Origin of the sequence: Streptomyces sp. BK208 (genome assembly GCF_004364245.1) — a bacterium.
In the GTDB taxonomy this organism is placed as follows: Bacteria; Actinomycetota; Actinomycetes; order Streptomycetales; family Streptomycetaceae; genus Streptomyces.
Genome location: NZ_SOAV01000008.1, coordinates 345,355 through 396,664, shown reverse-complemented (window position 1 = coordinate 396,664; position 51,310 = coordinate 345,355). Strand labels below are relative to the sequence as shown.

Sequence of the window (51,310 nt, the reverse complement as noted above, 5' to 3'; positions counted from 1 at the left end):
GCGGTGTGCAGCACCGCCCGGTCCTCGGTGATGTTGATCCGCTCACCGCGGAACATCGCGTCCCGCAGCCCGAACACGTCGGTCGCGGCGGCCAGTTGACGCAGCAGCCGCAGGGTCTCGTCGGTGACGAGGTGCTTGGAGTGGTCGACGTACAGGTCCCCCACCCGGAGCGTCCAGCCGGTGCCGCGCCCCGGGTCGGCGGCGAACAGCTCGCGCAGCCGCACGTCGCCGAGCTGCTCGCGGTGCTTGGCCAGCGCGGCCCATTCGGGCGTCTGGTGGAGCCTGGTGCGGCCGTCTGCGTTCATGTCGGACGTCAGCCTTCTTCCTTGGGGTGTCCCAGCTGTCCCGGCTGTACAGCTGTTCCAACCTAGATGATCAGGGTGAAGGCGTCCGACGGAGAACGGACTAGATCTCGCCGCGCAGTTTGGCCAGGGCCTCGGCGAGGATGGCCTCGCCGTCCGCGTCGCTGCGGCGCTCGCGCACGTAGGCGAGGTGCGTCTTGTAGGGCTCGGTGCGCGGCGGGTCCGGCGGGTTGTCCCGGTCCTGTCCGGCGGGGAAGCCGCAGCGCGGGCAGTCCCAGGTCTCCGGGACCTGGGCGTCGCTCGCGAAGCTCGGCTGTGTCTCGTGTCCGTTGGAGCACCAGAAGGAGATGCGCAGACGCGGCGCGGACTCGCCGCGCTCGGCCTCGCCCATCGGCCCCGCCCCGACCCGGCTCCCCCGGATCGCGTTGCCACTTGCCACGGTCGTAACTCCCTGCGTGATGGTGCCGCAAAGCGAGTCGGCGTTTCGCTTCACTGCGAGCGCCTCAGTCTACGTAAGGCCCAACGCGCGTCCAGTGATTGGAGTTACAAGCTCCGATGCGCAGACGCAAGCCCCATGATAGGCGGCGCCGTGAGGCGCGTACCGAACATGGGGCTTTACGTGCACAAGTGTGTGGCGGGGCGGTGCGACCGGTCAGTTGTTGGCCTTCATGAGCAGGCCGAGCACCATGATGCACGCGAACCAGCACAGACCGACCACGACGGTGATCCGGTCGAGGTTGCGCTCGGCGACCGAGGAGCCGCCGACGGAGGACTGCATGCCGCCACCGAACATGTCGGAGAGGCCGCCGCCCTTCCCCTTGTGCATCAGCACCAGCAGCATCAGCAGCGCGCTGAAGACGATCAGGGCGATCGAGAACCCCAAAACCACGGCTGGACCAACTTCCTCGGATTCGGATGGACGACGGGGGCACGGTGACAGCGGGCCACCATGCCCCCGCAAGGGTACGACGTATCGCCGCTAGCGCATACTCACTGGTCGATCTGCCTCTCGACCAGGTGTCGGCTACTGGTCGCGGAAGCGGACGATCTTGACGAACTCGTCCGCGTCCAGCGAGGCACCGCCGACCAGGGCGCCGTCGATGTCGGGCTTCGCCATGATCTCGGCGACGTTCCCGGACTTGACGGAGCCGCCGTACTGGATGCGGACCCGGTCGGCCAGCTCCTGGGAGTACAGCTCGGCGAGCTTGCCGCGGATCGCCGCGCAGACCTCCTGGGCGTCGTCGGCGCCGCAGACCTTGCCGGTGCCGATGGCCCACACGGGCTCGTAGGCGATCACGACGGTCTCGGCCTGTTCGGCCGGGACGTCCTTCAGGCCGCCCTCGACCTGGGCGAGGGTGTGGGCGACGTGGTTGCCCGCCTCACGGACGTCCAGCTCCTCGCCGACGCACAGGATCGGGGTCAGGCCGTGCTTGTAGGCCGCCTTGACCTTGGCGTTGACGATCTCGTCGGTCTCGGCGTGGTACTGCCGGCGCTCGGAGTGGCCGACGGCCACGAAGGCGCACTTCAGCTTGGCCAGCATCGGGCCCGAGATCTCGCCGGTGTAGGCGCCGCCGTCGTGCGCGGAGACGTCCTGGGCGCCGTACTTGATCTTGAGCTTGTCCCCGTCGACCAGGGTCTGCACGGAGCGCAGGTCGGTGAAGGGGGCGAGGACGGCGACCTCGACGGCGTCGTAGTCCTTGTCCGCGAGGGCGAAGGCGAGCTTCTGGACGTGGGCGATGGCCTCGAGGTGGTTGAGGTTCATCTTCCAGTTGCCCGCCATCAGCGGCGTGCGGGTGGTCATCGGGGTCAGTCCTCCAGTGCGGCGAGGCCGGGGAGCGTCTTGCCCTCGAGGTATTCGAGGGAGGCGCCGCCGCCGGTCGAGATGTGGCCGAATGCGTTCTCGTCGAAACCGAGCGTGCGCACGGCCGCGGCGGAGTCGCCGCCGCCGACCACGGAGAAGCCCGGGGCGTCGACGAGGGCCTGGGCGACCGCTTTGGTGCCCTCGGCGTAGTCGGGGTGCTCGAAGACGCCCATGGGGCCGTTCCAGAAGACGGTGGCGGCGTCGGCGAGCTTCGATGCGTACAGCTTGCGGGTCTCGGGACCGATGTCCAGACCCTCCTGGTCGGCCGGGATGGCGTCCGCGGCGACGGTGGTGGGGTTGGCCGGGGCCTTCGTCTTCAGGTCCGGGAACTCGGAGGCGACCAGGACGTCGACCGGCAGGACCAGCTCGACGCCGTTCTTCTCGGCGCGCTCGATGTACTCCTTGACCGCCGGGACCTGGTCCTCCTGGAGCAGGGAGATGCCGACCTCGTACCCCTTGGCCTTGAGGAAGGTGTACGCCATGCCGCCGCCGATGAGGAGCCGGTCGGCCTTGCCGAGCAGCTGGTCGATGACGGCGAGCTTGTCGGAGACCTTGGCGCCGCCGAGGGCGACCACGTACGGGCGCTGCACGTCGTCGGTCAGCTTCTTCAGGACGCCGACCTCGGTGGCGATGAGGTACCCGGCGTAGTGCGGGAGCCGCTTCGGCAGGTCGAAGACGGACGCGTGCTTGCGGTGCACCGCGCCGAAGCCGTCACCGACGTAGACGTCCGCGAGGCCGGCCAGCTTGTCGGCGAAGGCGGCGCGCTCGGCGTCGTCCTTGCTGGTCTCGCCCGCGTTGAAGCGCAGGTTCTCGATGACGGCGACCTGGCCGTCGGCGAGGCCGGAGACGACGGCCTCGGCGGAGGTGCCGACCGTGTCCTCGGCGAAGGCGACGTCGGCGCCGAGCAGTTCACCGAGACGGGCGGCGGCCGGCGCGAGGGAGAAGGCGGGGTCCGGGGCGCCCTTGGGGCGGCCCAGGTGCGAGGCGACGATCACGCGGGCGCCCGCGTCGGCCAGGGCCTTGACGGTGGGCACTACGGCGCGGATGCGGCCGTCGTCGGTGATGGTGGTGCCGTCCAGCGGGACGTTCAGGTCGGCGCGGACGAAGACGCGCTTGCCCGCGACGCCTTCGGAGAGCAGTTCGTCGATCGTCTTCAAGAGGGCTCCTGGGTTCTCGGATCGCTCGTGATCCTACGAGGACTGGTGGCGGCGGACGCGACGCAGGGCCCGGACAGCGCGGCCTTGCGCTGCCCGAGCCCTGCTACCGCATCGAGGTGCCTTGCTGAAGTCGATCAGAGCTGGTTGCCGACGAAGACCGTGAGGTCGACGAGGCGGTTCGAGTAGCCCCACTCGTTGTCGTACCAGCCGAGGATCTTCACCGACTTGCCGTCCTGGACCATCGTCATGGACGAGTCGAAGGTGCAGGAGGCCGCGTCGCCCACGATGTCCGAGGACACGATCGGGTCCTCGGTGTAGAACAGGAAGCCCTTGAGGTCGCCGCCGTCGGCGGCCTTCTTGAACGCGGCGTTGACCTCGTCCTTGGTGACCTCGCGCTGGAGCTCCACCACCAGGTCGGTGGCCGAGCCGGTCGGGACCGGGACGCGCATCGCGATGCCGTCGAGCTTGCCCTTGAGCTGCGGCAGGACCAGCGCGGTGGCCTTGGCGGCACCCGTGGTGGTCGGGATGATGTTCTCCGCGGCGGCACGGGCGCGGCGCAGGTCCTTGTGCGGGAAGTCCAGGATGCGCTGGTCGTTCGTGTACGCGTGCACCGTCGTCATCAGGCCCTTGACGATGCCGAAGTTCTCGTCGAGGACCTTGGCCATCGGCGCCACACAGTTGGTGGTGCAGGAGGCGTTGGAGATGACGTGGTGGTTCGCCGGGTCGTACTTGTCCTGGTTGACGCCCATCACGATGGTGATGTCCTCGTCCTTGGCCGGGGCCGAGATGAGGACCTTCTTCGCGCCGCCCGCGATGTGCTTCTCCGCGTCGGCCTTCTTCGTGAAGATGCCGGTCGACTCGATCACGATGTCGACGCCCAGCTCGCCCCACGGGATGTCGGCCGGGTTGCGCTCGGAGAGGACCTTGATGGTCCTGCCGTCGACGGTGATGGTGTCCTCGGTGTGGGTGACCTCCTGCTTGAGGCGGCCGAGGATGGTGTCGTACTTCAGCAGATGGGCGGTGGTCGCGGTGTCACCCAGGTCGTTGACAGCCACGATCTCGATGTCCGCACCCTGCTCCAGCAGCGCGCGGAAGTAGTTGCGACCGATGCGGCCAAAGCCGTTGATGCCTACGCGGATCGTCACGAACCGATCTCCTCGTTGGTACGCCGGCCCGATGTGCCGGCGAGCTGTATTTGGGATGTCCCCGACCACCTCCGACCCTACCTCTCCACGGGGGCGGGGGTGACATCGAGACGGCCCATACCCGGCAGGGCGGTCCGTACCCGCCAGTAGGGGTACGGACCGCCCTGGGCCACGGGGACCGATCACCCGATTTCGCTACACCGTGACAGTCCCCCGCACACCGGAATTCACTCGTCCAGGGCACGCAGCGCCTGCCGGACCAGGGCCGCGCGGGCCGCCGGTTCGGCGAGGTGCTCCAGGCCGAAGCCCAGCAGCACGGTGTCGTCCGTGGTGACGGCGCCGTAGGTCTGGAAGAGCGTCCCGGTGCGGGCCCAGTCCTTCAGAACGGCGGGGCTGCCCTCCGGGGGTCCGGAGACCCGCCAGGCACCCAGCCCGGTCTCGAAGCCCTCGGTCTCCGCCGTGCCCCCGACCACCAGGGAGGCCTCGTCGGCGAGGACACCGCGGCCGCCCGTGCCGGGGTCGGTGACGTAGGCGATCGACAGCTCGACGGACTTCCCGGCGTAGGCGCTCAGGTCGAACTCGACCTGCTTCCAGCCGCCTGAGGAGCCGGTGAGGCTGTTCCACTGACCGGTCGTGCCGGCCGCGGCGCAGCCGTCGTCGGACTGGGTCAGGTAGTGCCCGAGCCAGGGGTGCTCGCCCATGTAGAACCCGGCCGCGCACTCCGCGGGTACGGCGGTGCCGGTGGCGCCGTTCGCCTCGGGCAGCGTGGTCCAGTCGTCCACGCCGGTGACGTGCGCCTCGACCAGGGCGTGGTCGTAGCCGCGCTCGGTGTCCCACAGCAGCTGGGTACGGAGCGTGGGGCGATCGGAGGCGGTGACACCGGTGAGGTCGACGGTGCGGGTGAGGCGCTTGTAGGCGTCGTCGGTGTGCACTGCGGCAGCCATCCACTCCCCCGCGTACGGCCCGTACGGGTTGACCGTCCCGGCGAACTTCCCGGCGCCCTCGCTCGCGAACTGCGGGTAGCTGCCGGGGTCCAGCTCGTCGGAGGTCACGCTGTAGGTCCCGGCGGCGTCCAGCGGGTTGCCGGGGGCGTCGCCGAGGGTTCCTCCGGCCCGGTCGAGCTTGCCGGAGCCGGTGAAACCGGTGGCGCCGGAGGTGGAGGTGCGGGTGTAGGCGCCCAGGTAGTACTGGCTGAAGTCGTCGGAGAGCGTGCCGCCGCCGAGGTCGACGTCGCCGCCGGCCTGCTCGCCGGCCTCGATGAGCTTGCCGCCCTCGTTGAGGAAGGCGCGCAGCTGCAGCTGGGTGGCGTTGCCGGGCACCGCGGCGCCCGTGTAGTGGGCGACGGTGCCGAAGTGGCCGAGGACGCCGAGCGCGTCGGGGGCGCCCTGTGCGGCGACGTCCCAGACGGCCGCACGCCGGCCGTTGGCCTTGAGCGCGTCCACGTACGCCTGTGTCTGCGTGGCCTTCGCGCCCTCCTCGGCGACGACGAGGACGTCGGCGCGGGGCCGCTCGGCGACCCTGTACGTGAAGTGCTCGCTCTCGGTGCGCTTGCCGTGCCGGTCGTGGCCGCCCCGCGGCTTCTCGCCGGTGAACCAGACCTCGACGCGGTCGCCGGGGCCGGCGCCCCTGACCTTGGCCCGGTACTCGTCGAAGTACAGGTTGTCCTCGCCGCCGTACGTCTCGCCGCCCCGCCAGGGCCGCAGGGCCGTGTCGTGCGTGCGTCCGCCGTTGACGCGGTACCTCAGCTCCTTGTCGCGCACGGACTTGCGGACGACGACGGAGACCTCCTGGTCGGCGCCGCGCGCGTAGGAGGTGGTGAAGGGCGCCGGGGTGAAGTCGGCGGCGTCCAGGCCGACCGCGGAGGACGGCCGGTCGGGGTGGGCGGCGGTCTCGGCTACGGAGAGCGCGAAGGGGACGTTCTTGGCGAACTCCTGCTGGATCAGCTTCTCGTCGTCGGGGAAGTTGAAGCCCGACTGGCAGTCCCGCGCGTTCCACTGGTCGTCGGGGTCCACGTCGGAGGCCGTCTGGCAGGTCGACATCTCCGGGGTGAACATCCCCATGCCGTTGACGTTGGCCGCGTGCCCGTCGGCCTCGCCGTTGGTGGTGTACAGCTCCGAGGAGACCTGCGGGTGGTAACCGGGGATCGCGGAGTTGTCGGGCGTGCCGGCCAGCGCCTTGTAGAGAACGTCGTCCGGGGTGTTCGTGGCCACCTGCCAGCCGACGCCGTAGAGGAGGAGCTCGGCCGCGGAGTGGTAGTTGATGCCGAACGTGAAGCCGATCCGCTTCTGGAAGGCGTCCAGGGCCTTGGTCTCGGGCTCGGAGCCGGGGCTCGCGCCGCGGTAGGTCTCGCTGGTGGGGTTGGGTGACGAGCCCTCGTCGTCGTAGCCCCACTTGTAGGCGAAGTTGCGGTTGAGGTCGACGCCGTCGCCGGTGCCGATGGTTCCGTCGCCGTTGACGTCGCGCAGGTTCTTGCGCCAGAGACGGTTGTCGGTGTTCTCGAAGGTGTAGTCGTAGCCGTCGGGGTTGGCCGACAGGACGAACCACAGCTCGGTGGAGTCGACGATCTCCCTGATCCGCCGGTCCTTCGCGTAGTTGTCCAGGTAGTGGTGCATCAGCCGCCGGGTCATCTCCGGGGTGATCCACTCGCGCGCGTGCTGGTTGGACATGTAGAGGACGGACGGCTTGGAGCCGTCCCGCGTCCTCTTGGCGTGCTTGGTGAGCTTGAGCGCCAGGATGTCCTGGCCCTGTACGGTCTTCCCGATGGAGACGACCTTGGTCAGACCGGGGTTCTCCTGGGCCGTCCGCAGGATCTCCTCGCGCAGTCCGCCGCTGCCGCTGTAGGGGCGGAAGACCCCGTCGGCGGCGCTCTCGACGCGCTGCTCGGCCTGGCTGGACAGGGTGTGCTCGGTGAGGTCGAGGCCCTGCTTCTCCAGCGTGCCGGCCTGTTTCCCGGTGAGGTAGAGCTCGACGGCGGCCGTACCGCGGCCGGGTACCCGCTCGCCGAGTTCGTGGCCGTCCTGGCCGGTGGCGAGGAGCAGGGGTACCTGCTCCCGGGTGACGTCGGCGCGGTAGACCTTCACTTCGTTCGCGTCCGGGGTCGCCGGGTCCGCGGGTTGTGCCTGGGCGACGGGTGCGAAGCCCGCTCCGCCGATCAGGAGCGCGCCGACGGCGAGGATCGATCTCGCTCTTCGTCTCATGAACCCCCCTAGATGGGGCCTGTCCGACAGGCCTGGGTCCGCCACAGTGGCGAACAGGTGCCAGGCTCATGACAGCTCATGATCGAGTCAAGAGTGCGACAGGGACACGCGAACGCCGGTACCGGTCACCCAAGTGGGCGCCGGAACCGGCGCGTTGTCGCGTTCTGACTGCTCGGACCGCCGGAGGCGCGGGATCAGCCGACGAGGTTGTCGGCCAGCTCCTCCTCGCCGAGATTGGCGTCCGTGCCGGCGATGCCGAGGTCCGAGGCCCGCTTGTCGGCCATCGCCAGCAGGCGGCGGATGCGGCCGGCCACGGCGTCCTTGGTCAGCGGCGGGTCGGCGAGGGCGCCCAGCTCCTCCAGGGAGGCCTGCTTGTGCTCCATGCGCAGCCGTCCCGCGGCGGCGAGGTGCTCGGGCACGTCGTCGGCGAGGATCTCCAGGGCGCGCTGGACCCGGGCACCTGCGGCGACGGCCGCGCGGGCCGAACGGCGCAGGTTGGCGTCGTCGAAGTTGGCGAGCCGGTTGGCGGTGGCGCGGACCTCGCGCCGCAGCCTGCGCTCCTCCCAGGCCAGCACCGAGTCGTGGGCACCGAGCCGGGTGAGCAGCGCGCCGATCGCATCGCCGTCGCGGACCACGACCCGGTCCACGCCGCGGACCTCGCGGGCCTTGGCCGGGATCGACAGCCTGCGCGCGGCGCCGACCAGGGCGAGCGCCGCCTCGGGGCCGGGGCAGGTCACCTCCAGGGAGGAGGAACGGCCGGGCTCGGTGAGCGAGCCGTGCGCCAGGAAGGCCCCGCGCCAGGCGGCCTCGGCGTCGCAGGTGGCCCCCGAGACCACCTGCGGCGGCAGGCCCCGGATCGGGCGGCCCCGGCCGTCCACCAGGCCGGTCTGCCGGGCGAGCTGGTCACCGCCCGCGACCACCCGGACGACGAAGCGCGAACCGCGTCGCAGTCCGCCCGGCGCCATCACGATCAGCTCCGAGCTGTGCCCGAAGATCTCCAGGATGTCCCGCTTGAGCCGTCGCGCCGCGTTCCCGGTGTCCAGCTCCGCCTCGATCACGATGCGTCCGCTCACCAGGTGGAGGCCGCCGGCGAACCGCAGGACGGCGGAGACCTCCGCCTTCCTGCAGCAGGTCCGGGTGACGGGGAGCTGGGAGATCTCGCTCTTCACCGCTGCCGTCATCGCCATGGGCCGATCCTTCCATGCATCCGAAAAATACGGTCGTACGCGGCGGCCAGCAGCTCCGGGTCGTGCCTCGGGGTCCCGTCGGTCCGGGCGACCGGAGCCAGTTCGACCGCGGCGCCGAACCGTTTCGCGGCGTCGGTGAGCGAGTCACGGTCGGGCACGGCGGCCTCGTCGGCCAGCACCACGTCCAGGGCGAGTTTAGGGGCGTGTCGTCCCAAAACCTCCAAATGACGCTGCGGGGAGAAGCCCTCAGTTTCTCCGGGCTGCGGGGCGAGGTTCAGCGAGAGCACCCGGCGCGCCTTCGTCTCGGCCAGCGCGTCCAGCAGATCCGGCACGAGCAGGTGCGGAATGACCGAGGAGAACCAGGAGCCGGGGCCCAGCACCACCCAGTCGGCGTCCAGGACGGCGTCGACCGCCTCGGGGACGGCCGGCGGGTCGCTGGGCACCAGGTGCACGGACTGCACCTCGCCCGGCGTGAGCGCCACGGTGGCCTGCCCCCGCACGGTGTCCACCGCGTCGGGCCGCGCCGGGTCGTGGCCCCTGACCAGGGCCTGGAGCTCCAGCGGGACGGCGGACATGGGCAGCACCCGGCCGTGCGCGCCGAGCAGCTTGCCCACCAGGTCCAGCGCCTGGACATGGTCGCCGAGCTGCTCCCACAGGGCGACGATCAGCAGGTTGCCGACCGCGTGTTCGTGCAGGTCGCCCTGGGACTGGAAGCGGTGCTGGATGACGCGGGCCCAGGTCTGGCCCCAGTCGTCGTCGCCGCACAGCGCGGCCAGCGCCTTGCGCAGGTCGCCCGGCGGCAGGACGCCCAGCTCGTCGCGCAGCCGCCCGCTGGAGCCGCCGTCGTCGGCGACGGTGACCACGGCGGTGAGGTCGCCGGTGATCCGGCGCAGTGCGGCGAGCGAGGCGGACAGGCCCATGCCGCCGCCGAGGGCGACGACCTTGGGCTGGGCGCCCCGGCGGCGCGGCTTGCCGCCGCGCGCCTGTTCCGGCCGGGCGGCGCGTGCGGCGGCGGGTCTGCCGCCGCGCCCCTCGGGCACCACCCGGCGCAGCCTGCTCAGCCGCGGAGTACGTCCTGTCATTCCCGTCCCATGTCCCGGTGGACGACCACCGTCTCCACGCCCTCGGCGGCGAGCCGGGCGGCGAGCTTCTCCGACATGGCCACGGACCGGTGCTTGCCGCCCGTGCAGCCGACGGCGACGGTCACATAGCGCTTGCCCTCCCGACGGTAGCCCGCGGCGATCAACTGGAGCAGCTCGGCGTAGCGGTCCAGGAACTCCTTGGCACCGGGCTGGTTCAGGACGTAGCTCGACACCTCCTCGTTGAGGCCGGTGAAGGGGCGCAGCTCCGGGACCCAGTGCGGGTTGGGCAGGAAGCGCATGTCGACGACGAGGTCGGCGTCGACCGGGAGGCCGTACTTGAAGCCGAAGGACATCACCGTGGCCCGCAGCTCGGGCTCCTCCTCGCCGGCGAACTGGGCGTCCATCTTGGCACGCAGCTCGTGCACGTTGAGGCTGGAGGTGTCGATCACCAGGTCGGCGTCGCCGCGCAGCTCGCGCAGCAGCTCGCGCTCGGCGGCGATGCCGTCGACGATGCGGCCGTCGCCCTGGAGGGGGTGCGGGCGGCGCACCGACTCGAAGCGGCGCACCAGGGCGTCGTCGGAGGACTCCAGGAAGACGATCCGTCGGGTGACCGCGCGCGCCTCGAGATCGGCGAGGGACTCGCGCAGGTTGTCGAAGAAGCGCCGGCCGCGGACGTCGACGACCACCGCGATGCGGGCCACGTTGCCCTGGGAGCGGGCGCCGAGCTCCACCATGGTGGGGATCAGTGCGGGCGGCAGGTTGTCGACGACGAACCAGCCCAGGTCCTCCAGGCACTTGGCGGCCGTCGAGCGGCCGGCCCCGGACATGCCGGAGATGATCACCAGCTCGGGGATGGCCGCCTCGTGCGCCCCGGCCTTTTCCTTGCCCGTACTCACCTGTGCTCCGTCGTCGCGGGTCTGTTCCCGTTCCACTGCCTGCTGCGCCCGGTCTCGCTCCGCTGCCTGCGGTGCCTGTTCTCGCTCCGGTGCGGGCTGCGCCTGTTCTCGCTCCGCTGCGGGCTGCGCCTCGTGCTCGGTCATCTCTCCTGCCCCCGTCGTTCGTCCGGGGTGCCCGCGGACACGGGCTCCCCCGGGGCATCCACCGTCGTCCCGGGTGCCCCGTCGTCGTCCTCCATGATCTCTCCGGTCGCCGTGTTCACGGCGGGCGCGGCCGGGGCGGCCCGGGCGAGGGCCACGGCCACGGTCTCGGCCGTCTTGCGGCCTATGCCGGGCACCTCGCAGATCTGGTCGATCGTCGCCGCCCGCAGCTTCTTCACCGAACCGAAGTGCTTGATCAGCGCCTGCTTGCGGGTCTCCCCGAGGCCCGGCACGTCGTCCAGCGGACTGGAGCGGAAACGCTTGGCGCGCTTGGCGCGCTGGTACGTGATCGCGAAGCGGTGGGCCTCGTCGCGGACCCGCTGCAGCAGGTAGAGGCCCTCACTGGTGCGGGGCAGGACGACCGGGTCGTCCTCGCCGGGCAGCCAGACCTCCTCCAGCCGCTTGGCGAGACCGCACACGGCGATGTCGTCGATGCCCAGCTCGTCCAGTGCCCGCTGGGCGGCCGCGACCTGGGGCTGTCCCCCGTCGACGACGACGAGCTGCGGCGGGTAGGCGAACCGCTTGGGCCGTCCGTCCTCGTCCTTGAGCCCCGGGGCCTCGGTGGGGTCCGCGTCGTCCGTGCGGACCGCGCCGTCGCTCACGGCGGTCTCGCCCCCGGTGTGCCGACCGCCGTCGGCCGGTCCCTCGCCGTCCGCCCACTCGCCGGTCTTCTCCTTCTCGGCGAGATAACGGCGGAAGCGCCGGGTGATGACCTCGTGCATGGAACGGACGTCGTCCTGCCCCTCGAAGCCCTTGATCTGGAACCGCCGGTATTCGCTCTTCCGGGCCAGTCCGTCCTCGAAGACGACCATGGAGGCCACCACGTCGTCGCCCTGGAGGTGCGAGATGTCGTAGCACTCGACCCGCAGGGGGGCGCTGTCCAGGTCCAGGGCCTCGGCGATCTCCTCCAGCGCGCGCGAGCGGGTCGTCAGGTCGGAGGCGCGCTTGGTCTTGTGCAGGACGAGGGCCTGCTGGGCGTTGCGCTGGACGGTCTCCATCAGCGCCTTCTTGTCGCCGCGCTGCGGGATGCGCAGCGACACGCCCGAGCCGCGACGCTCGGTCAGCCACTGCTGGACGGGCTCCACCGGGTCGGGCAGCGCGGGGACCAGGACCTCCTTGGGGACCGCGTCCCCGCTCTCCTCGCCGTAGAGCTGCTGGAGCGCGTGTTCGACGAGGGCGCCGGTGGTGATCTCCTCCACCTTGTCGGTGACCCAGCCGCGCTGGCCGCGCACGCGTCCGCCGCGTACGTGGAAGATCTGGACGGCGGCCTCCAGCTCGTCCTCGGCGACCGCGATCAGGTCGGCGTCGGTGGCGTCGGCGAGCACCACCGCGCTCTTCTCCATGGCCTTCTTGAGGGCGCCGATGTCGTCCCGCAGGCGCGCCGCCCGCTCGTACTCCATGTCCTCCGCCGCGTCCGCCATCTGCCGCTCCAGGCGGCGCAGGTAGGTGCCGGTGCGGCCGGTCATGAAGTCGCAGAACTCGTCGGCCAGGTCCCAGTGGTCGTCGGGGGTGATCCGGCCGACGCAGGGCGCGGAGCACTTGCCGATGTAGCCGAGCAGACAGGGACGGCCGGTCCGGGCGGCGTTCTTGAAGACGCCCGCGGAGCAGGTGCGCACCGGGAAGACGCGCAGCAGCAGGTCGACCGTGTCGCGGATCGCCCAGGCGTGCCCGTACGGTCCGAAGTAGCGCACGCCCTTCTTCTTGTGGCCGCGCATCACCTGGACGCGCGGGAACTCCTCGTTCATCGTCACCGCGAGGTAGGGGTAGCTCTTGTCGTCGCGGTACTTGACGTTGAACCGGGGGTCGTACTCCTTGATCCAGGAGTACTCCAGCTGCAGGGCCTCGACCTCCGTGGACACCACCGTCCACTCCACGGACGCCGCCGTGGTGACCATGGTGCGGGTGCGGGGGTGCAGGCTCGCCAGGTCCTGGAAGTAGTTCGCCAGGCGCTGGCGCAGGCTCTTCGCCTTTCCGACGTAGATCACCCTGCGGTGCTCGTCACGGAACCTGTACACCCCCGGGGAGTCCGGGATCTCTCCCGGCCTGGGGCGGTAGCTGGAGGGGTCGGCCATGACTCACACCCTACTGGCGCGGACCGACACTCCGGCGGGGCTGTGGACGACGGGCCCGGCCCCTGTGGACGGCCGAGGGGCGGACGGTGGGGGACGGTGCGGGACCGGTCGGTCACGCCGGGTGGCCGCCCGCACGGCGGCCCCGTGCGTTCTCGGCCAGGAGCGCGGGACGGACGGGCTCCAGGTGTTGTCGGGACTAGATCAACACGCTTCAATGCGGGGGGACTCGGGGCCTGAAGCGCGGCGTACGGATGTGAAGACCTCTGTGCCGCGACCGGGGGCGGCCCCGGCCGATCCGTGTCGACGGTCTGACCAGCCGTCGTGAACTTCACAGAAGGGCCCCTGCATGCCGCACGCCACACAGCACGCGGACGCCGCCACCGCGCAACTCGACTCGGCCCTGCGCGGCGGCCCCTTCCACGTCGCGCTGCGCGCGGCGATCGCCGCGCGCGGACTGCCGCTGCAGCGCGTGCAGCACCACCTGTCGCGCCACGGGGTGAAGGTGGGCGTCACGAGCCTGAGCTACTGGCAGCAGGGAGCCCGGCGCCCGCAGCGTCCGGAGTCCCTGCGGGCCGTGCGCGCCCTGGAGGAGATACTCCAGCTCCCCGAGGAGTCGCTGATACGCCTGCTCGCCGAGTCGGACGTCGAGGCCCCGGACCGACGGCCCGCCGGCCGCTCCTACCGCGCCCACCTGGCGGCCTCGGGCATCCTGGACGGGCTGCTGGCCGACCTGGGGTGTCCGTCGCCGGACGGCGGGGTGCACGTCCTCGGACACCACGAACGGGTCCGCGTCGGGCCCGGCCGCGAACTCGCGGGACGGGAGTCGCACCTGATCGTCCGCGCCCACCGCGACGGCGTCGACCGCTTCGTCGCCGTCCATTACGGGGACCCGGGGTGCGTCCCCGCCCGGATGGCCGTCCACGCCTCGGAGAACTGCCGCACGGGACGGGTCCGCACCCACCACGAGTCCGGGTTGCTCGTGACCGAGCTGCTCTTCGACACGCGGCTGGCGACCGGCGACACGCACCTCTTCCGTTACGGCGTCGAGGACGGCACGGCCGGTGTGTCGCGCGAGTACGTCCGTGGTTTCGGTACGGCCGGCGGGCAGTACGCGCTCCAGGTGCGGTTCGACACCGCGGCCCTTCCGGTGCGCTGCCACCGGTTCACTCAGCACTCCCCGGCCGCGCCGCGCGGCGGTCGGCAGGAGCTGGCGCTCAGCGGGCGGCACCGCTCGGTGCACCTCGTGGAGCCGCGGGTCAGGTCCGGGATGCTGGGCATCGGCTGGGACTGGGAGCAGGAGTAGGGCACCGGCCCCTGCCGGTCAGGTACCCGGGCTCGCGACGATCCGGCCCTGCTTCACCTCGACCGGCAGTTCGATCAGGGGCTCGGTCGCCGGAGCGTGCAGCACCTCACCGGTACGGGCGTCGAACTCGCTGCCGTGGCAGTTGCAGACGAGCTTGGTGCCCTCCAGCTTCTTGATGGGGCAGCCGGCGTGCGTGCAGACCGTGCTGAACGCCTTCAGGGAGCCGTCCTCGGACCGGCTGACCACCACGTTCGGGTCCGGGAAGAGCTTGGTCGCGCCCTTGGCGACGTCTCCGTCGGCGCCGAGGTCCACCGGTGCGGTCGGCCTGGCCGGCGCGGCACCGTCGTCGCCCGGGGAGCAGGCGGCCAGGCCGAGTCCGGCGACGGGCGTGGCAGCCGCCGAGCGCAGGACGGTACGGCGACTCGGGGCGGGGCGGCCGGACATGGGATCTCCACGGGTCGAAGCGGTGGTGTGCGGGTGCGGGTGCGGGTGCGGGTGCGGGTGCGGGTCGACGATATCGGGCGACCCGGTCCTTCCGGTCGGCCGGGTGACTCGGAGGCGGGAGTCCGCCCGGGACGCGTAAACGCTTGCGCAAGCGTTTACGCGCCCTCCCGCGGTGGGGTACCGTCCGGCCCGGAGCGCGCGGACCCGGCCAACGGACGAGCCGACCGCGGCGGCGCGGTCGTACATGTCACGGCGCGCACGGCGCGGCCGTACGCGACGCGGCCGTACGTGACCTGGAAGGGGTGGGCGGGTGGCGACCATGGCCGATGTGGCGCGGAGCGCCGGGGTCTCGGTGGCGACCGTCTCGCACGTGCTCAACGACACCCGCCCGGTGCTGCCGCACACCCGCCAGGCGGTGCTCGACGCCGTCGAGGAGCTGGGCTACACCCCCAACACCCTGGCCCGCTCCCTGGTGACCTCCCGCACCCGCTCCATCGGGCTCGCGGTGTCCGCGATCAGCAACCCGTACTTCACGGAGATCCTCCAGGGCGTCGAGGCCAGTGCCCTGGAGCACGGTTACAGCCTGCTCATCGCCGATCCGCACGACGATCCCCGGCACGAGGGCAAGGTCGTCAGGCTGCTGCACGAGCGGCGCGTGGACGGCATGATCGTCGCGCCCTCCGCCGAGCCCCGCGACCTCGTCGCCTACCTCGCGCGCCACCGGGTGCCGGCCGTTTTCCTGGACCGGATCGTAGGCGAGGCGGAGGCCGGGGACGCCTCGCGCTTCGACCAGGTCTGTGCGGAGAGCGCCGAGCCGACGACCCGGCTCGTGGACCATCTCGCCGGGCTCGGCCACCGCCGGATCGCCCTGGTCGCGGGCCGGCCGGGGCTCAGCACGACCCGTGAACGGATCACCGGGTACCGGCACGGCCTCGCCGCCGCCGGGCTGCCCTACGACGAGCGGCTGCTGGTGCACGGCGACTCCGAGGCGGCCGGCGGCGAGCGGGCCACGGCGGAGCTGCTGTCCCTGGCGGTGCCGCCCACCGCGCTGGTCACCGCCAACAACGCCATGACCATCGGTGCCCTGCGCGCCCTCCGTGAGCGCGGCCTGTCCGTACCCGGCGACCTCGCGCTGTGCTGCTTCGACGACTTCGCCTGGGCGGACCTCTTCTCCCCCCGGCTCACCGCCGTCGCCCAGCCCAGCAGGGACATCGGAGCGCAGGCCGTCCGGCTGCTGCTGGACCGTCTCGCCGTGCCGAACCGGCCCGTGCGGACGGTACGGCTGCCCTGCGCCTTCGTCCACCGCACCTCCTGCGGCTGCCCCGAGCAGGCCTCCAGGCTGTCGGAGCACGTCTCCGGGCCGCCGGGGCACGCCTCCGGGCGGCCGGGCGGAGCCCATGCCAAGGCCAACGAAAGGACCCTCCCGTGATCGTCGTCGCCGGTGAGGCACTGATCGACCTGGTACCGCAGGGCGCGGGCGCCCTCGCCGCGCTGCGGCCCGCGCTCGGCGGCGGTCCGTACAACACCGCCGTCGCGCTGGGCCGCCTCGGCTCACCCGTCGCGTTCTGCTCACGGGTGTCGTACGACGCCTTCGGCGAGGCGCTCCTCGACCGGTTGCGCGAGACCGGGGTGGACGTCTCGCCGGTGCAGCGCGGGAACGAGCCGACGACCCTCGCCGTGGCCTCGCTCGACGCCGACGGCTCGGCCGCGTACACCTTCTACGTGGAGGGGACGGCCGACCGGCTGTTCACGGTGCCCGCCGGTCTGCCGCCGGGCACCCGGGCCGTCTCCTTCGGTACCTGCTCGCTGGTGCTGGAGCCGGGCGCCGGCGCGTACGAGGAACTGCTGCGCACGACGGCCGCACGGGGGGTCTTCACGGCGCTGGACCCGAACATCCGGCCCGGGCTGATCCCGGACCCGGACGCCTATCGGGCCCGGTTCAGGAGCTGGCTGCCGTCGGTCTCGCTGCTGAAGCTGTCCGCCGAGGACGCCGAGTGGCTCGGCGGCACGCCCCGCGAGTGGCTCGCGGCGGGCCCGGCCGCGGTCGTGGTCACCCGGGGTGGCGCGGGCCTGACGGCGTACACCCGGGACGGGGGCGAGTACACGGTGCCCGGCGAGCCCGTGTCGGTGGTGGACACGATCGGCGCGGGCGACACGGTCAACGCGGCGCTGCTGCACGGCCTCGCGGCGCGGGACGCCCTCGGCGACGAGGCGTTGGCCGGGCTGGGGGCGCAGGGCTGGGCCGGTCTGCTGGGCTTCGCCGCCCGCGCGGCGGCGGTCACCTGTTCCCGGGCGGGCGCGGAACCGCCGTACGCCCGGGAAGTCGCCCTCTGACGGGGGCCGGGGCGCACAGCGGCATCGCGGCGGGCGGCCAGGAGGGCGCGTACGGACGCGGCCGGCCCCCACGGATGATCCCGTGGGGGCCGGCCGGGTCAGGACTCAGGCCTTGCTCGTCCGCGTGCTCTTCTTCGCGGCGGGCGTGGCGGCCTTCTTCGTCGTCTTGGCGGCCTTGGCGGCGGTCGCCGTCCTGGCCGTCCTGGTGGCGCTCGCCTTCTTGGCGGCCGCGGCGGTGACGGCCTTGGTGGCCGTCTTCTTGGCCGCGGTCTTCGCCGCGACCGTCTTCGCCGCCTTGCGCGGCCTGGCCACCGGAGCCGCGTCGCTGACCCGCTCGGCACCGAGGACGTCCCGCAGGAACTTGCCGGTGTGGCTGGCGGGGACGCCCGCGACCTGCTCCGGCGTGCCCTCGGCGACCACCAGGCCGCCGCCGGCGCCGCCCTCGGGACCCATGTCGACGACCCAGTCGGCGGTCTTGATCACGTCGAGGTTGTGCTCGATGACGATGACCGTGTTGCCCTTGTCGACCAGGCCGCCGAGGACCGTCAGCAGCTTGCTGATGTCCTCGAAGTGGAGGCCGGTGGTCGGCTCGTCCAGGACGTAGACCGTGCGCCCGGTGGAGCGGCGCTGCAGCTCGCTGGCGAGCTTGACGCGCTGGGCCTCGCCGCCGGACAGGGTGGTCGCGGACTGGCCGAGCCGGACGTAGCCGAGGCCGACGTCCTTCAGGGTCTTCATGTGCCGGGAGATGGCGGGGACCGCCTCGAAGAAGTCGGTCGCCTCCTCGATCGGCATGTTCAGCACGTCGGCGATGGACTTGCCCTTGTAGTGGACCTCCAGCGTCTCCCGGTTGTACCGGGCGCCGTGGCAGACCTCGCAGGGGACGTAGACGTCCGGGAGGAAGTTCATCTCGATCTTGATCGTGCCGTCGCCCGCGCAGTTCTCGCAGCGGCCGCCCTTGACGTTGAAGGAGAACCGGCCGGGCAGGTAGCCGCGGACCTTCGCCTCCGTGGTCTCGGCGAACAGCTTGCGGATGTGGTCGAAGACGCCGGTGTACGTCGCCGGGTTCGACCGCGGGGTGCGGCCGATGGGCGACTGGTCGACGTGCACGACCTTGTCGACGAGGTCGTCGCCCTCCACGCGCGTGTGCCGCCCCGGAACGTTCCTCGCGCCGTTCAGCTCGCGGGCCAGGTGCGTGTACAGGATGTCGTTGACCAGCGTCGACTTTCCGGAGCCGGAGACGCCGGTGACGGCCGTGAACACGCCCAGCGGGAAGGACACGTCGATGTCCTGGAGGTTGTTCTCCCGGGCGCCGTGCACGGTCAGCCGCCGGGCGGGGTCCTGCGGGCGGCGGATGTCGGGCAGCGGGATGGCCTTGCGCCCGGACAGGTACAGGCCGGTCTGCGACTCGGCGTTGTCGAGCAGCTCCTTGACGGAGCCGCTGTGCACGACCTTGCCGCCGTGCTCGCCGGCGCCGGGGCCGATGTCGACGATCCAGTCGGCGACCTTGATGGTGTCCTCGTCGTGCTCGACGACGATCAGGGTGTTGCCCATGTCGCGCAGCCGGACGAGGGTCTCGATCAGCCGGTGGTTGTCGCGCTGGTGCAGGCCGATGGACGGCTCGTCCAGGACGTACAGCACACCGACGAGGCCGGAGCCGATCTGGGTGGCCAGCCGGATGCGCTGGGCCTCGCCGCCGGAGAGGGTGCCCGCCGCGCGGTTCAGCGAGAGGTAGTCCAGGCCGACGTCGACCAGGAACCGCAGCCGTTCGTTGACCTCCTTCAGCACGCGCTCGGCGATCTTCTTGTCCCGGGCGCTGAGCTTCAGCTCGCCCAGGAAGTCCGCGCAGTCGCTGATGGACATCGCCGAGACCTCGGCGATCGACTTGCCCATGACGGTGACCGCGAGGACGAGCGGCTTGAGGCGGGTGCCCGCACAGGTGGGGCAGGGCACCTCGCGCATGTAGCCCTCGAAGCGCTCGCGGCTGGAGTCGCTCTCGGCCTCGCTGTGCCGGCGCTTGACGAACGGGATCGCCCCTTCGAACGCCGTGGTGTACCGGCGCTCGCGGCCGTACCGGTTGCGGTAGCGGACCTCGACCTGGGTCTTGTGGCCGTTCAGCAGGGCCCTGCGGGCGCGCAGCGGCAGACCCGCGAAGGGGATGTCCGTGCGGAAGCCGAGCGCGTCCGCGAGGGCACCGATCAGGCGGCCGAAGTAGTCCTTGGTGTGCCCGTGCGACCAGGGGTGGATGGCGCCCTCGTCGAGGGACTTGTCCTCGTCGGGGACGATCAGCTCCGGGTCGACCTCCATGCGCGTGCCGATGCCGGAGCAGTCGGGGCAGGCGCCGAAGGGCGAGTTGAAGGAGAAGGAGCGGGGCTCCAGCTCCTCGAAGGACAGGTCGTCGTACGGGCAGTACAGGTGCTCCGAGTACATGCGCTCGCGCTCGGGGTCGTCCTCGGGGAGGTCGACGAAGTCGAGCACGACCATGCCGCCGGACAGGCCGAGCGCGGTCTCCACGGAGTCGGTGAGCCGGCGCTTGGCGGAGTCCTTGACGGTGAGGCGGTCGACGACCACCTCGATGGTGTGCTTCTCCTGCTTCTTCAGCGTGGGCGGGTTGGACAGCTGGACGGTCTCGCCGTCCACCCGCGCCCGGGAGTAGCCCTTGGTCTGCAGGTCGGCGAAGAGGTCGACGAACTCGCCCTTGCGCTCGCGCACCAGCGGCGAGAGCACCTGGAAGCGGCTGCCCTCGGGAAGCTCCAGGACCTTGTCCACGATGGCCTGCGGCGACTGGCGCGAGATCGGCCGGCCGCACTCGGGGCAGTGCGGCTTGCCGATGCGGGCGAAGAGCAGGCGCAGGTAGTCGTAGACCTCGGTGATGGTGCCGACCGTGGAGCGCGGGTTGCGCGAGGTCGACTTCTGGTCGATCGAGACCGCCGGGGAGAGGCCCTCGATGAAGTCGACGTCGGGCTTGTCCATCTGGCCGAGGAACTGCCGGGCGTAGGAGGAGAGCGACTCCACGTAGCGCCGCTGGCCCTCGGCGAAGATGGTGTCGAAGGCCAGGGAGGACTTGCCCGACCCGGACAGACCCGTGAAGACGATGAGCGAGTCACGAGGCAGGTCGAGCGAGACGTTCTTCAGGTTGTGCTCGCGCGCGCCACGGACGATGAGACGGTCGGCCACGCCGGTCCGCACCTTTCTTGAGAGAAGTGACAGGGGCGGGGCCCCCGTCTTTCTCAGACTAGGGGGAGCCACTGACAACGCCGGTCGGATTCACCGGTTGTCAACAAACCCCGACTTCCCAGCATGCCCGACGCCGCCTTCGAGCTTATAGCACGTGCATTCGAATAACGGGGGTCGTCCGCAACCTTCACCCGAAGGTGTGGCGCGGTCTAGGGTCAGCACCATGATTGATCACGCTCATGACCTGGTGTCTGTACGCGACGCTACCGAGCGGCTGCTCACCGCGGTCGGGAAACTGGACAACGCGGCCGTGACGGAACCGTCACGGCTTCCCGGCTGGAGCCGCGGCCACGTCCTGGCCCACCTCGCCCGCAACGCCGACGCCCTCGTGAACGTTCTCGAAGCACGCCCGATGTACACCTCGGGCGAGGCCCGCGACGCCGACATCGAGCGGGACGCCCCGCGGCCCCTGGACGTCCAGCTCGCGGACGTGCGCGAGAGCGCGGCCCGCTTCCAGGAGACGGGGACGGCGCCCGCGGACTGGACGCGCACGGTGGAACTGCGCAACGGAGTCACCGACTCGGCGTCCCGGGTGCCGTTCCGGCGCTGGGCCGAGGTGGAGCTGCACCACGTGGACCTCGGCATCGGGTACGAGCTGGAGGATCTTCCGGCGGAGTTCACCGAGCGGGAGACCGACTTCCTCGCGGCCCGGTTCGCCGGGCATCCGGACGTGCCGCCGACCCGGCTGACCGACGGCACGCGCGTGTGGCGCACCGGACGCGAGGCCGACGCCCCCGAGGTGACCGTGAGCGGTCCCCCGGCCGATCTGCTCGGCTGGCTCGCCGGTCGCCGTGAGGGCGTCGCGCTCACCGCGGAGGGCGGCCCGCTGCCGGCCCTGCCGCCGCTGTAGGCGCCGGGCGGACCACCCCAGGGCCGCGGTTGCGGTGGGGGGGGCGGGACTAGGCTGGCCGTCATGACGTACAGCGGAGAGGTGACGGTGGGCGGGCCCGCCGACGTGCACGAGCTCAAGGACCTGATGATCACCAAGATCGCGGTCGGCCCGATGAACAACAACGCCTATCTGCTGCGTTGCCGGGCCACCGACGAGCAACTGCTGATCGACGCGGCCAACGACGCGCCCGCCCTGCTCGGCACGATCGGTGACGACGGCATCGCGTCCGTCGTCACCACCCACCGGCACGGTGACCACTGGCAGGCGCTCGCCGAGGTGGTCGCGGCCACCGGTGCCCGCACCCACGCCGGCCGGCACGACGCCGAGGGCATTCCGGTGCCCACCGACGTCCTGGTCGACGACGGCGACACGATCCGGGTCGGGCAGGTGGAGCTGACCGCGCGCCACCTCGTCGGGCACACCCCGGGCTCCATCGTCCTGGTCTACGACGACCCGCACGGGCACCCCCACCTGTTCACCGGGGACTGTCTCTTCCCCGGCGGTGTGGGCAACACCTTCGAGGACCCGAAGGCGTTCGCGAGCCTGATCCACGACGTGGAGACCAAGATTTTCGACGCCCTCCCGGACGAGACGTGGGTCTACCCGGGGCACGGCGACGACACCACGCTCGGCGCGGAGCGGCCGCACCTGCCGCAGTGGCGGGCACGCGGCTGGTGACCGGCCCCTCGGCCGCCGCCGCGCGCGTACCGGCGCCGGGCGGCGTCCGTCACTCGGCGGCGGGCGGCGGCGTCCCGGCACGGGCGGGCGCACGCTGACCACGGGGGCACGCTGACGACGGGCGGCAGCGCCCTCGCCGCCGGGCGGGTGCGTGCGGCACGAACCCGCGTCGTGCGGCGCGAACCCGCCCGCGTCGTCCCGGCGCCGCGCACACCCCGTGTGAAGCGGTCGCACACACCCGCGGCCCGTGCGCGCTCCCCGCGCACCGGGCCGACGCGGTCGACTGGTGGCAGCCCCGCACAGGATCGACGGCTCCTGGGCGGCACGGGCCGCCGGCCTCCCGATCCCCGCCCCCGGCCGGCGGCCCCGGCGCCTCAGGCCTCGGCCGTGCCCGCCCCGGCCAGCGCCGCGACCCGCTCCACACCGAACACGTACCCCTGCACCCCGCACCCCGCGATGACGCCGTCGGCGCGCTGCGAGACGTACGAGTGGTGCCGGAAGGGCTCGCGTTGGTGGATGTTGGAGATGTGGACCTCCACCACCGGCAGGCCGTCGCAGGTGTTCAGCGCGTCCAGGACGGCCACGGACGTGTGCGAGTACGCGGCCGGGTTGATCACGATCCCGCAGTGGTGCAGCCGGGCCTCGTGGATCCAGTCGACCAGTTCGCCCTCGTGGTTGGACTGCCGGAAGTCCACCGTGCCGCCGTGCGCGGCCGCCGCCTTCACACACAGAGCCTCGACGTCGGCGAGGGTGTCGGACCCGTAGATCTCCGGCTGGCGCTGGCCGAGCAGGTTCAGGTTGGGGCCGTTGAGGATCATGATCGGGGCGTTGGCCAGGGTGCGGGGCACGGTTCCTCCGGTCCGTGAGGGGTGCGGCGGCCCTTGCGCGACCGCTGCTCGGCCCCCGGTCTATCACGGTGCGCCGACGCCCCGGCGGGCCGCGTCCTCGTGGTCGCCGGGCACCGATGGCGGATTCCGCACCCTGCGCATCGCGGGCGGGCGCGGGCTGCCGGACCGCTGCTCCGCTCCGCTGACGGCGACGTACCGACGCCCGCGTTGCGCCTACGGGTTGACGGCCAGTTCCAGGTACGCCGCGAACAGCACCAGGTGGACGCCGCCCTGCAGGGGCGTCGCCCGGCCCGGCACGACCGTCAGGGAGGCCACCACCACGGTGAGGGCGAGCAGCACCAGGTGGACGGAGCCGAGACCGAGGACCAGCGGTCCGGAGAGCCACACGGAGGCCAGGGCGACCGCGGGGATGGTCAGGCCGATGCTGGCCATGGCCGAGCCGAGCGCCAGGTTCAGGCTGGTCTGCACCCGGTCGCGGCGCGCGGAACGCACGGCGGCGATCGTCTCGGGGAGCAGGACCAGCAGCGCGATGATGACGCCGACGACGGCGTGGTGGAGTCCGGCGGACGCCACGCCGTCCTCGATGGTCGGCGACACGCCCTTGGCGAGGCCCACGACGCCGATCAGCGCCAGGCCGAGCATCCCCAGGCTGAGCAGCGCCGTACGCGAGGACGGTGCGTGGGCGTGCTCCTCGGCGGTGATCACCTCGCCCTGCCGGGTGATCGGCAGGAAGTAGTCGCGGTGCCGCACGGTGAGGGTCGCGATGAACAGGCCGTAGAGGACGAGCGAGGACAGCGCCGCGAACGTCAGCTGAAGGGTGGAGAACTCCGGGCCGGGCGCGCTGGTGGTGAACGTCGGCAGGACCAGGCTGAGGGTGGCGAGGGTCGCCACCGTCGCGAGGGCGGCGCCGGTGCCCTCCGGGTTGAACACCGCGATCCCGTGGCGCAGGGAGGCGACCAGGAGGCTGATCCCGACCACCCCGTTGCAGGTGATCATGACGGCCGCGAAGACGGTGTCCCTGGCCAGGGTCGCGCTCTTGTCGCCGCCGTCCGCCATCAGGGTCACGATGAGCGCTACCTCGATGACCGTGACGGCGATGGCGAGGACGAGGGAGCCGAAGGGCTCGCCGACCCGGTGGGCTACCACCTCGGCGTGGTGCACGGCGGCCAGGACGGAGACCGCCAGGACGACGGTGAGCAGCGCGACGACCGCGCCGGGCAGCGAGCGGCCCCAGGTCAGGGCCAGCAGCACGACGGCGATCACGGGCGTGACGGTCGTCCACTGTGCGAGGAGCGCCCTGCGGCCGGTGACCATGCGGCGATCGTCGCAGAGGGCGACCGGGCCCGCACGCCGGGCTCACGGGCCTCCCGCCCGGGAAACACGGCGAGCACGGCGGGAGCGCGGAGAGGCGCGGGAGCGGCGGACGGCTCCGTGCCGTCCGCCGCTCCCGGGCCGGGTGGATCAGGCCTCGACGCTGTCCTTCGACGTGTCGCCGCTCTCCGCGGCCGCCCTTTCCGCCTCCGCCTGCTTCTTGGAAGCGCGCAGGCTGGTGATCGTGGTGACGATCAGGACCGAGCAGATCACGCCGAGCGAGACCGGAATGCTGATCTCGGGCACATGGACGCCGGACTCGTGCAGGGCGTGCAGCACCAGCTTGACGCCGATGAAGCCCAGGATCACGGACAGGCCGTAGGACAGGTGCACCAGCTTCTTCAGCAGACCCCCGATGAGGAAGTAGAGCTGGCGCAGCCCCATGAGGGCGAACGCGTTGGCCGTGAACACGATGTACGGGTCCTGCGTCAGACCGAAGATCGCCGGGATGGAGTCGAGCGCGAAGAGCACGTCGGTGGTGCCGATCGCGAGCATCACGACCAGCATCGGGGTCATGATCCGCTTGCCGTTCTCCTCGATCCACAGCTTGGTGCCGTGGTATCGGTCGGCGACGCCGAAGCGGCGTTCGGCGGCCTTGAGGAGCTTGTTCTCCTCGAACTCCTCGTCGTCCTCGTCGGCCCGGGCCTCCTGGATGAGCTTCCAGGCGGTGTAGATGAGGAACGCGCCGAAGATGTAGAAGACCCAGGCGAAGCTGGCGAGGATCGCGGCACCCGCGGCGATGAAGACGGCCCTGAGGACCAGGGCTATGAGGACACCGATGAGCAGGACCCGCTGCTGATACTGCGAGGGCACCGCGAACTTCGCCATGATCAGGACGAAGACGAAGAGGTTGTCCACGCTCAGCGACTTCTCGGTGATGAAGCCCGCGAAGAACTCGCCGGCCGGCTCACCGCCCCCGAAGAGGAGCAGGCCGAGCCCGAAGAGGCCCGCCAGGGCGATCCATACGCCGGTCCAGATGCCGGCTTCCTTGATCGATACGTCGTGCGGCTTGCGGCCGATGAAGAAATCGACCGCGATGAGGGCGGCAAGGCCCACGATGGTCAGGACCCACAGGGTCACGGAAACTTCCACTGCGCCTCCGGCAGTACGTCACACGGCAGATGTCAGCGTCGTCGCTGCCGGAGGTCTCTTCCACCCCGGTCCGGGACGCGTGACGCGCTCGGACCACGGGCCGACGCCCCGGGATCTGGCCTGATCCGTATTGACGGGTACGCCGCACAGACAGGGAGTACTCCCCTCCGTACGGAAGACAGTACCCCAATCCCCAAGGGAAGGTAAAGAGATTTGCAAATTAAGCTCAAAAGCCCAGCTCGGAGGCGGTCACCGGTCCCATGAACGACGGGCGGCGACGACCTGGTCCAGCACCTGCCGGAGCACCTGGCTGCCGGGCGGCACGACCGGTGGCTCGTACGTCCAGGCATGCCCGACCCACGGGTCGGCGAGGTGGTCGTCGGCCACCGGCGTCAGCCGCAGCAGCGAGCGCCACAGCGGGTCGAGCAGCGGCCCGAACCCGGCGGACTCCTCGCGGTCGGCGACCATCATCAGGTGGACGCCGACGGCGGGCCCCTCGTCGGCGAGGTAGCGCAACTGGTTGACCGCGCGGTCGTCGAAGCCGTGCGGGAAGTCGTTGACGATCAGCAGCTGCTGCGAGGCGTCGAGACCGGGCGGCAGTGCGTCGGGAGCGCCGCCGCGCAACGCCATCTGCACCAGGTCGACGCGCTGGGTGAGCCGCGCGAGCACGTCCGCCGTCCCCGCGGCGCCCTGGGCGGGCGGTGCGGCGAGCACCCCGCTCTGCACCAGGGGCGCCAGTGCCTGCGCACCGGATCCGGCGGGATCGATGACGTGCACGGTGAACTCGCCCGCCGGGTAGACGGCGAGCAGCCGGGCCGCGTGGGCGACGGCCGTCTCCAGGCCCAGGCGCCGCATCTCGTGGGAGTCGGCGAAGGCGCCGTCGATCGAGGAGGAGCGCCCGCTGTCGATCCACAGGCCGCGTTCGAGCGGCAGCCGGATCAGCATCGGGACGCGTACGCGGTCGGCCTCGGGCAGATGGAGATCGCCCAGCCGCAGGGCCATCGGTATCTCCATGGGGACGCGGTAGGCGTGCCAGACGGGGTTGTCCCAGCGCGCGAACGCCGCAGGCAGGGCGGGCTCGACCACCTCAGCCTCCGCGACGAGCTGGGCGACGTCCCGGTCCAGGACCTCCCTGGCCTGCGACACCAGCAGGCCGTGCCGGGCCCGCGCCGCTTCCCGGGCGGCGTCCCCCTGGCCGCCGATCCGGCTGCGGGGGTCGGACAGCGCCTGGTCGAGTTCCTTCTCCATGCGGGAGTCGGCGAAGTCGACGGCGCTGCGGTAGGCGGCCGCGGTGCGGGCCAGGTCCTCGAACATGCCCCACACCTGGTTGTAGAGCCGCTCCTCCATGGACCAGCCGGTGGCGTCACCCGCGACGGGCTGAGCGGGCCGGCCGGGCTCGGCCGGGGGCGCGGTCGGCGGAGGCGGGGGCGGCGCCCCGTTCTGCCGGCGGGGATGGCTGTAGTCGATCGGGCCGCCCGCCGCGGACCCGGCCGGCCGGCCGGCGGTGGCGGGCTCCCCCGGGCCGTCCGGGTACGGCTGCTGCGCCCCGTGCTGTCCCGGCACCCCGGAGGTCTGCGGGCCGGGGGCGGTCACGCCCTGGGGGTCGTACGGAGACGTCGGCGGCAGGGAGCCACCGTGGCCGGCGCCGGGTGCGGCGCCGTGCTCAGGACCGTGCGCCGGGGTGGCGGCGGGAGGGGCCGGTACCGCTCGGGCCACCCCGTCCGCCACCGCCTCCTGGATGCTCCCCGCGAGCTGGTGGGCCTGGGCCAGTCTCTGGTCCGCGAACAGCTCGGCGAGGCCGCCCGCGTAGCCCTGGCCGACGGCCCGGACCTTCCAGGCGCCCTGTCGCCGGTACAGCTCCAGGGCGACGACGGCGGACTCGGCCTCCAGGCCGGTGATGGTGTAGCTGGCGACCTCGTCGCCGTCGAGGCCGGTGACGGCGACGAAGGGGGCGGCGACGGCACCGAACCGGACCGGCCCCCTTCCGCCGGCGGGCAGGGCGAGCAGCACGCTGACGCGGTGCACGGCGTCCGGCACGGCGTCCAGGTCCACCGCGAGGCGGTGGTCGGCGGCGGCCTGACGGGAGACCTCCAGGCCCGGCTGAGTGGGTGCGCCCGGGTGGGCCACCCATTCGACGCCGTGGATGGTGCCGTTCTCGTCGCCGAGTGTCGCACCGGCCACGACCGGCGTGCCGGCCGAGACCCGGATCTCGAGACGAGCCCCGGGAAGCGGGTGGTTCTGTCCCCGCGTCAGCTCGGCCGTCATCGCCTTCTCCCCCTGTGTCGTTCGTGCGTCACCCGCGAGGCGTCGTGCGGGCCCGGCCGGTCGGTGCCGGAATGCTGCGGGCGGACCACGGCGGACCGGACCCGGCGGACGGAGCCCGCCGCGGACCGGACCACTGCGGCCCGGGGCTGCTGCGGCCCGGGCCGCTACGGGCCGGACCGCCGCGCCCGGCATCCCGCGGATCGGCTGCTACAGGACCGGCAGGATCGCCGGCATCAGGTCCTGGAAGGTGCGGCCGTTGGCCGGGGTGCCGATGGCGGTCATCGCCCAGCCCTGGCCCGCACGGTTCACCTTGGCCATGATCTGGGCCGTGAAGGCCCCGCCGCCGGCCAGCGTGTAGCGGGCCAGCTCCTGGCCGTTGGTCTCGTCGACCAGGCGGCAGAAGGCGTTCTGCACTTCCTGGAAGGTCTGGCCGGTGAAGGAGTTGACCGTGAAGACGATCTGGTCGATGTGGACCGGAACGCGCTGGAGGTCGACCAGGATCGCCTCGTCGTCGCCGCCCTGGCCGACACCGCCGACGAGGTTGTCCCCGGTGTGGCGCACCGAGCCGTCGTCGCTCACCAGGTGGCGGAAGAAGACGACGTCGACCGGCTGCTTGTCCGCGAAGAGGACCGCGGAGGCGTCCAGGTCGATCTCCCGGGTGCGCGAGCCGAAGAGGCCGCGCCGGGGAGCCGCCTGCCAGCCGAGACCCATGCGCACCGACGTCAGGCTGCCGCCGTCGCTCTTCTGCAGACTGATGGCCTGACCCTTGGTCATGTTGACGGTCACGCGCTGATCCCCTCTCGAACTGTCCCCTGTTGCCGCGTACTCGCGGTTGACCAGAACCCTACGCAGGGGCACTGACAGCGCCCCACCCCGGTCCGCGCTTTGTGTCGGTCTTGCAACACAGTGGGCTGCTCGGACGGGCCGTCAGGCCAGGCCCGCCTCCTTCATCTGGCGCAGCTCCTTCTTCATCTCGGAGACCTCGTCGCGCAGCCTCGCCGCGATCTCGAACTGGAGGTCGGCCGCGGCCGCCCGCATCCGGGTGGTGAGGTCCTCGATCTGCTCGGCGAGCTCCGCCGCCGGCCGGTCGGTCACGGCCGTCTCCTTGGCCCGGCCCTTGGCCGCCTTGGTCCCGCCCGCGGCCTTGCCGCCCAGCGCGGGCACCGGGGCCTTGGCGCCCTTGCCCTCCTTGACCTGGCGGTAGCCCGAGCCGAGGAGCTGCTCGGTGTCGACGTCCTCGCGGGCGATCTGGGCGACGATGTCGTTGATCTTCTTGCGGAGCGGCTGGGGATCGATGCCGTTCGCCGTGTTGTACGCGATCTGCTTCTCGCGGCGGCGGTTGGTCTCGTCGATGGCCTTCTCCATCGCCGGCGTGACCCTGTCCGCGTACATGTGGACCTGGCCGGAGACGTTGCGCGCCGCGCGGCCGATGGTCTGGATCAGGGAGGTGCCCGAGCGCAGGAAGCCCTCCTTGTCGGCGTCGAGGATGGCCACCAGGGACACCTCGGGCAGGTCGAGGCCCTCGCGCAGCAGGTTGATGCCGACCAGGACGTCGTACTCGCCGGCGCGCAGCTCGCGCAGCAGCTCGACGCGGCGCAGGGTGTCGACGTCGCTGTGCAGGTAGCGGACCTGGATGCCGAGCTCCACGAAGTAGTCGGTGAGGTCCTCGGCCATCTTCTTGGTGAGGGTGGTGACCAGGACGCGCTCGTCCTTCTCGGTCCGCGTGCGGATCTCGTGCACCAGGTCGTCGATCTGGCCCTCGGTGGGCTTGACGACGATCTCCGGGTCGACCAGGCCGGTGGGGCGGATGATCTGCTCGACCGCGCCGTCGGAGCGGGAGAGCTCGTAGGCGCCCGGGGTCGCCGACAGGTACACGGTCTGGCCGACGCGCTCCTGGAACTCCTCCCACTTCAGCGGACGGTTGTCGAGCGCGGAGGGCAGCCGGAAGCCGTGGTCGACCAGGGTCCGCTTGCGGGAGGCGTCGCCCTCGTACATGGCGCCGATCTGCGGCACCGTGACGTGGGACTCGTCGATGACGAGCAGGAAGTCGTCCGGGAAGTAGTCAAGGAGGGTGTTCGGCGGGGAGCCGGGCGACCGGCCGTCGAAGTGCATCGAGTAGTTCTCCACGCCGGAGCAGGAGCCGATCTGGCGGAGCATCTCGATGTCGTACGTCGTACGCATCCGCAGCCGCTGGGCCTCCAGGAGCTTGCCCTGCTTCTCCAGCTCGGTCAGGCGCTCGGCCAGTTCCTTCTCGATGTCGTTGACCGCCCGCTCCAGGCGCTCGGGGCCGGCGACGTAGTGGGAGGCCGGGAAGACGTACAGCTGCTGGTCGTCGCTGATGATCTCGCCGGTGACCGGGTGGAGCGTGGACAGGGCCTCGATCTCGTCACCGAACATCTCGATGCGGACGGCCAGCTCCTCGTAGACCGGGAAGATCTCGATGGTGTCGCCGCGCACCCGGAAGGTGCCGCGGGCGAAGGCCACGTCGTTGCGCGTGTACTGGATGTCGACGAAGCGGCGCAGCAGCTCGTCCCGGTCGTGCTCCTCGCCGACCCGCAGCGGGACCATGCGGTCCACGTACTCCTGCGGCGTGCCGAGGCCGTAGATGCAGGAGACGGAGGCGACCACGACGACGTCGCGCCGGGTGAGCAGCGAGTTCGTGGCGGAGTGGCGCAGGCGCTCCACCTCCTCGTTGATCGAGGAGTCCTTCTCGATGTAGGTGTCCGACTGCGGTACGTAGGCCTCGGGCTGGTAGTAGTCGTAGTACGAGACGAAGTACTCGACGGCGTTGTTCGGCAGCAGCTCGCGGAACTCGTTCGCCAGCTGGGCGGCCAGGGTCTTGTTCGGCGCCATCACCAGGGTGGGGCGCTGGACCTGCTCGATCATCCACGCGGTGGTGGCGGACTTGCCGGTGCCGGTCGCGCCGAGCAGGACGACGTCCTTCTCACCGCCCTGGACGCGCCGGGCCAGCTCGGCGATGGCCGCCGGCTGGTCACCGCTCGGCTGGTAGGGACTGACGACCTCGAAGGGCGCCACCGTGCGTTCGATCTGGGAAACGGGCCGCATGGGTTCAACGGTACGACCCCGCACTGACAACGGGTTCCGGTCAGCGGTTCTGCGGGGTACGGGGGCGCCGGTGGACGAGGGGGCGGCGGGTGCGGCGTGCGGGGTGGTGCGCCGAGCGGCGGATCGTGCGCGGGGCTCCGGTGTGGGCGGGGACGCCCGGCTTCTGCTCGGCGGGGGCGGCGGGCTGCCCCATGACCATCTGCGGGTCGAACAGGACGACGACGCCGGCGAGGAGGAGGAAGGCGAGGGGGCCGATCAGCATGGGGGCGAGCAGATCGGCGGGCGATCCGCCGACGGGGGGCTCACCCGTGCCGGTGAGGTGGACCTGGACGGCGGCCATGCCCGTGTAGTGCATGCCGGTGACGGCCAGCCCCATGATCAGGGCGGCGCCCACGCTCCACAGGAAGCCCCGCACCTGTCCCGCCGCCCACAGGGCGGCGGTGGCGGCGGCCATGGCTATGACGACCGACACACCGACGGTGAACGTGTTGTACGTCAGCTGCCCGTCCAGGTGCATCCCGGCCATTCCCAGGTAGTGCATGGAGGCGATGCCCAGTCCGGTGATGGTGCCGCCGGTGAACAGGGCCGTTCCGCGCACCCCCCGGTAGCCCACGATGAAGATCCCGACGCCGACCATGACGATCGCGACGGCCAGGCTGGCGAAGGTCATCAGCCAGTCGTAGCGGATCGGGGTGTGCTCGATCGTGAAGCCCATCATCGCGACGAAGTGCATGGTCCAGATGCCGGAGCCGATCGCCGCCGACCCGAGGGCGAGCCAGCCGGGCCGCCAGGAGCGGGTGACCAGCATGGCCCGGGCGGTGCAGCGGAGGCCGAGGGCTCCGCCGAGGCAGGCCATGAGGTAGGCGACCAGCGGTGTGACGAGTCCGTAGCTGAATCCGTCGACCGTGCTGTGCATGTGCGGCTGCCCTTCCGCCTTCTTACGCCCCGGAGGTGCCCCGGATTCGCCTGATGTGCTCCCCCTCCCAGGACCGCGCGAACGATCAGGGCCGAGGCAGAGAGTATGACTTCCACCGGAATGGTCGAACGATTCTCCGGCAAAGAATCACGGCCTCGCCCCAGTTGTGCCGTCCACGTGAGCGTAGTTGAGCAACTCCATTCAGCCTGTGGCCATTCCGCCACCCTTCTTTATGCACTCTCCGGTGTCACAGTGAAGCTGTCCGTGATCGTTCGACGCGAGGAGTACGCATGCACGTGCGCGCAGTAGCCGTCACGACCACCGCCCTGCTGGGGGTCGCCCTCACGGCTCCCCTCTCGCACGCCCGGGCCGACGAGGCCGGCGGCGACGGGCCGGTGGTCGTCGCCCACCGGGGAGCTTCCGGTTACGCACCCGAGAACACGCTGGCCGCCGTCGACCGGGCGGCGGAGCTGGGCATCAGGTGGGTGGAGAACGACGTCCAGCGCACCCGGGACGGCGAGCTGGTCGTCGTCCACGACGAGAGCCTGGCGCGTACGACCGACGTGGAGCAGGTCTTCCCGGACCGGTCGCCCTGGAAGGTGAAGGACTTCACCGCCGCGGAGATCGCCCGGCTGGACGCGGGGAGCTGGTTCGGGCCCGAGTACGCGGGCGCGCGCGTGCCGACGCTGGAGCAGTACGTGGACCGCTTGGAGCACAACCACCAGAGGCTGCTCCTGGAGCTGAAGAGCCCCGGACTCTACCCGGGCATCGAGCTGCAGACCCTCAAGGTCCTCGCCAACGAGGGCTGGCTCGACCGGCAGCACGTGACGCGACGGCTGATCGTGCAGAGTTTCGACGCCGACAGCATCCGGACGGTCCACGACCTCAAGCCCTCGGTCAAGACCGGTTTCCTCGGCACCCCGGCCGTGTCGGAGCTGCCGGCGTACGCGGAGTTCGCCGACCAGATCAACCCGTCGTACAGCTCGCTCTCCATGAGCTACGTGTCCGCGGTGCACGCGTTCACCGGCCCGCACGGCAGGCCGTTGGAGGTCCTCGCCTGGACGGTGAACGACGCGGCCACCGCGCGCCTGGTCGCCGGGTACGAGGTCGACGGCATCATCACCAACAAGCCCGACGTGGTGCGGGACGCCGTGGACTAGGTCCTCAGCCGGGCGTTGTCAGTGGCCGGTCGTACTGTGGGCGCATGGACAGCCCCGGGCAGGACGGACAGCAGGTCGTGTGGACCGTCGTCACCACCGGCATCGGTCCGCTGCTGCTGGCCGCGACCGGCGAGGGCCTGGTCAACGTCGTGTTCCACGCCGCCGGCGCCGCGCGCGACCGGGCACTCGAGAGGCTCGCGTCCCGGCTGGGCACGGAGCCCGTCGAGGCGCCCGGCTCCCCGCTGCTGGCCGAGGCGATACGCCAGGTGGAGGCGTACTTCGCGGGCGGCAGGCGCGACTTCGACCTGCCGCTGGACTGGTCGTTGATCTCGGGCTTCAACCGGCAGGTGCTGCGGGAGCTGACCGCCGTCCCCTTCGGCCGGGTCGTCGGTTACGGCGACCTGGCCGGCCGGGTGGGCCGGCCGGACGCCGCGCAGGCGGTGGGCATGGCCATGGGCGCCAACCCGTTGCCGGTCGTCGTGCCGTGCCACCGGGTCGTGGAGAGCGACGGCGGCATCGGCGGGTTCGGCGGCGGCGTGGGCACCAAGCGGCGGCTGCTGGCGCTGGAGGGCGTGCTGCCCGAGCCGTTGTTCTGAGGGGCGGCGCCCTCGGGGCCTACTCGTAGTGCCGGGCCTCGACGATGTTGCCGTCCGGGTCGCCGAAGTAGAAGCTCCGCCTGGCCGGGCCGCGGGCGCCGTAGGAGTCGTACGAGAGGTCCGAGACGGGGACGGACTGCTCCTGCAGGCGGGCGCGCAGGGCGTCGAAGTCGTGCGCGGGCAGGGACACGCAGACGTGGTTGACGGGATGCCCGGCGCCGGCCTCGGCGCCGGGCAGCATGCGCATCCGGGCCGCCATGGAGTGCGGTGCGAGGTCGAGGATGGTCTCCTCGTTGATCCGCACGGAGGGGAAGCTCACGGTTCCCGCGGTGTACTCGGTGACCCGCAGGGGTTCGAATCCCAGGTTCTTCTCGTAGAAGCCGGCCGCGGCGACCGGGTCACTCACCCACAGGACGACGTGGTCGAGACGTGTCGTGTTGTCTGTCATGGCCTCAGACTCGTGCTCCCTCCCGGGAGCCGCAACGGTTCTGTTCGCCGCGCCGGCGGGGTTTGGCCCGGTCCCCCGCCCGCCAGGGATGAGGGGGAGCGGAGCCCAGGGAGACCGTCGGACAGGAGGCAGGCGCGTGGTGCTGATGGTGTCGGAAGAGGTGCGGGAGGCGATCGGGGCACGGCGCCCCGTGGTGGCCCTGGAGTCCACGATCATCGCGCACGGTCTGCCTCGCCCGCGCAATCTGCTGGTGGCGCGGGAGCTGGAGGAGGCGGTGCGGCGGGAGGGCGCCGTACCGGCGACGGTCGCCGTGCTGGACGGACGGCCCCGGGTCGGCCTGGACAAGGAGCAGCTGGAGCGGATCGCCAACGAGGACGGCGTCCGCAAGCTCGGGCACCGGGACCTGCCCCTCGCGGTGGCCCGTGGCGCGAGCGGGGCGACCACCGTGTCGGCGACCGCCCGGCTGGCGGCGCTCGCGGGCGTACGGGTGTTCGCGACCGGCGGTCTGGGCGGCGTCCACCGGGAGTGGACGGTGACCCAGGACGAGTCGGCCGACCTGGGCCTGCTGGCCCGCACCCGGATCACGGTGGTCTGCGCGGGCGTGAAGTCCATCCTGGACGTCCCCGCCACCCTGCAGCGGCTGGAGACGCTGGGGGTGGCGGTCGCCGGGTACCGCACGGACCGCTTCCCCGGCTTCTACCTGTCCGACTCGGGACACCCGGTGGACTGGACGCTGGACGACCCGCGGCAGGTGGCGGCGGTCATGCGGGCGCAGGACACGCTGGGCGGGCCGTCGTCCGCGCTCGTGGTCGCCAATCCCGTCCCCGAGGAGGAGCAGCTCGATCCCGTGCTCCACGCGCGGGTGCTCACCGACGCACTGCACGCGTGCGAAGCCGAGGGGATCACGGGTCAGGCGGTCACGCCGTTCCTGCTCGAACGCCTGGTACGGCTCACCGACGGCGCCTCGCTGAGCGCCAACCTGGCGGCCGTGCGGGGGAACGTGCGGTTGGCGGCCCGGATCGCGGCTGCCTGGACCGGGGCGTGACCGTGGCGCCGGGCGGCGCGCTGCTGGTCGTCGGGGACGTGGTCACCGACGTCGTCGCCCGGCACCGGGGACCGCTGGCCGCCGGTACGGACACCGCCGCCTCGGTCCGGCGGCTGCCCGGCGGGGCGGGCGCCAACGTGGCCTGCTGGGCCGCCCACGAGGGATGCGGGGACGTACGGCTGCTGGGCCGGGTGGGCGCCGACGCGTCCGACTGGCACGAGCGGGAGCTGGCGGCGTGCGGCGTGCGTCCGCTTCTCGTCGTCGACGCGACGGCACCCACGGGGACGGTGATCTGCCTGGTCGACACCGGTGCCGCGGCCGAGCGGACGTTCCTGACGGACAGCGGGGCGTCGCTGCGGATCGGGCCGGACGACTGGTCGGACACGCTGCTCGACGGCGTGGGCCGGCTGCATCTGTCGGGGTATCTCCTCTTCTCGGAGCCGGGCCGCGCCCTGGTGTCGGCCGCCCTGGCGTCGGCACGCGCGCGTGGGGTGCAGGTCAGCCTGGACCCGGCGTCGGCCGGGTTCCTCGCCGAGCTGGGCGTCGGCCGGTTCCTCGGCCTGGTCGAGGGCGTGGACGTCCTGCTGCCCAGTCGTGACGAGGCATGCCTGCTCACCGGGCTTTCCGACGCGGCGGACGCGGCCGCGAAGCTCAGCCGGCACGTCCCCCTGGTGGTCGCCAAGCTGGGGGCGGACGGGGCGCTGGTGGCCCGGTCCGGCGCCGTGAGCGCCCGGGTCGCCGCCGTCGCGGCGGCACCGCGGGACAGTACGGGCGCCGGTGACGCCTTCACCGGCGCGTTCCTCGCCGCGCTGCTCACGGGCGCGGAGCCCGAGGAGGCGGCGGCCGCCGGATGCCGGGCGGGGGCGCGGGCGGTGGAGAGGGTGGGCGGAAGACCGCCACGGGCGACCGGCAGGCGGCCGGTCGACGGGTGACCTCGGTCAGCCCTTGCGGCCCCAGGCCGAGATCATCGGCGCCGTCGCGAGGTCCATGCCGCCGGCCGCGACGTTGGCGAGGTGGCGGTCGATGTCGTCGTCGGTGGCCGCCCCGGCGGCGACCAGCTGATCGCGGATCTGTCGTACCGTCGCGGACTCCAGGGCGGCGCACGCGGGCGAGGTGACCGGGAAGTAGGCGTCGGCCTCGACGCGGCGCAGCCCCGCCTCGCGGAGCAGCCGGGGCAGCCGGCGGCCGTAGGAGAGGTCGGCGCCGCGACGGGACAGCAGCTCCCTGAAGCCGTGCCGGAGCCTGTTCGCCAGTTGCTGCTCGGGGCCGTGCTCGTCGGGGCAGAGCAGGGGCTGGAGCGCCGGGTCGGCGTCCTCGACCAGGAGGCGGCCACCGGGACGCAGGGCCTGGATCATCGACCGCAACGCCCGTTCCCGGTCGGGGACGTGGACGAGGACGAGCCGCGCGTGCACGAGGTCGAAGCCGTCCCCCGGCGGTTCCTCCGCACCCACGTCGTGCACGCGCACCTCCACCGGCGGTCGGCCGGCCGGGGCGACCCGGGAGGTGTCGATGTCCGTCGCGAGGATCCTGCCGGTGGGGCCCACCCGCTTGGCGAGCCACGACACCACGGAGGTGCCTCCGGCCCCGACCTCCCAGCAGCGCCAGCCGGGGCCGACGCCGAGTGCCTGGAGGTGCCGGAACGTGGTGGGGTCGAAGAGGGTTGCGAAGGCGTCGAAGCGCTCCGCCGCCTCGGACTGCCCGTTGTCGAGGAGGTATCCGTCGGTTCGCGTCATGCTGCGATCATCCCAGTTGTCCGGCTTGCCCGAAGGGGGCGACGCTCCGGCGGGAGAGTCCTGCCGGAGCGGCCGTCCGGGGCGGCCGTCCGGGTCAGCCGTTCCAGGCGGGGTGCCGCGGATCGTCGGCGCGCACCACGAGGTCGGCGGTGCCGGCCGGGCCGGTGTCCTCGTCGTAGCGCTCGAAGGCGGGCAGGGTCCAGTGCTCGGACTCGGGGGTGCGGCGGCGCAGGGCACCGGGGGTGAGGAGGAGGTGGACGCTCAGGTCGAACGGGAACCAGTGGCGCAGCAGGAAGGGCCCGTGGAGCAGGAGCGCGCCGCCGGGAGGGAGCCGGACGTAGGGGCTGCGGGTGGCGCGGTCCGTGACGGGGTCCCACAGGTCGGGCAGGACGCGCCCGTCGCCGCCGGGCCCCAGGGGGTCGAAGACCTCGCGCCACAGGGCGCCGGTGTCGTACCAGCCGTTGTAGTAGGACTCCGCGTCCTCGTGCCCGTACTCCAGGCGGAGCGAGGCGGGCCGCAGGAAGCCCTCCGTTCCCACCACCAGGGAGGGGCGGCCGCGGACGCGCAGCGCCTCGGAGATCCGTTCGGCGAGGTCGCCGGGGCGGGCGGCCGGGGCACCGTCGAGGGCGACGCGGGTCCAGGCGCTGCCGTCGGCGGACTCCAGGTCGAGCAGGCGCTCGGCGAGCCGGTCGCCGAGCCGGTCCCAGGTGATCGCTTCCAGTCGCACCCGCCCATGATGCGTCAGTCACCGCGTCGGCCGGCACCTCGGCGGCGAACGTCCCGGCACATGCCTGAATCAGGGGCCCCTGCCCGCCCGGGCCGAGTCGGCTCGGGCGGGCAGGGGCTCACGGCCCGTAGCCCCGCGCGGGGCCGGGGCACGGAATTCACGGCGCGGGTGCCGCAGGTGCGGCTTACCCGCGCCGACCCGGCGATACGGTCCTGACCGGTCTTGACGCGACCCCTGGCGGCCGGTGCTCGTCGCGATGGGTAGATCAGCGGTGGATGATCAGCGATGAGCGATCAGTGGTGAGTGATCAGCGATGGATGATCAACTAGTGCCGGAACAGCTTAAAAACAACAAAGCAACAGGGCGCACGCCTCAGGACAGCAGGAAGTCCGCCTCTCCCGCCTTCGCTCCCTCGATGAAGGCCGTCATCTCGGCCGAGGTGTAGATCAGCGCCGGCCCGTCCGGGTCGGTGGACTGGCGTACCGCGATCCGGCCGTCGGCGAGCTTCATCGCCTCCAGGCAGTTGCCTCCGTTGCCGCCGCTCCACGGCTTGTGCCAGCCCTCACTGCCCAGTTCACGGGCGGGCATGCCGTTGTAGATCCGCTCCGAGCGGGTCAGGGGCGAGCGCTGGGGTTTGATGCGGTTCATTCACAACTCCTTGCGGAGATCCCGGAGGATCTCCTTCGTGCGATGTGCCGTGGCGGCCTGCGCCGCCATGCGGTCCATGACCTCGAGGTGGGTCGCCACCTCGGCGCGCGCGTCGAGGTAGACGGCGCCGGTCAGGTACTCGCTGTAGACCATGTCCGGGAGTTCCGGCATGGCGAATCGGAACAGCACGAAGGGCCCGTACGTGCCGGGGTGCGGCCCGCTGGAGAACGGGGCGACCTGCAGCGTGACGTTGGGCAGCTTCGCGGCCTCGAGCAGCCGGTCGATCTGGGCACGCATCACCTCCGGGCCCCCGACGGGGCGGCGCAGCGCGGTCTCGTCCATCACGACCCACAGCCGGGGTGCGTCCTCGCGGGTGAGCAGTTCCTGGCGTTGCATGCGCAGGGCGACGTGGCGCTCGATGTCCTCCGGCCGGGTCTGGCCGATGGCGCCCGAGCGCAGCACCCCGCGCGCGTAGTCCTCGGTCTGCAGCACTCCGGGGACGAAGTGGGGCTCGTAGGAGCGGATCAGGGCGGCCGCGCCCTCCAGGCTGACGTATAGCGAGAACCAGCCCGGCAGGATGTCGTGGAAGCGCTGCCACCATCCCGGCTTGTTGGCGTCCTCGGCCAGCTGGACGAAGGCCTCGGCCTCCTCGTCGCCGACGCCGTAGGCCTTCAGCAGGAGCTGGAGGTACGGGATCTTGAGGGCGACCTCGGCCATCTCCATGCGGCGCACCGTGGCGGGGGCGACGCGCAGGACGCGGGCTGCTTCCTCGCGCTTGAGACCGGCGCGTTCCCGCAGGTCCAGAAGGCGCCGGCCGAGTACGACCTGGCCGACCGTCGGCGCGGACCGCGGCTCGCTCACCGCCCACCTCCTGAAGAGTCCCGAAAGAGTCCTTGCGTCCCTGTTCCGTTGTACGGACAGCCTCGGCGAGCCCCGGCGCGTCCTGGTGCGGACAGCCCGGCGGCGCCATTCGAAGTTCTGTTCGAAAGCCGGGAGTGACTTTCGAACGACCTGAAGTGGCGCCGCTCGACGTGCTGTTGCGAGCAGTGTGCCACGACCGTCCAGACCGTCACACAGCACTCTGCATTTTTCAGAGTGACACTTGCCAAGTGTTCACGGCGGGGCGATAGTGGCAAGCGTGATTCCGTCCGCGCCCTTAGGAACAGACGCCACCGTGGGCTCCCTGGGCCTCGGTGCCGCCATGGGAGCCGGCTCCTCGGGAGCCACCGCCGCCGAGCGCCGGTTCCGTTTCGAGCTGGCCGCCCATCCGGGCTCTCCCTCACAGGCAAGACGCCTGACCCGGGCCCGGCTGAGCGGCTGGGCGGTGTGCGAGGACACCTGTGACACCGCGGCGCTGGTGGTCTCCGAGCTGGTGACCAACGCGATCGTGCACACGGCGAGCAGACACATAGTGTGCGAGCTGCACGACGTCGACGACCTGGTCCGCATAGCCGTGCGGGACGAGGGCTGCGCCCCCGGCCAGCCCCACCCCTCGGCCGATCAGCAGCCCGAGGACGAGCACGGCCGAGGCCTGCTCCTGGTCGACGCCCTGTGCGACGCCTGGGGCGCCCACGAGCACGGTCCGGGACTGCTGGTCTGGGCCGAGCTGCCGCGCAGCGCCGACCGTGCGTTCGACGCCCCGGAGCCCCACGACGACCTGGGCTGGGGTGCCCGGCCCAAACCCGGACCCGCGGACGACGCGGGCGACGAGGACGAGGCGGAGTCCCACCGTCGGGAGAGCCGCAAGACGCGCGGAACGGGGACCGAATGGCTATGAGGGCTGCGACCGGCATGCGACCGCTCGGCCTCGACACGGTGGTCCGCCTCCAGCGCGGACGACAGGCCGCCGCCACACCCGTGCGGCTGCCCGTGCCGGACGGCATGACCGCTCCGCTGGGCTGCGACGCGGTGGCGGTGCCGTCGTTCCTCGCCCAGCAGGTGCTGCCGCGGCTGCCGCGCGTGGGATGCGTCTACGCCGATGAGACGCACTGGTGGTGGATCGTCCCGTCCGACTCCGACTACGCCCTGGACTGGCCGGCGCCCTCGCGCTACGCGACCGGCGCGGTGGTCCCCGGGGCCGCGGGCCTCCCCCGCCTCCTGCACCGCCCTGACGGCACGGTCCCGTACACGCCGCCCATCCCGCTGTACCTGGCCCTGTGCCGGCTGACCGACACGACGCCCACCTGGTCCCGCCCGGTGAGCGCGTAGGCGCCGGGCGGCGCGTCAGGCCGTCGCGTCACCGGCGGCGTCACCGCGAAGCACGACGACCAGGAACATGTCCGTGGCGAGGTCCATGACGACCTCGGCGGGCTGACCCTCAAGACGCCGCGCCTGCGCGAACTCCTCCGCCGGCCAGGACCCTCGCGGTCCGCCTGCGGGAAAGCGTTCGAGCACCGTTCGCCCGTTCACCCCGCACCTCCATGTAGCGCTGTACTCGTAGACCTAAACGCCAACCATGGAGTGAACGCCACGTGCGGTGATCGTACTGAGACACAGTCGACACCCGATCACCGCAAAAGGTGATCCGCGGCTCGGCCGTCCGGCCGTTTCCGCTACGGAGCGTCTCAGTACTCGTACTCGTCGTGGTAGCGGACCGCCTCGCTGCCCGCGGGCGCGCCGAGAGCCGAAGCGCGCCCCTCGGGCCTCTCCCAGGGCTCCTGCCGGCCGAGCGCGGTGAGGTCGAGCAGGCTGGTGGTCGAGCCCAGTCCGTCCAGACCGCGCTCGTACGTCGAGTAGGTGTGGAAGACCCGTTCGCGGTCCCGCAGGAAGCAGCTGAGGCCCGGCCGCTCCACCAGCTCGCCGTCGTGCTCGAGGGTCACCTCGAAGTCCGTGTTGAAGTCGCCGGCGTACGACGAGTACCAGGGCAGCGTCCAGCCCATCCGCGCCTTGAACGGCAGGATCCTCGGATACGGCGCCCGGGAGACGGCGGCGAAGGACGTGCCGCGGGCCCGGAGGTGCGCGAGGTGCCCGATCTGGTCCAGGAACGCCGAGCAGCTGCGGCAGCCGGCCTCCCAGTCGGGCGCGAACATGAAGTGGTAGACGACCAGCTGGTCCCGGCCCTCGAAGAGGTCGAGCAGCGTGGCCTTGCCGTCGCCGCCCTCGAAGACGTACTCCTTGTCGAGCTCCACCATGGGCAGCGCCCGTCGTTCGGCGTTGAGGGCGTCACGCGCGCGGGTGGCCGCCTTCTCCTTGGCCAACAGGGCCTCGCGCGCCGCGCGCCAGTCGGCGCGGGTGACGATCTCGGGCAGCGACATGGCTCCAGCCTCCTGTGCGGCGTACGACGTGCGGCTCGCGTCGTACGGCTCGCGTCGTGCTTCGGTCCGACGGCCGACGGTCCGAAGGGGGCGGGCCGTCCGGGTGGTGACCGAAGGGCGGGGCGGAACTCATCGCTGCCCGGCAAGATTGTTTTGGCGGTGCCGCTGAGCAGGTCTTTTCAGGCGTCGCGCGTCTGGAGGCAGCGCCCGCGCCGCTCGGCGAGTTCGTCGCGCAGGGCGGCGAGCCGCTCGGTGTGCCGGGGGGTGAGCCGCCCGGTGTCGTCCAGGTGCACGGCGCACGCGGTGGTGGTGTCGACGAGCCGTTCGAGGACGGCGGCGATCCCGTCCGCGCCCTCGGAGTGCCGGGCCAGGGCGGGCAGTTCGGCGGCGGCGCGGGCGACGGCGGCACGGGCGGCGGCCAGGGTGCGGTAGGCCTCGCGGCGCAGCGTCCACCGGGTGGCCCGGTCGCCGGACTCGCTCAGTACGTGCCCCAGGTAGGCCTGCGCGGCGGCGTCGGCGGCGTCGAGGCCGGCCCGGATGCCGGCGCCCCGCTGTCCCGGCAGCGGCAGGTGACCGACGACCAGCACGATCGCGCAGGCCAGCAGCGTCTCGCCGATGCGGCCCGCGGAGGCCTGCGGTTCGCCGCCCACCATGACCAGTGCGAGGACGAGGACGGTGACGACGGTGGTCTGGGCGGCGAAGTGCCGCGCGGCGACCGACACCAGCGCCCCGCCCACGGCGACGAGCGCGACGAGCCCTTCCGGGCGGGGCAGTACGGCCGCGAACCCGGCGAACAGCAGCGCCCCGAGGACCGTCCCGGCCGCCCGGCACAGCACCCGGGACGCGAGCGGGCCGAGGTCGGGCTTGACGAGGAAGACGGCAGTGGCGGGCAGCCAGTACCAGTGCTGGTGGGAGCCGTACCAGTGGCCGTGGTGCAGTGCCTGGGCGATGGCGGCACTGGCCCCGAAGCACAGCCCGGCCCGCAGCCCGTACTCCCGCCCGCCGGCGCCGAGCACGGCACCCGCCAGGGCGCGGGGCGACCGCCTCCGGGTGTGCAGGTCGACGCCCCGGCCCCGGTCGAAGGCATCCGCGGCGTGCAACAGGGCGTCGTCCAGGGCGCGCAGGGCGGGGTCGGTCCGGCTGGGCGCGGGCAGCGGCCCGGCGTGGGTGCCCGCGCGGACGGCGGCGGCGAGCCGACGGGGTCCTTCGGCGGCCCGCGCGGGCACGGTCCGTCCCGCCCAGGCCAGCGCGGTCGCGGCCTCGCCCAGGGGCAGCGCGGCGGCGTACCGGGCGTGCAGCCGGCGTTCGGCCGCGGTGGAGGCGCGGCGCCGCAACCGGGGTCCGGCGAGCGCGTCCTGCGCGTGGTCGAGGGCGGCGGTGAGCGCGGCACGGCGCGGCACGGCGTCCGCCGTACCGACGGCGTCGAGCAGTGCGGCGACGGCCTCGTAGACGTCGGCGACGGCGGCCCGCTCCCCGTCGAAGCGGAAGTCGAGCCTGCGGTCACCGGCCAGGGAGGCGGGCGTGGGCAGGGCGAGCCGCAGCAGGAGCAGCCATCCGGCCCCGGCGAGGAAGGCCGGCACGCTCTGCCACGCCGGTCCTGGCAGCGGCATCCCGGCGCCCACGGCGCTGCCGACCAGCAGCTGCGTGCCGGTCGCCGACGCCACCGGTCCGACCGCACTGACACCCCCGGCGACCAGCCCCAGCCCGGTGAGCACCAGGGTGAGGACCACGGCCCCCAGGTGCAGGCCGGCGTACGTGCCGGCGAGCAGCCCGGCCGCCCCGGCGAGCGCGGGCACGCCGATCCTCCGCACCGAGGTACGGCGGCTGCCCGGCCGGTCGTTGATGCCGGCCAGCATGGCGGCGATCGCGGCGACGACCCCGAGGTCGGCCCGTCCGGCGGCCAGGGCCGCGATCAGCAGCGGCCCGGCCGCCAGCGCACCGCGGACCACCGCGCTCCACGGCACGGGGCCGCGCTGGGTGTTCAGGGCGTGGCCGAGCCAGGGCGGGAGGGCGTGGGAGGCGGGGAGGGCGGCGCGGAACACGGGGTGCTTGGCTCCAGTCGTCCGGTCGAGGCGGTGGTGAGCCTTCGGGCGACGGTGACCGGGCCGGGGTTGGTGGTGTCAACGATAGGGGAGCCGGTCGGCGGACCGGAAACGCGCGTGTTGCGCGGACGTGACGATCATCCCGCCGCTGCTCCATCCCCCGCCGCTGCTCCGTCCCCCGCCGGTCGTGGCACTCCGGGCCGGGGACCGTCCCGCGTCACGCCCGCCGGGCCGCCTCCACGGCGCCCCCGAGCAGCGACTCGCAGTCGCCGACCGCCCGTGTCAGGGTCTCCGGCTCCGTCGTCAGGCCCGCCACCAGTGCGTCGACCCCGTCGAGCCCGGCCCGCCCGAGCATCCCCTTCTCGTTGGTCACCCACTCCCCCCGCGCCGCCAGGACCGCGTGTGCCGTCTGGGTCGCGGCGAGGGCGAGCGCGCCGGCGACCTGGGTGAGGGCGCCCCTGGGGGCGTGGCCGGCCTTGGCGTAGGCGAGGGTGGCCGTCGCGGCGCCGTACCAGCGCTCGGGGGCGGTGCCGCGCAGGGCCCGTGGGTAGGCGGGGCGGGGCAGGTCGCCGCGCAGCACCTCGTCGACCGCCAGCTCCGCGACCACGAGGTACGTCGGGATGCCCGCCAGGTGGAACAGCAGCGGCTCGATGCCGAAGCGGCCCGCCTGGGCCTCCGTCACCTCGCGCTCGACGACGTCGAGGTCGCGGTAGTGCACGTCGACCCGGCGCCCGTCGATCGTCAGCCAGGCGCCCCCGTTGAAGACGCCGCCGCCCCAGGCCCCGACCTCCGAGACCTCCCCCGCCCAGCCCACGGCGCGCAGGTCGTCGGGGTCGAAGGCGCCCCGGTAGTAGACGGCCAGGTCCCAGTCGCTGTCCGGTCGGTGCGTGCCCTGGGCCCGGGAGCCGCCGAGGGCGACCGCCCGGACCGTGGGCAGGGCGGCGAGCCGGTCGGCGGTGGTGTCGAGGAACGCCCGGTCCGTGAGGGCGGGGGTGGGCACGGTGCGGACTCCTGAAGGTCGGGCGGGCGCGACGGACGCCGGAAGCCTAGGGGTCCGGGGGTCCCGGCCGCGAGGGATATTCGGGTGCGCGGGGCGGGCGCGGGGGCGGACGATCGGCGGGTCGCCCCAGCCTCGTCAGGAGCCCACGTGATCCAGCGCGTCACCGTACCCGGCCTGTTCCCGCCGCCCGCCTGCTCCCACGCCTCCGTCGTCGAGGCGTCCCCACTCGGTGCCGGCCCGCACTCCTCGACGCTGCTCGGGGTGGTCTGTCTCGGGTGTCCCGGGCCGCTGGTGGAGATCACCGCGACCGCGGGGGTGCCGGAGGGCGGTCGTCCGTGAACGGGGAGACGGGAGCGAGGACGCAGGCCGGTGCGGTGGTCCTGCGGCGTGCCGGGGCCGCCGACGCGCGTGCGGCGGCCGACGTCTGGCTGCGCTCCTTCACCGCCGCACTGCCGACCGTCGTGCGGCCGCACTCCGACACGGAGGTCCGTGCGTACTTCCGGCAGGTGGTGGTGGAGCGGCACGAGACCTGGGTCGCGGAGGAGGCCGGCGGCGCGTTGGTCGGGGTGATGGTCCTGGAGGGCGGGGAGCTGGCGCAGCTGTACCTCGCTCCCGAGCGGCGCGGATGCGGGATCGGGGACCGTTTCGTCGCCCTGGCCAAGGAGCGCCGCGCGGGTGGGCTGTCGCTGTGGACCTTCCAGGTCAACGAGCCCGCGCGCCGCTTCTACGAGCGGCACGGTTTCACTCCCGTGGAGTGGACGGACGGCGCCCGCAACGAGGAGCGGGAGCCGGACGTGCGCTACGTGTGGCGTCCGTAGGCGTCATCGCGCGGTGTCACCGCGGGCGTACTTGTCCGTCGCCGCCAGCAGGGCCGCGTCCCCGGTCGCTCCGGCGTCGTGCCCGGCCTCGTCCACCAGCACCAGTTCGCTGTCCGGCCAGGCGTGGTGGAGCCGCCAGACGATGCCGAGGAGGTTGCCGAAGTCGAGGCTGCCCTGGACCAGGGTGCCGGGGATCCCCTTCAGCAGGTGCGCGTCCCTGAGGACCACTCCCTCGTCGTTGCCGTCGCCGAGGAAGTGGTCGTTGCCCCAGTAGTGGGTGACGGTACGGGCGAAGCCCATGCGGAACTCCGGGTCCTGGAACCGGGCGACCGAACCGGGCGGTGCCGGAATGATCGCCGTCTCCCAGTCGGTCCAGGCCCGCGCCGCCCGCTCGCGCACCGACGCGTCCGGTGACTCCAGCAGGCGGTTGTACGCGGCGGCCGGGTTCCCGTCCCGTTCGCCCGGGGGCAGCTCGGCGAGGAACCGCTCGTGGGCCTCCGGGAAGAAGTTCCCCAACCCGCGGGTCAGGAGGGCCACTTCGGCGTTGGAGCCGGTCGCCACCCCGGTCAGCACCAGCTCGGTCACCACCCCGGGGTGCGTCTGCGCGTACCGCAGGCCCAGGACCGAGCCCCACGACACGCCCCACACCAGCCAGCGCTCGATGCCCAGGTGGGCGCGGAGCAGCTCCAGGTCCGCCATGAGGTGGGCGGTGGTGTTGACGCTCATGTCGGTGTCGTGGGCGCTCGCTCGGGGCCGTGAACGTCCGGCGCCGCGCTGGTCGAGGAGGACGATCCGGTAGGCCGCGGGGTCGAAGTACCGCCTGAGCTTCGGTCCCGCGCTGCTGCCGGGACCGCCGTGCAGCACCAGCGCGGGCTTGCCGTGCGGGTTGCCGCTGGTCTCCCAGTACACGAGGTTGCCGTCGCCGGCGTCGAGCATGCCGTGGTCGTACGGTTCGGTCTCCGGATACAGGCCCATCGGAGCACCGTAGCCGCGACGGCCCGGGCGCTCATTCTCTTTACGGCGGGGCCTCAGCCGGTGGGCAGCCCCGCGGTGTCCGCCGCCGTGCGCAGCACGTCGCGCAGCATGCCGGGGGTGAGCCGGCCGGTGAAGGTGTTGCGCTGGCTGACGTGGAAGCAGCCGAACAGGTCCAGGCCCGGCTCGTCGGGGGCGTCCAGCCTCACGTGGCTGCCGTGTGCGAAGGCGGGGCGGGGGCGGGGCACGGTCCAGCCCGCCCCGGCGAAGGCGGGCAGCGCGGCCTGCCAGCCGAAGGCGCCGAGCACGACCACCGTGCGCAGCGTCGGCCGCAGCAGTTCGAGCTCCTGGACGAGCCAGGATCGGCAGGTGTCCCGTTCGGCCGGGGTCGGCTTGTTGGCGGGCGGGGCGCAGTGCACCGGGGACGTGACGCGGACGCCGTACAGCTCCAGGCCGTCGTCCGCCGAGACTGCGGTGGGCTGCGAGGCGAGGCCCACGTCGTACAGCGCCTGGAACAGGACGTCTCCGGAACGGTCACCGGTGAACATCCGGCCGGTGCGGTTGCCGCCGTGGGCGGCGGGGGCCAGCCCGAGGATCAGCACACGGGCGTCCGGCGGGCCGAATCCGGGTACCGGCCTGCCCCAGTACGTCCAGTCGGCGAAGGCCGCCCGCTTGGTACGGGCCACCTCCTCCCGCCACTCGACCAGTCTCGGGCAGGCGCGGCATCCCGCGATGCGCTGGTCGAGTACGGGGAGGCCACCGGTGTCCATGCGTCCACCGTAAGACCCTCCCCGGGCGCGCGGGGCACGCGGCCTCCCGTGGGGGGGTGGGGGCAAGGGTTCGGGCGGCGGGCCGGGGCCGCCGACCACCGGCCGCCGCGGATATTGCGGTCCGGGCCGCCGTGCCGGGCGGTTAAGGTCGAACCATGGCTTCCGAGCAAGACGAAGGCGGGAACGGCCGGGTGGCCGCCCCGCAGGACGGCGCCGCCGCCACCGCCGCCGCGCCGGACCCGAAGACCGCCGCGGCGATCGCCGCCGCCGAGGCCGCCGGGCCGCAGCACGGCGAGAGCGTCCGCGTGGACAGCTGGATCTGGGCCGTGCGGCTGATCAAGACCCGCTCCCTGGGCGCCACCGCCTGCCGCGGCGGCCATGTCCGGGTCAACGGCGAGCGGGTGAAGCCCGCGTACTCGCTCCGCGTCGGCGACGAGGTGCGCCTGCGACAGGAAGGCCGGGAGCGGATCGTCGTCGTGAAGCGGCTGATCCGCAAGCGGGTCGGTGCCCCGGTCGCCGTCCAGTGCTACGTCGACAACTCCCCGCCGCCCCCGCCCCGCGAGGCCGTCGCACCGGCCGGCGTCCGCGACCGGGGCACCGGCCGCCCGACCAAGCGCGACCGTCGTGAGCTGGAGCGGCTGCGCGGGCTCGAGGGCCTGAGCAGCTCCCGCAGGAGCGCCGAGACCCGGCCCTGAGCACGCCCCCGGCGAGGCGCCCCCGCTCAGGCTCGCCTGGTCCGGGCCCGCACCAGGCGGCGCAGGTCCGCGTTGTGCCCGCGTCGGGCCCGGGCGACGACCAGGAGCGGCACCATCAGGATGAGCGGGGTCCCCGCGTTCGCGCCGTCGAAGCAGGTGAGCTGGACGACGAACGCCCCCGCCATCAGCGCGGCCAGTGCCGTCGCCGCCACCGACTGGAGCACCGGGACCAGCAGGGCGATCGCTCCGGCCAGCTCCAGGACCCCGATCGCGTACATGCCGGCGTCGCCCCAGCCCATCTCGGCGAAGGTGTCGGCCGCCGAGGAGTGCGCGATCAGCTTGGGGAGAGCGCTCGCGACGGCGAAGAACACCGCGAGGAGCACTTGCACCGCACGCAGGGCGACACGGGCGCCACGGCCACGGGCCGGCACGGCGGAGGCGGAGGCGGAGGCGGAGGCGGAGGCGGGCGAAACGGTGGTGTCGGTCATGGTGGTCTCCTGAGCTGAACGGTCCGTGTGCTGCCGGGTTGCAGACCGTTCTCCGCCCGGGAACTCATCGGCCGTCCCGGCCTCTCCCTCCGCGTCTGCCCGTGCCATCTGCCCCTGCTCCACGGGCACCGCACGCGGGGCCCGCTTCCGCCGTCCGGCCTGCCGCAGTACGTTCGATACAGGAGGACGGGAGTGGTGATCCGATGCGTACGGGCAGTGAACCGGTCACCGCGCGCAGTGCCCTGCGGGCGCGGTTCTGGCTGAGTCTGTGGGGGCTGGTCTGGGCGGTCTTCGGCACAGCCGTCTTCGCGCTCACGGGGCGGTTCGGGTGGGCGCTCGCCTGCGGAGTGCTGTGGCTCGTCGCCACGGTCGACCTGACCGTGGTCCTGCGGCACCTCCGCCAGGGGCCGCACTACCAGCCGGGCCGGGACATCCCGCCGTACCTGCCACCGAGACGCTGACGTCAGGAGTCGAACCGGGCCTGCTGCAGGTACTCCGGGTTCGGGTCCAGGGCGGCCGCCAGCCGGAAGTGGCGTCTGGCCTGGTCGGGGCAGCCCCGGCGCTCATAGGTGCGGGCGAGCGCGAAGTGCGCGAAGGCGTTGTCCGGCTCGCGCTCCAGGACGATGGTGAACTCCAGCTCGGCGGGCCGCAGTTGCGCCGCGGCGAAGAAGGCCCGCGCGCGCAGCAGCCGGGCGGCGGTGTTCTCGGGGTGGGCGCCGATGACCGCGTCGAGCAGCTTCACCGCGCCGCGCGGGTCCCGGGCCGCGAGCAGTTGCTCCGCGGCGCGGAAGTCGATGACGTCCGTCTCCGGAGTACGTCCGGTCGGACCGCTTGTCTCGGGCACGGCTGAGTCCTTCCCTCGCTGGAAGGGATCAACGCGCGCGTGGGGACCGCTATTCCGTGCGCGCTCTGCGCACCAGTCCGGCCCAGACCTCCGCCACGCGGCGCCGCAGTTCCTCCAGCGGTACGTCGTTGTCGACGACCACGTCCGCGATCTCCCGGCGCTGCTCACGCGTCGCCTGGGCCGCCATGCGGGCACGCGCGTCCTGCTCGGTCATGCCGCGCAGCCGCACCAGCCGGTCGAGCTGCGTGCCGGGGTCGGCGTCGACGACGACCACGAGGTCGTACAGCGGCGCCAGGCCGTTCTCCGTGAGCAGGGGGACGTCGTGGACGACGACGGCGTCCTCGGCGGCGGCTTCTTCCAGGGCGCTGGAGCGCTCACCGACCAGGGGGTGCACGATCCGGTTCAGGACGGCCAGCTTCTCCGGGTCGGCGAACACGATCGAACCCAGCTTCGGCCGGTCCAGGCTGCCGTCCTCGGCGAGGACCTCCTCGCCGAACGCCTCCACGACCGCGGCCAGTCCCGGGGTCCCGGGCGCGACGACCTCGCGCGCGATCCGGTCGGCGTCGATCAGTACGGCGCCGTGCTCGACGAGGAGCCGGGACACCTCGCTCTTGCCGGCGCCGATCCCGCCGGTCAGACCCACCTTCAGCATGAGCGGAAGCTTAGAGGGTGCCGGTCACGGCGTCAGTTGTCGCCCTCCCGCTCGGCCAGGAACCGCTCGAACTCGAGGCCGATCTCGTCCGCGGAGGGGATCTCCACCGGCTCGGCGAGCATGTTGCCGCGGGTCTCGGCGCCCGCGGCGGCGTCGTACTGGTGCTCCAGGCCCTGGACGAGGGCGGTGAGTTCCTCGTCGCCCTCCTGGATCTGCCGGTCGATCTCCGTCTGCGTGCGGTGGGCCTCGGTGCGCAGGGAGTGTGCGATACCCGGCAGGACCAGACCGGTCGCCGCGGTGATCGCCTCCAGGACGGTCAGCGCCGCGTCCGGGTACGCGGAGCGTGCGATGTAGTGCGGGACGTGCGCGGCGACGCCCAGCACGTCGTGGCCGGCCTGCGCGAGCCGGTACTCGACGACCGCCTCCGCGCTGCCGGGGACCTGCGCCTCCTCGAAGGGGCTGCGGTGGCCGGGCACGAGGTCGGTGCGGGTGCCGTGCGGGGTGATGCCGACGGGCCGGGTGTGCGGGACGCCCATGGGGATGCCGTGGAAGCTCACCGCCAGGCGGACACCGAGCCGCTCCACGATCTGGCCGACGGCGGCGGCGAAGCGCTCCCATTCGACGTCCGGCTCGGGGCCCGCCAGGAGCAGGAAGGGCGCGCCGGTGGCGTCCTGGACGAGCCGCACCTCGATGGTGGGTTCCTCGTAGTCGGTCCAGGTGTCCCGCTTGAACGTCAGCAGCGGCCGGCGTGCGCGGTAGTCCACGAGCCGGTCGTGGTCGAAGCGGGCGACGACCTGGTGGGGAAGCGAGTCGAGCACCTGGTCGACGATCTGGTCGCCGGTCTCGCCGGCGTCGATGTAGCCGTCGAAGTGGTACAGCATGACCAGTCCGGCCGACTCCTGGGCGAGTGCCATGTCGACGACGGCAAGGCCCTTCGGCTCCCAGGTGTACAAATCCTGCGGATCAAGCACGGTGACCGCTCCCCTCCTCGTGTTCATGGGTCACAACACCCCGGTGGGGTGGCGCATTCCCGTGGGACACACCGAAGGGGCCGCACCTCGGAAGGTGCGGCCCCTCGGGCAACCGCTGTGCTTCGAGCGCCGCGGGTCAGCGGCCGGTGCTCAGAGCGTCAGCTCTGGCCGCCGGCCAGCTTCTCGCGCAGCGCGGCCAGCGCCTCGTCCGACGCCAGGGCGCCGGAGTTGTCGCCGCCCTCGGAGGAGTACGAGCCGCCGCCACCGCCGCTGGACGCGGCCTGGGCCGCACCCGCGGTGTCGACACCCTCGGCAGCGGCCTTCTCGTCCGCCTCGCGGGACTTGATGACCTGCGCCTGGTGCTGCTCGAAGCGCTGCTGGGCCTCGGCGTACTGCGTCTCCCAGGCCTCGCGCTGGGTCTCGTAGCCCTCGAGCCAGTCGTTGGTCTCGGGGTCGAAGCCCTCGGGGTAGATGTAGTTGCCCTGGTCGTCGTAGGACGCGGCCATGCCGTACAGGGTCGGGTCGAACTCGACCGTGGACGGGTCGGCACCGAAGGCCTCGTTGGCCTGCTTCAGCGAGAGGCTGATGCGGCGGCGCTCGAGGTCGATGTCGATGACCTTGACGAAGATCTCGTCGTTGACCTGGACGACCTGCTCCGGGATCTCCACGTGGCGCTCGGCCAGCTCGGAGATGTGGACCAGACCCTCGATGCCCTCGTCCACGCGGACGAACGCACCGAACGGCACCAGCTTCGTGACCTTGCCGGGCACGACCTGGCCGATCTGGTGGGTGCGGGCGAACTGCTGCCACGGGTCTTCCTGGGTCGCCTTCAGCGACAGGGAGACACGCTCGCGGTCCATGTCCACGTCGAGGACCTCGACGGTGACCTCCTGGCCGACCTCGA

General features: G+C 72.4%; 50 protein-coding genes and 1 pseudogene (1 of these 51 cut by a window edge). 15 read left to right on the top strand and 36 right to left on the bottom strand.

The window, feature by feature from the left end; translation table 11 throughout:
- The 11 genes and pseudogenes from EV562_RS22030 to uvrC all read right to left on the bottom strand — a co-directional run.
- A pseudogene (locus EV562_RS22030) lies at positions 1-305 on the bottom strand (glucose-6-phosphate isomerase); the annotation flags it as partial.
- A 100-nt stretch (positions 306-405) separates the two neighbouring features.
- Positions 406-741 (bottom strand): RNA polymerase-binding protein RbpA, encoded by a 336-nt coding sequence (locus EV562_RS22025; RefSeq protein WP_003976875.1) that lies wholly within the window; start codon positions 739-741, stop codon positions 406-408.
- A 213-nt stretch (positions 742-954) separates the two neighbouring features.
- Positions 955-1,191, bottom strand: coding sequence for a preprotein translocase subunit SecG (gene secG, locus EV562_RS22020; RefSeq protein WP_133888543.1), 237 nt, complete (start codon positions 1,189-1,191; stop codon positions 955-957).
- 135 nt (positions 1,192-1,326) lie between these two features.
- Positions 1,327-2,103 carry a triose-phosphate isomerase gene (gene tpiA, locus EV562_RS22015; protein ID WP_133888542.1) on the bottom strand — a complete coding sequence of 259 codons (777 nt, stop codon included), beginning with the start codon at positions 2,101-2,103 and terminating at the stop codon, positions 1,327-1,329.
- A gap of 5 nt (positions 2,104-2,108) precedes the next feature.
- On the bottom strand, positions 2,109-3,320 hold the full coding sequence (locus EV562_RS22010) for a phosphoglycerate kinase (protein ID WP_133888541.1): 1,212 nt from the start codon (positions 3,318-3,320) through the stop codon (positions 2,109-2,111).
- 134 nt (positions 3,321-3,454) lie between these two features.
- Positions 3,455-4,465, bottom strand: coding sequence for a type I glyceraldehyde-3-phosphate dehydrogenase (gene gap, locus EV562_RS22005; RefSeq protein WP_133888540.1), 1,011 nt, complete (start codon positions 4,463-4,465; stop codon positions 3,455-3,457).
- Positions 4,466-4,692: 227 nt separating this feature from the next.
- Positions 4,693-7,662, bottom strand: a complete 2,970-nt coding sequence (locus EV562_RS22000; RefSeq protein ID WP_133888539.1) for a M14 family metallopeptidase — start codon at positions 7,660-7,662, stop codon at positions 4,693-4,695.
- 194 nt (positions 7,663-7,856) lie between these two features.
- Entirely contained in the window at positions 7,857-8,849 is a 993-nt protein-coding gene (gene whiA, locus EV562_RS21995; protein ID WP_003976869.1) for a DNA-binding protein WhiA, read from the bottom strand.
- Positions 8,840-9,931: a uridine diphosphate-N-acetylglucosamine-binding protein YvcK gene (yvcK, locus tag EV562_RS21990; RefSeq protein WP_133888538.1), complete on the bottom strand. Its 1,092-nt coding sequence runs from the start codon at positions 9,929-9,931 to the stop codon at positions 8,840-8,842. Before yvcK ends, whiA begins: the two co-directional genes overlap by 10 nt.
- Positions 9,928-10,971 carry an RNase adapter RapZ gene (gene rapZ / locus EV562_RS21985; RefSeq protein WP_133888537.1) on the bottom strand — a complete coding sequence of 348 codons (1,044 nt, stop codon included), beginning with the start codon at positions 10,969-10,971 and terminating at the stop codon, positions 9,928-9,930. The genes yvcK and rapZ overlap by 4 nt, the downstream gene beginning before the upstream one ends.
- Positions 10,968-13,100, bottom strand: a complete 2,133-nt coding sequence (uvrC, locus tag EV562_RS21980; protein ID WP_133888536.1) for an excinuclease ABC subunit UvrC — start codon at positions 13,098-13,100, stop codon at positions 10,968-10,970. Before uvrC ends, rapZ begins: the two co-directional genes overlap by 4 nt.
- 346 nt (positions 13,101-13,446) lie before the next feature.
- Here uvrC and EV562_RS21975 point away from each other — a divergent pair, with 346 nt between their 5' ends.
- Complete coding sequence (locus EV562_RS21975) at positions 13,447-14,403, top strand: hypothetical protein (protein WP_133888535.1); 957 nt, start codon at positions 13,447-13,449, stop codon at positions 14,401-14,403.
- Between the two features lie 18 nt (positions 14,404-14,421).
- On the opposite strand, the gene EV562_RS21970 is transcribed toward EV562_RS21975, so the two are convergent.
- Complete coding sequence (locus EV562_RS21970; RefSeq protein WP_133888534.1) at positions 14,422-14,847, bottom strand: Rieske (2Fe-2S) protein; 426 nt, start codon at positions 14,845-14,847, stop codon at positions 14,422-14,424.
- Between the two features lie 310 nt (positions 14,848-15,157).
- Here EV562_RS21970 and EV562_RS21965 point away from each other — a divergent pair, with 310 nt between their 5' ends.
- Complete coding sequence (locus EV562_RS21965; protein WP_133888533.1) at positions 15,158-16,276, top strand: LacI family DNA-binding transcriptional regulator; 1,119 nt, start codon at positions 15,158-15,160, stop codon at positions 16,274-16,276.
- Positions 16,273-17,181, top strand: coding sequence for a carbohydrate kinase (locus EV562_RS21960; protein ID WP_133888532.1), 909 nt, complete (start codon positions 16,273-16,275; stop codon positions 17,179-17,181). Before EV562_RS21965 ends, EV562_RS21960 begins: the two co-directional genes overlap by 4 nt.
- Before the next feature lie 105 nt (positions 17,182-17,286).
- Here the strand turns inward: EV562_RS21960 and uvrA are convergent, their stop codons facing one another.
- Complete coding sequence (gene uvrA, locus EV562_RS21955) at positions 17,287-20,355, bottom strand: excinuclease ABC subunit UvrA (protein ID WP_133888531.1); 3,069 nt, start codon at positions 20,353-20,355, stop codon at positions 17,287-17,289.
- Positions 20,356-20,578: 223 nt separating this feature from the next.
- Between uvrA and EV562_RS21950 the strand changes: the two genes are divergently transcribed.
- Entirely contained in the window at positions 20,579-21,265 is a 687-nt protein-coding gene (locus tag EV562_RS21950; RefSeq protein WP_133888530.1) for a maleylpyruvate isomerase family mycothiol-dependent enzyme, read from the top strand.
- 63 nt (positions 21,266-21,328) lie between these two features.
- Positions 21,329-21,985 (top strand): MBL fold metallo-hydrolase, encoded by a 657-nt coding sequence (locus EV562_RS21945; RefSeq protein ID WP_133888529.1) that lies wholly within the window; start codon positions 21,329-21,331, stop codon positions 21,983-21,985.
- A 374-nt stretch (positions 21,986-22,359) separates the two neighbouring features.
- Here the strand turns inward: EV562_RS21945 and aroQ are convergent, their stop codons facing one another.
- From aroQ to EV562_RS21910, 7 genes are all read right to left on the bottom strand, one after another.
- A complete protein-coding gene (gene aroQ, locus EV562_RS21940; RefSeq protein ID WP_133888528.1) occupies positions 22,360-22,833 on the bottom strand; it encodes a type II 3-dehydroquinate dehydratase in 474 nt (157 codons plus the stop codon).
- A gap of 213 nt (positions 22,834-23,046) precedes the next feature.
- Positions 23,047-24,147, bottom strand: a complete 1,101-nt coding sequence (locus EV562_RS21935; RefSeq protein WP_133888527.1) for an ionic transporter y4hA — start codon at positions 24,145-24,147, stop codon at positions 23,047-23,049.
- Positions 24,148-24,294: 147 nt separating this feature from the next.
- Entirely contained in the window at positions 24,295-25,296 is a 1,002-nt protein-coding gene (locus tag EV562_RS21930; RefSeq protein WP_133888526.1) for a TerC family protein, read from the bottom strand.
- A gap of 249 nt (positions 25,297-25,545) precedes the next feature.
- Positions 25,546-27,561, bottom strand: a complete 2,016-nt coding sequence (locus EV562_RS21925; protein ID WP_133888525.1) for a TerD family protein — start codon at positions 27,559-27,561, stop codon at positions 25,546-25,548.
- 207 nt (positions 27,562-27,768) lie between these two features.
- The gene (locus tag EV562_RS21920; protein WP_030185838.1) at positions 27,769-28,347 is read right to left on the bottom strand and encodes a TerD family protein; all 579 of its coding nucleotides are present in this window, start codon (positions 28,345-28,347) and stop codon (positions 27,769-27,771) included.
- Between the two features lie 141 nt (positions 28,348-28,488).
- Positions 28,489-30,627 carry an excinuclease ABC subunit UvrB gene (gene uvrB, locus EV562_RS21915; protein WP_133888524.1) on the bottom strand — a complete coding sequence of 713 codons (2,139 nt, stop codon included), beginning with the start codon at positions 30,625-30,627 and terminating at the stop codon, positions 28,489-28,491.
- 40 nt (positions 30,628-30,667) lie between these two features.
- Entirely contained in the window at positions 30,668-31,543 is an 876-nt protein-coding gene (locus tag EV562_RS21910; RefSeq protein WP_133888523.1) for an MHYT domain-containing protein, read from the bottom strand.
- A gap of 290 nt (positions 31,544-31,833) precedes the next feature.
- Between EV562_RS21910 and EV562_RS21905 the strand changes: the two genes are divergently transcribed.
- Positions 31,834-32,703, top strand: a complete 870-nt coding sequence (locus tag EV562_RS21905; protein ID WP_133888522.1) for a glycerophosphodiester phosphodiesterase family protein — start codon at positions 31,834-31,836, stop codon at positions 32,701-32,703.
- Between the two features lie 44 nt (positions 32,704-32,747).
- A complete protein-coding gene (locus tag EV562_RS21900; RefSeq protein ID WP_133888521.1) occupies positions 32,748-33,299 on the top strand; it encodes a methylated-DNA--[protein]-cysteine S-methyltransferase in 552 nt (183 codons plus the stop codon).
- 19 nt (positions 33,300-33,318) lie between these two features.
- Here EV562_RS21900 and EV562_RS21895 read toward each other — a convergent pair whose 3' ends face one another.
- Positions 33,319-33,747, bottom strand: a complete 429-nt coding sequence (locus tag EV562_RS21895) for a VOC family protein (RefSeq protein ID WP_133888520.1) — start codon at positions 33,745-33,747, stop codon at positions 33,319-33,321.
- A 136-nt stretch (positions 33,748-33,883) separates the two neighbouring features.
- On the opposite strand from EV562_RS21895, the gene EV562_RS21890 reads away from it, so the two are divergent.
- Positions 33,884-34,792: a pseudouridine-5'-phosphate glycosidase gene (locus EV562_RS21890; protein ID WP_166661930.1), complete on the top strand. Its 909-nt coding sequence runs from the start codon at positions 33,884-33,886 to the stop codon at positions 34,790-34,792.
- On the top strand, positions 34,789-35,724 hold the full coding sequence (locus EV562_RS21885; protein ID WP_133888519.1) for a PfkB family carbohydrate kinase: 936 nt from the start codon (positions 34,789-34,791) through the stop codon (positions 35,722-35,724). Before EV562_RS21890 ends, EV562_RS21885 begins: the two co-directional genes overlap by 4 nt.
- Positions 35,725-35,730: 6 nt before the next feature.
- Here the strand turns inward: EV562_RS21885 and EV562_RS21880 are convergent, their stop codons facing one another.
- The 4 genes from EV562_RS21880 to EV562_RS21865 form a co-directional block, all read right to left on the bottom strand.
- Positions 35,731-36,525, bottom strand: a complete 795-nt coding sequence (locus EV562_RS21880) for a methyltransferase domain-containing protein (RefSeq protein ID WP_133888518.1) — start codon at positions 36,523-36,525, stop codon at positions 35,731-35,733.
- A 94-nt stretch (positions 36,526-36,619) separates the two neighbouring features.
- A complete protein-coding gene (locus tag EV562_RS21875; RefSeq protein WP_133888517.1) occupies positions 36,620-37,252 on the bottom strand; it encodes a uridine kinase in 633 nt (210 codons plus the stop codon).
- A gap of 372 nt (positions 37,253-37,624) precedes the next feature.
- Positions 37,625-37,900: a DUF397 domain-containing protein gene (locus EV562_RS21870; protein WP_133888516.1), complete on the bottom strand. Its 276-nt coding sequence runs from the start codon at positions 37,898-37,900 to the stop codon at positions 37,625-37,627.
- Entirely contained in the window at positions 37,901-38,761 is an 861-nt protein-coding gene (locus EV562_RS21865) for a helix-turn-helix transcriptional regulator (RefSeq protein ID WP_133888515.1), read from the bottom strand.
- 268 nt (positions 38,762-39,029) lie between these two features.
- Between EV562_RS21865 and EV562_RS21860 the strand changes: the two genes are divergently transcribed.
- Entirely contained in the window at positions 39,030-39,677 is a 648-nt protein-coding gene (locus tag EV562_RS21860) for an ATP-binding protein (RefSeq protein WP_133888514.1), read from the top strand.
- Positions 39,668-40,108, top strand: a complete 441-nt coding sequence (locus EV562_RS21855) for a hypothetical protein (RefSeq protein WP_166661929.1) — start codon at positions 39,668-39,670, stop codon at positions 40,106-40,108. Before EV562_RS21860 ends, EV562_RS21855 begins: the two co-directional genes overlap by 10 nt.
- A 15-nt stretch (positions 40,109-40,123) precedes the next feature.
- On the opposite strand, the gene EV562_RS21850 is transcribed toward EV562_RS21855, so the two are convergent.
- From EV562_RS21850 to EV562_RS21835, 4 genes are all read right to left on the bottom strand, one after another.
- A complete protein-coding gene (locus EV562_RS21850) occupies positions 40,124-40,309 on the bottom strand; it encodes a hypothetical protein (protein WP_133888512.1) in 186 nt (61 codons plus the stop codon).
- 155 nt (positions 40,310-40,464) lie between these two features.
- The gene (locus EV562_RS21845) at positions 40,465-41,154 is read right to left on the bottom strand and encodes a DUF899 domain-containing protein (RefSeq protein WP_133888511.1); all 690 of its coding nucleotides are present in this window, start codon (positions 41,152-41,154) and stop codon (positions 40,465-40,467) included.
- Positions 41,155-41,333: 179 nt separating this feature from the next.
- Positions 41,334-43,196 carry an FUSC family protein gene (locus EV562_RS21840; RefSeq protein WP_133888510.1) on the bottom strand — a complete coding sequence of 621 codons (1,863 nt, stop codon included), beginning with the start codon at positions 43,194-43,196 and terminating at the stop codon, positions 41,334-41,336.
- A 217-nt stretch (positions 43,197-43,413) separates the two neighbouring features.
- The gene (locus EV562_RS21835; protein ID WP_133888509.1) at positions 43,414-44,196 is read right to left on the bottom strand and encodes a nucleotidyltransferase domain-containing protein; all 783 of its coding nucleotides are present in this window, start codon (positions 44,194-44,196) and stop codon (positions 43,414-43,416) included.
- Positions 44,197-44,343: 147 nt separating this feature from the next.
- Here EV562_RS21835 and EV562_RS21830 point away from each other — a divergent pair, with 147 nt between their 5' ends.
- Positions 44,344-44,535, top strand: a complete 192-nt coding sequence (locus EV562_RS21830; protein WP_133888508.1) for a hypothetical protein — start codon at positions 44,344-44,346, stop codon at positions 44,533-44,535.
- On the top strand, positions 44,532-45,014 hold the full coding sequence (locus EV562_RS21825; RefSeq protein WP_133888507.1) for a GNAT family N-acetyltransferase: 483 nt from the start codon (positions 44,532-44,534) through the stop codon (positions 45,012-45,014). Before EV562_RS21830 ends, EV562_RS21825 begins: the two co-directional genes overlap by 4 nt.
- A 3-nt stretch (positions 45,015-45,017) precedes the next feature.
- On the opposite strand, the gene pip is transcribed toward EV562_RS21825, so the two are convergent.
- Positions 45,018-45,989, bottom strand: coding sequence for a prolyl aminopeptidase (gene pip, locus EV562_RS21820; protein ID WP_133888506.1), 972 nt, complete (start codon positions 45,987-45,989; stop codon positions 45,018-45,020).
- A gap of 53 nt (positions 45,990-46,042) precedes the next feature.
- Positions 46,043-46,756: a uracil-DNA glycosylase gene (locus EV562_RS21815; RefSeq protein WP_133888505.1), complete on the bottom strand. Its 714-nt coding sequence runs from the start codon at positions 46,754-46,756 to the stop codon at positions 46,043-46,045.
- A gap of 155 nt (positions 46,757-46,911) precedes the next feature.
- Between EV562_RS21815 and EV562_RS21810 the strand changes: the two genes are divergently transcribed.
- The gene (locus EV562_RS21810) at positions 46,912-47,451 is read left to right on the top strand and encodes an RNA-binding S4 domain-containing protein (protein ID WP_133888504.1); all 540 of its coding nucleotides are present in this window, start codon (positions 46,912-46,914) and stop codon (positions 47,449-47,451) included.
- Between the two features lie 26 nt (positions 47,452-47,477).
- Here EV562_RS21810 and EV562_RS21805 read toward each other — a convergent pair whose 3' ends face one another.
- Positions 47,478-47,939, bottom strand: coding sequence for a DoxX family protein (locus EV562_RS21805; RefSeq protein ID WP_133888503.1), 462 nt, complete (start codon positions 47,937-47,939; stop codon positions 47,478-47,480).
- A gap of 203 nt (positions 47,940-48,142) precedes the next feature.
- Here EV562_RS21805 and EV562_RS21800 point away from each other — a divergent pair, with 203 nt between their 5' ends.
- Positions 48,143-48,400 (top strand): DUF6343 family protein, encoded by a 258-nt coding sequence (locus tag EV562_RS21800; RefSeq protein WP_133888502.1) that lies wholly within the window; start codon positions 48,143-48,145, stop codon positions 48,398-48,400.
- 2 nt (positions 48,401-48,402) lie between these two features.
- Here EV562_RS21800 and EV562_RS21795 read toward each other — a convergent pair whose 3' ends face one another.
- From EV562_RS21795 to rpsA, 4 genes are all read right to left on the bottom strand, one after another.
- Complete coding sequence (locus EV562_RS21795) at positions 48,403-48,783, bottom strand: tetratricopeptide repeat protein (protein WP_133888501.1); 381 nt, start codon at positions 48,781-48,783, stop codon at positions 48,403-48,405.
- Positions 48,784-48,832: 49 nt separating this feature from the next.
- A complete protein-coding gene (coaE, locus tag EV562_RS21790) occupies positions 48,833-49,435 on the bottom strand; it encodes a dephospho-CoA kinase (RefSeq protein WP_133888500.1) in 603 nt (200 codons plus the stop codon).
- Positions 49,436-49,467: 32 nt separating this feature from the next.
- The gene (locus tag EV562_RS21785) at positions 49,468-50,406 is read right to left on the bottom strand and encodes a PAC2 family protein (protein WP_133888499.1); all 939 of its coding nucleotides are present in this window, start codon (positions 50,404-50,406) and stop codon (positions 49,468-49,470) included.
- Positions 50,407-50,564: 158 nt separating this feature from the next.
- On the bottom strand, positions 50,565-51,310 hold the 3' end of the coding sequence (gene rpsA, locus EV562_RS21780; protein WP_133888498.1) for a 30S ribosomal protein S1. The gene runs 763 nt beyond the window's last position; 746 of the gene's 1,509 nt are visible here — the last part of the coding sequence; the start codon falls outside the window, past its right edge; the stop codon is at positions 50,565-50,567.

Bases quoted from the DNA above. Each gene is read 5' to 3' on its own strand.
- EV562_RS21810 (WP_133888504.1), top strand. From the start codon at position 46,912: ATGGCTTCCGAGCAAGACGAAGGCGGGAACGGCCGGGTGGCCGCCCCG.
- EV562_RS21870 (WP_133888516.1), bottom strand. From the start codon at position 37,900: ATGAACCGCATCAAACCCCAGCGCTCGCCCCTGACCCGCTCGGAGCGG.
- EV562_RS22000 (WP_133888539.1), bottom strand. From the start codon at position 7,662: ATGAGACGAAGAGCGAGATCGATCCTCGCCGTCGGCGCGCTCCTGATC.
- EV562_RS21815 (WP_133888505.1), bottom strand. From the start codon at position 46,756: ATGGACACCGGTGGCCTCCCCGTACTCGACCAGCGCATCGCGGGATGC.
- EV562_RS21935 (WP_133888527.1), bottom strand. From the start codon at position 24,147: ATGGTCACCGGCCGCAGGGCGCTCCTCGCACAGTGGACGACCGTCACG.
- yvcK (WP_133888538.1), bottom strand. From the start codon at position 9,931: ATGACAGGACGTACTCCGCGGCTGAGCAGGCTGCGCCGGGTGGTGCCC.
- EV562_RS21805 (WP_133888503.1), bottom strand. From the start codon at position 47,939: ATGACCGACACCACCGTTTCGCCCGCCTCCGCCTCCGCCTCCGCCTCC.
- uvrB (WP_133888524.1), bottom strand. From the start codon at position 30,627: ATGCGGCCCGTTTCCCAGATCGAACGCACGGTGGCGCCCTTCGAGGTC.
- EV562_RS21895 (WP_133888520.1), bottom strand. From the start codon at position 33,747: ATGACAGACAACACGACACGTCTCGACCACGTCGTCCTGTGGGTGAGT.
- rapZ (WP_133888537.1), bottom strand. From the start codon at position 10,971: ATGACCGAGCACGAGGCGCAGCCCGCAGCGGAGCGAGAACAGGCGCAG.
- EV562_RS21950 (WP_133888530.1), top strand. From the start codon at position 20,579: ATGATTGATCACGCTCATGACCTGGTGTCTGTACGCGACGCTACCGAG.
- EV562_RS21945 (WP_133888529.1), top strand. From the start codon at position 21,329: ATGACGTACAGCGGAGAGGTGACGGTGGGCGGGCCCGCCGACGTGCAC.
- EV562_RS21910 (WP_133888523.1), bottom strand. From the start codon at position 31,543: ATGCACAGCACGGTCGACGGATTCAGCTACGGACTCGTCACACCGCTG.
- whiA (WP_003976869.1), bottom strand. From the start codon at position 8,849: ATGGCGATGACGGCAGCGGTGAAGAGCGAGATCTCCCAGCTCCCCGTC.
- EV562_RS21970 (WP_133888534.1), bottom strand. From the start codon at position 14,847: ATGTCCGGCCGCCCCGCCCCGAGTCGCCGTACCGTCCTGCGCTCGGCG.
- EV562_RS21845 (WP_133888511.1), bottom strand. From the start codon at position 41,154: ATGTCGCTGCCCGAGATCGTCACCCGCGCCGACTGGCGCGCGGCGCGC.
- uvrC (WP_133888536.1), bottom strand. From the start codon at position 13,100: ATGGCCGACCCCTCCAGCTACCGCCCCAGGCCGGGAGAGATCCCGGAC.
- EV562_RS21800 (WP_133888502.1), top strand. From the start codon at position 48,143: ATGCGTACGGGCAGTGAACCGGTCACCGCGCGCAGTGCCCTGCGGGCG.
- EV562_RS21900 (WP_133888521.1), top strand. From the start codon at position 32,748: ATGGACAGCCCCGGGCAGGACGGACAGCAGGTCGTGTGGACCGTCGTC.
- EV562_RS21855 (WP_166661929.1), top strand. From the start codon at position 39,668: ATGGCTATGAGGGCTGCGACCGGCATGCGACCGCTCGGCCTCGACACG.
- tpiA (WP_133888542.1), bottom strand. From the start codon at position 2,103: ATGACCACCCGCACGCCGCTGATGGCGGGCAACTGGAAGATGAACCTC.
- EV562_RS21880 (WP_133888518.1), bottom strand. From the start codon at position 36,525: ATGACGCGAACCGACGGATACCTCCTCGACAACGGGCAGTCCGAGGCG.
- coaE (WP_133888500.1), bottom strand. From the start codon at position 49,435: ATGCTGAAGGTGGGTCTGACCGGCGGGATCGGCGCCGGCAAGAGCGAG.
- EV562_RS21925 (WP_133888525.1), bottom strand. From the start codon at position 27,561: ATGACGGCCGAGCTGACGCGGGGACAGAACCACCCGCTTCCCGGGGCT.
- pip (WP_133888506.1), bottom strand. From the start codon at position 45,989: ATGGGCCTGTATCCGGAGACCGAACCGTACGACCACGGCATGCTCGAC.
- EV562_RS21905 (WP_133888522.1), top strand. From the start codon at position 31,834: ATGCACGTGCGCGCAGTAGCCGTCACGACCACCGCCCTGCTGGGGGTC.
- EV562_RS21975 (WP_133888535.1), top strand. From the start codon at position 13,447: ATGCCGCACGCCACACAGCACGCGGACGCCGCCACCGCGCAACTCGAC.